The 54,367-nt window shown below is 46.0% G+C and carries 52 protein-coding genes and 1 pseudogene (1 of these 53 running past the window's edge); 22 read left to right on the forward strand and 31 right to left on the reverse strand.

Going from position 1 to position 54,367, the window contains the following annotated elements; all coding sequences use genetic code 11:
* Both B2739_RS11865 and B2739_RS11870 read right to left on the reverse strand, forming a co-directional pair.
* Window positions 1-501, reverse strand: the 5' portion of a protein-coding gene (locus B2739_RS11865) for an MSHA biogenesis protein MshI (RefSeq protein WP_331346068.1). The gene continues 162 nt to the left of window position 1, outside the view; the window shows 501 of its 663 coding nt (coding positions 1-501); its start codon is at window positions 499-501; its stop codon lies beyond the left edge, outside the window.
* Between the two features lies 1 nt (window position 502).
* A complete protein-coding gene (locus tag B2739_RS11870) occupies window positions 503-1,495 on the reverse strand; it encodes an MSHA biogenesis protein MshI (protein WP_331346069.1) in 993 nt (330 codons plus the stop codon).
* A gap of 206 nt (window positions 1,496-1,701) precedes the next feature.
* Here B2739_RS11870 and trmL point away from each other — a divergent pair, with 206 nt between their 5' ends.
* Genes trmL through B2739_RS11895 form a run of 5 tightly spaced genes read left to right on the forward strand, consistent with a single transcriptional unit; the run spans window position 1,702 to window position 5,793 of the window.
* A complete protein-coding gene (gene trmL / locus B2739_RS11875) occupies window positions 1,702-2,166 on the forward strand; it encodes a tRNA (uridine(34)/cytosine(34)/5-carboxymethylaminomethyluridine(34)-2'-O)-methyltransferase TrmL (RefSeq protein ID WP_331346070.1) in 465 nt (154 codons plus the stop codon).
* 24 nt (window positions 2,167-2,190) lie between these two features.
* Window positions 2,191-2,637 carry a flavodoxin domain-containing protein gene (locus B2739_RS11880; protein WP_331346071.1) on the forward strand — a complete coding sequence of 149 codons (447 nt, stop codon included), beginning with the start codon at window positions 2,191-2,193 and terminating at the stop codon, window positions 2,635-2,637.
* 50 nt (window positions 2,638-2,687) lie between these two features.
* Complete coding sequence (fldB, locus tag B2739_RS11885; RefSeq protein WP_331346072.1) at window positions 2,688-3,224, forward strand: flavodoxin FldB; 537 nt, start codon at window positions 2,688-2,690, stop codon at window positions 3,222-3,224.
* Entirely contained in the window at window positions 3,221-5,272 is a 2,052-nt protein-coding gene (gene mnmC, locus B2739_RS11890; protein WP_331346073.1) for a bifunctional tRNA (5-methylaminomethyl-2-thiouridine)(34)-methyltransferase MnmD/FAD-dependent 5-carboxymethylaminomethyl-2-thiouridine(34) oxidoreductase MnmC, read from the forward strand. Before fldB ends, mnmC begins: the two co-directional genes overlap by 4 nt.
* A gap of 50 nt (window positions 5,273-5,322) precedes the next feature.
* On the forward strand, window positions 5,323-5,793 hold the full coding sequence (locus tag B2739_RS11895) for a late competence development ComFB family protein (RefSeq protein ID WP_331346074.1): 471 nt from the start codon (window positions 5,323-5,325) through the stop codon (window positions 5,791-5,793).
* Window positions 5,794-5,880: 87 nt separating this feature from the next.
* Here B2739_RS11895 and B2739_RS11900 read toward each other — a convergent pair whose 3' ends face one another.
* On the reverse strand, window positions 5,881-6,537 hold the full coding sequence (locus B2739_RS11900; protein ID WP_331346075.1) for a DUF502 domain-containing protein: 657 nt from the start codon (window positions 6,535-6,537) through the stop codon (window positions 5,881-5,883).
* Between the two features lie 65 nt (window positions 6,538-6,602).
* Between B2739_RS11900 and B2739_RS11905 the strand changes: the two genes are divergently transcribed.
* On the forward strand, window positions 6,603-7,412 hold the full coding sequence (locus tag B2739_RS11905; protein WP_331346076.1) for a glutaminyl-peptide cyclotransferase: 810 nt from the start codon (window positions 6,603-6,605) through the stop codon (window positions 7,410-7,412).
* Window positions 7,413-7,437: 25 nt separating this feature from the next.
* On the opposite strand, the gene B2739_RS11910 is transcribed toward B2739_RS11905, so the two are convergent.
* Window positions 7,438-8,250, reverse strand: a complete 813-nt coding sequence (locus B2739_RS11910) for an SDR family oxidoreductase (protein ID WP_331346077.1) — start codon at window positions 8,248-8,250, stop codon at window positions 7,438-7,440.
* A gap of 100 nt (window positions 8,251-8,350) precedes the next feature.
* On the reverse strand, window positions 8,351-9,130 hold the full coding sequence (locus B2739_RS11915) for an enoyl-CoA hydratase (RefSeq protein WP_331346078.1): 780 nt from the start codon (window positions 9,128-9,130) through the stop codon (window positions 8,351-8,353).
* 147 nt (window positions 9,131-9,277) lie between these two features.
* Here B2739_RS11915 and argS point away from each other — a divergent pair, with 147 nt between their 5' ends.
* Window positions 9,278-11,017 carry an arginine--tRNA ligase gene (gene argS / locus B2739_RS11920; protein ID WP_331346079.1) on the forward strand — a complete coding sequence of 580 codons (1,740 nt, stop codon included), beginning with the start codon at window positions 9,278-9,280 and terminating at the stop codon, window positions 11,015-11,017.
* Window positions 11,018-11,198: 181 nt separating this feature from the next.
* Entirely contained in the window at window positions 11,199-12,794 is a 1,596-nt protein-coding gene (locus B2739_RS11925) for an SGNH/GDSL hydrolase family protein (protein ID WP_331346080.1), read from the forward strand.
* A gap of 99 nt (window positions 12,795-12,893) precedes the next feature.
* Here the strand turns inward: B2739_RS11925 and rpoS are convergent, their stop codons facing one another.
* The 13 genes from rpoS to recA all read right to left on the reverse strand — a co-directional run bounded on the left by rpoS (window position 12,894) and on the right by recA (window position 25,000).
* Entirely contained in the window at window positions 12,894-13,898 is a 1,005-nt protein-coding gene (gene rpoS / locus B2739_RS11930; RefSeq protein ID WP_331346081.1) for an RNA polymerase sigma factor RpoS, read from the reverse strand.
* A 148-nt stretch (window positions 13,899-14,046) separates the two neighbouring features.
* On the reverse strand, window positions 14,047-14,865 hold the full coding sequence (locus tag B2739_RS11935) for a peptidoglycan DD-metalloendopeptidase family protein (RefSeq protein ID WP_331346082.1): 819 nt from the start codon (window positions 14,863-14,865) through the stop codon (window positions 14,047-14,049).
* 237 nt (window positions 14,866-15,102) lie between these two features.
* Entirely contained in the window at window positions 15,103-15,777 is a 675-nt protein-coding gene (locus tag B2739_RS11940) for a protein-L-isoaspartate(D-aspartate) O-methyltransferase (protein ID WP_049629531.1), read from the reverse strand.
* A 109-nt stretch (window positions 15,778-15,886) separates the two neighbouring features.
* Window positions 15,887-16,867, reverse strand: a complete 981-nt coding sequence (truD, locus tag B2739_RS11945) for a tRNA pseudouridine(13) synthase TruD (protein WP_331346083.1) — start codon at window positions 16,865-16,867, stop codon at window positions 15,887-15,889.
* Between the two features lie 42 nt (window positions 16,868-16,909).
* Window positions 16,910-17,380, reverse strand: a complete 471-nt coding sequence (gene ispF / locus B2739_RS11950) for a 2-C-methyl-D-erythritol 2,4-cyclodiphosphate synthase (protein WP_331346118.1) — start codon at window positions 17,378-17,380, stop codon at window positions 16,910-16,912.
* A gap of 27 nt (window positions 17,381-17,407) precedes the next feature.
* The gene (ispD, locus tag B2739_RS11955) at window positions 17,408-18,115 is read right to left on the reverse strand and encodes a 2-C-methyl-D-erythritol 4-phosphate cytidylyltransferase (RefSeq protein ID WP_331346084.1); all 708 of its coding nucleotides are present in this window, start codon (window positions 18,113-18,115) and stop codon (window positions 17,408-17,410) included.
* A 65-nt stretch (window positions 18,116-18,180) separates the two neighbouring features.
* Window positions 18,181-18,462 (reverse strand): FtsB family cell division protein, encoded by a 282-nt coding sequence (locus B2739_RS11960; protein ID WP_331346085.1) that lies wholly within the window; start codon window positions 18,460-18,462, stop codon window positions 18,181-18,183.
* An 87-nt stretch (window positions 18,463-18,549) separates the two neighbouring features.
* The gene (eno, locus tag B2739_RS11965; protein WP_331346086.1) at window positions 18,550-19,839 is read right to left on the reverse strand and encodes a phosphopyruvate hydratase; all 1,290 of its coding nucleotides are present in this window, start codon (window positions 19,837-19,839) and stop codon (window positions 18,550-18,552) included.
* A gap of 67 nt (window positions 19,840-19,906) precedes the next feature.
* Window positions 19,907-20,758 (reverse strand): 3-deoxy-8-phosphooctulonate synthase, encoded by an 852-nt coding sequence (gene kdsA / locus B2739_RS11970; RefSeq protein WP_331346119.1) that lies wholly within the window; start codon window positions 20,756-20,758, stop codon window positions 19,907-19,909.
* A 68-nt stretch (window positions 20,759-20,826) separates the two neighbouring features.
* Window positions 20,827-22,446, reverse strand: a complete 1,620-nt coding sequence (locus tag B2739_RS11975) for a CTP synthase (protein ID WP_331346087.1) — start codon at window positions 22,444-22,446, stop codon at window positions 20,827-20,829.
* A 209-nt stretch (window positions 22,447-22,655) separates the two neighbouring features.
* A complete protein-coding gene (locus B2739_RS11980) occupies window positions 22,656-23,120 on the reverse strand; it encodes a regulatory protein RecX (protein ID WP_331346088.1) in 465 nt (154 codons plus the stop codon).
* 56 nt (window positions 23,121-23,176) lie between these two features.
* Window positions 23,177-23,740 carry a DUF4136 domain-containing protein gene (locus tag B2739_RS11985; RefSeq protein ID WP_331346089.1) on the reverse strand — a complete coding sequence of 188 codons (564 nt, stop codon included), beginning with the start codon at window positions 23,738-23,740 and terminating at the stop codon, window positions 23,177-23,179.
* Window positions 23,741-23,956: 216 nt separating this feature from the next.
* Entirely contained in the window at window positions 23,957-25,000 is a 1,044-nt protein-coding gene (gene recA / locus B2739_RS11990) for a recombinase RecA (protein ID WP_331346090.1), read from the reverse strand.
* A 399-nt stretch (window positions 25,001-25,399) separates the two neighbouring features.
* Between recA and B2739_RS11995 the strand changes: the two genes are divergently transcribed.
* Both B2739_RS11995 and B2739_RS12000 read left to right on the forward strand, forming a co-directional pair.
* Window positions 25,400-26,392, forward strand: coding sequence for a hypothetical protein (locus tag B2739_RS11995; protein ID WP_331346091.1), 993 nt, complete (start codon window positions 25,400-25,402; stop codon window positions 26,390-26,392).
* Between the two features lie 16 nt (window positions 26,393-26,408).
* Complete coding sequence (locus B2739_RS12000) at window positions 26,409-27,500, forward strand: CARDB domain-containing protein (RefSeq protein ID WP_331346092.1); 1,092 nt, start codon at window positions 26,409-26,411, stop codon at window positions 27,498-27,500.
* A gap of 174 nt (window positions 27,501-27,674) precedes the next feature.
* Here B2739_RS12000 and B2739_RS12005 read toward each other — a convergent pair whose 3' ends face one another.
* On the reverse strand, window positions 27,675-28,277 hold the full coding sequence (locus B2739_RS12005; RefSeq protein ID WP_331346093.1) for a hypothetical protein: 603 nt from the start codon (window positions 28,275-28,277) through the stop codon (window positions 27,675-27,677).
* A gap of 340 nt (window positions 28,278-28,617) precedes the next feature.
* Here B2739_RS12005 and B2739_RS12010 point away from each other — a divergent pair, with 340 nt between their 5' ends.
* On the forward strand, window positions 28,618-30,756 hold the full coding sequence (locus B2739_RS12010) for a winged helix-turn-helix domain-containing protein (RefSeq protein ID WP_331346094.1): 2,139 nt from the start codon (window positions 28,618-28,620) through the stop codon (window positions 30,754-30,756).
* 6 nt (window positions 30,757-30,762) lie between these two features.
* Here the strand turns inward: B2739_RS12010 and B2739_RS12015 are convergent, their stop codons facing one another.
* A complete protein-coding gene (locus B2739_RS12015) occupies window positions 30,763-31,245 on the reverse strand; it encodes a nicotinamide-nucleotide amidohydrolase family protein (RefSeq protein ID WP_331346095.1) in 483 nt (160 codons plus the stop codon).
* Window positions 31,246-31,332: 87 nt separating this feature from the next.
* Between B2739_RS12015 and B2739_RS12020 the strand changes: the two genes are divergently transcribed.
* Window positions 31,333-32,922, forward strand: coding sequence for a protein kinase domain-containing protein (locus B2739_RS12020; protein ID WP_331346096.1), 1,590 nt, complete (start codon window positions 31,333-31,335; stop codon window positions 32,920-32,922).
* On the opposite strand, the gene B2739_RS12025 is transcribed toward B2739_RS12020, so the two are convergent.
* Complete coding sequence (locus tag B2739_RS12025; protein WP_331346097.1) at window positions 32,923-34,449, reverse strand: DUF4013 domain-containing protein; 1,527 nt, start codon at window positions 34,447-34,449, stop codon at window positions 32,923-32,925.
* A gap of 1 nt (window position 34,450) precedes the next feature.
* Window positions 34,451-35,890, reverse strand: coding sequence for a rhomboid family intramembrane serine protease (locus B2739_RS12030; protein WP_331346098.1), 1,440 nt, complete (start codon window positions 35,888-35,890; stop codon window positions 34,451-34,453).
* A 245-nt stretch (window positions 35,891-36,135) separates the two neighbouring features.
* On the opposite strand from B2739_RS12030, the gene B2739_RS12035 reads away from it, so the two are divergent.
* The 3 genes from B2739_RS12035 (at window position 36,136) to B2739_RS12045 (ending at window position 42,473) form a co-directional block, all read left to right on the forward strand.
* On the forward strand, window positions 36,136-38,754 hold the full coding sequence (locus tag B2739_RS12035) for a TonB-dependent receptor (RefSeq protein ID WP_331346099.1): 2,619 nt from the start codon (window positions 36,136-36,138) through the stop codon (window positions 38,752-38,754).
* Between the two features lie 173 nt (window positions 38,755-38,927).
* On the forward strand, window positions 38,928-40,034 hold the full coding sequence (locus B2739_RS12040; RefSeq protein WP_331346100.1) for an arabinogalactan endo-1,4-beta-galactosidase: 1,107 nt from the start codon (window positions 38,928-38,930) through the stop codon (window positions 40,032-40,034).
* Window positions 40,035-40,070: 36 nt separating this feature from the next.
* Window positions 40,071-42,473, forward strand: coding sequence for a glycoside hydrolase family 2 TIM barrel-domain containing protein (locus B2739_RS12045; protein ID WP_331346101.1), 2,403 nt, complete (start codon window positions 40,071-40,073; stop codon window positions 42,471-42,473).
* Window positions 42,474-42,602: 129 nt separating this feature from the next.
* Here B2739_RS12045 and B2739_RS12050 read toward each other — a convergent pair whose 3' ends face one another.
* Window positions 42,603-43,184, reverse strand: a complete 582-nt coding sequence (locus B2739_RS12050) for a DUF4114 domain-containing protein (RefSeq protein ID WP_331346102.1) — start codon at window positions 43,182-43,184, stop codon at window positions 42,603-42,605.
* A 287-nt stretch (window positions 43,185-43,471) separates the two neighbouring features.
* A complete protein-coding gene (locus B2739_RS12055; RefSeq protein WP_331346103.1) occupies window positions 43,472-44,347 on the reverse strand; it encodes a LysR family transcriptional regulator in 876 nt (291 codons plus the stop codon).
* Window positions 44,348-44,418: 71 nt separating this feature from the next.
* Between B2739_RS12055 and B2739_RS12060 the strand changes: the two genes are divergently transcribed.
* The 3 genes from B2739_RS12060 (at window position 44,419) to azu (ending at window position 46,261) form a co-directional block, all read left to right on the forward strand.
* Complete coding sequence (locus tag B2739_RS12060) at window positions 44,419-45,405, forward strand: nitronate monooxygenase (RefSeq protein WP_331346104.1); 987 nt, start codon at window positions 44,419-44,421, stop codon at window positions 45,403-45,405.
* Window positions 45,406-45,448: 43 nt separating this feature from the next.
* Entirely contained in the window at window positions 45,449-45,670 is a 222-nt protein-coding gene (locus B2739_RS12065) for a hypothetical protein (RefSeq protein WP_049629510.1), read from the forward strand.
* A gap of 144 nt (window positions 45,671-45,814) precedes the next feature.
* On the forward strand, window positions 45,815-46,261 hold the full coding sequence (gene azu, locus B2739_RS12070) for an azurin (RefSeq protein WP_331346105.1): 447 nt from the start codon (window positions 45,815-45,817) through the stop codon (window positions 46,259-46,261).
* 151 nt (window positions 46,262-46,412) lie between these two features.
* Here azu and B2739_RS12075 read toward each other — a convergent pair whose 3' ends face one another.
* On the reverse strand, window positions 46,413-47,576 hold the full coding sequence (locus B2739_RS12075) for an NnrS family protein (protein WP_331346106.1): 1,164 nt from the start codon (window positions 47,574-47,576) through the stop codon (window positions 46,413-46,415).
* Between the two features lie 350 nt (window positions 47,577-47,926).
* On the opposite strand from B2739_RS12075, the gene B2739_RS12080 reads away from it, so the two are divergent.
* On the forward strand, window positions 47,927-48,331 hold the full coding sequence (locus tag B2739_RS12080; protein ID WP_331346107.1) for an NIPSNAP family protein: 405 nt from the start codon (window positions 47,927-47,929) through the stop codon (window positions 48,329-48,331).
* A gap of 146 nt (window positions 48,332-48,477) precedes the next feature.
* On the opposite strand, the pseudogene B2739_RS12085 reads toward B2739_RS12080, so the two are convergent.
* Window positions 48,478-48,835 (reverse strand): annotated as a pseudogene (locus tag B2739_RS12085) (serine O-acetyltransferase); the annotation flags it as partial.
* Window positions 48,836-49,009: 174 nt separating this feature from the next.
* On the reverse strand, window positions 49,010-49,135 hold the full coding sequence (locus B2739_RS12090) for a hypothetical protein (RefSeq protein WP_331346109.1): 126 nt from the start codon (window positions 49,133-49,135) through the stop codon (window positions 49,010-49,012).
* 282 nt (window positions 49,136-49,417) lie between these two features.
* Here B2739_RS12090 and B2739_RS12095 point away from each other — a divergent pair, with 282 nt between their 5' ends.
* Window positions 49,418-50,206, forward strand: a complete 789-nt coding sequence (locus B2739_RS12095; protein ID WP_331346110.1) for a hypothetical protein — start codon at window positions 49,418-49,420, stop codon at window positions 50,204-50,206.
* A gap of 27 nt (window positions 50,207-50,233) precedes the next feature.
* The gene (locus B2739_RS12100; protein ID WP_331346111.1) at window positions 50,234-51,028 is read left to right on the forward strand and encodes a class II glutamine amidotransferase; all 795 of its coding nucleotides are present in this window, start codon (window positions 50,234-50,236) and stop codon (window positions 51,026-51,028) included.
* Between the two features lie 67 nt (window positions 51,029-51,095).
* Here the strand turns inward: B2739_RS12100 and B2739_RS12105 are convergent, their stop codons facing one another.
* From B2739_RS12105 to B2739_RS12120, 4 genes are all read right to left on the reverse strand, one after another.
* Complete coding sequence (locus tag B2739_RS12105; protein ID WP_331346112.1) at window positions 51,096-51,323, reverse strand: hypothetical protein; 228 nt, start codon at window positions 51,321-51,323, stop codon at window positions 51,096-51,098.
* 68 nt (window positions 51,324-51,391) lie between these two features.
* Entirely contained in the window at window positions 51,392-52,459 is a 1,068-nt protein-coding gene (locus tag B2739_RS12110; protein ID WP_331346113.1) for a hypothetical protein, read from the reverse strand.
* Window positions 52,460-52,477: 18 nt separating this feature from the next.
* Window positions 52,478-53,344, reverse strand: coding sequence for a hypothetical protein (locus tag B2739_RS12115; protein WP_331346114.1), 867 nt, complete (start codon window positions 53,342-53,344; stop codon window positions 52,478-52,480).
* A complete protein-coding gene (locus tag B2739_RS12120; protein ID WP_331346115.1) occupies window positions 53,344-53,787 on the reverse strand; it encodes a DUF6152 family protein in 444 nt (147 codons plus the stop codon). Before B2739_RS12120 ends, B2739_RS12115 begins: the two co-directional genes overlap by 1 nt.
* Window positions 53,788-53,929: 142 nt before the next feature.
* Between B2739_RS12120 and B2739_RS12125 the strand changes: the two genes are divergently transcribed.
* Entirely contained in the window at window positions 53,930-54,133 is a 204-nt protein-coding gene (locus B2739_RS12125; RefSeq protein WP_331346116.1) for a hypothetical protein, read from the forward strand.
* Window positions 54,134-54,367 lie beyond the last annotated feature (234 nt).

Raw genomic sequence — 54,367 nt, forward strand, 5'->3', positions numbered from 1 at the left:
AAAAACAGGTTCTGTACGTAACCGCTGGATATACAGAGGGATTTGGTCCGCCGCACGGGTTTTACCCGCAAATTCAATGTAATTTCCACCTGCTTGCAATGAAAAAACATTCAGGCTGACAGTATCGAGCGACTGCCGCCCCATCGCCTGTAAATGCGCAGAAAAACCTGAATTATTACCAAGCTTTTTATTGGCGATAATTGCAAAAATTTGTTCGCGCCGCGCTTGCTCCTGTTGCAATTGCACAATTTGGGCATCCAACTCCGCCAGATTGCTTTGTGGCCGCTGTTGTTCCAATTGCTTAAGCTGATTTTTTATTTGCTCTAACTGTACGCGTTGCTGCTCTACGGATTGAACAAGTTCGCGATTATGTTTGGTACTAAACACACTGACCAATATCAACAGAACAATAAAAATCACCACGCCCCACAGCATATGAATGCTGCGCAAAGGTTCGCGGTTGGGTTGAAACTCTGGCAGGTATAAATTGATCTGTTGCATATCAACCCTGCCCTACGTGATCTTGTCGCAATGCTGCACCTATGGCATGCAATGAAAGCGAAAGAATATGATCGGGAATAGAATCGGGAATTTGTATGCCTGCATCTACATCTAATAGATGGATGGAAACCGCTAAGGCGTTGCGAATTTCGGGAGTTAATTTATCAGCCGTCACATTTTCACCGCAGAGATAAATATGGCTGGGCGGAACCTGGCGCATTTGCCGCTCGAAATAATCCAGTGAGCGTTGCAGTTCCAACACCAAGGCATCGCCGGGTAGATCATCGAGCAGGCCTGCATTGTATGAGAGCGAAAATTGCCGCGATAAATACAAATTTCCATCGCGGATAATTTGCAAGCTGCCACCGCCTTGCTGCAATTTAACAATAGCGACGCCACGTTTGGTATCGCAACAGGCTTCTGCCAAATTGCGCAACACCAACTCAGGGATATCGATATTTTTCAGGCTCATACCGCTAGCCTTCGCCAAGGCAACCTGAGCTTCAATGTGTTTACGCTGGGCGACTACAGCATAGGCCATACGGCTGGTGCCGCGGGCGCTGTCTTCTGGCAATAGAAAAGCATCGACAATAGCTTCTGATACCGGGAATTGAATGAGATCTTTGATCCGCCAACGCAAGGCTTCGGCCAACTCTTCAGCAGGGACTTTGGGTGCTTCGCCTAAAATAAGCTGGTAGTTGTCACTCCCCATTACCAGATTGCAGGGGATTTTTTGTAAGCCCAATTTAAGCAGCCGTGCGCGCAACAGTTCTGCCGGATCTATTCCGTCTTCTGCGGGAATAAAATCGCAACTGAGTAATATGGGTTGTTGGGTTGCTGGCCGTTGGATATGGGCGAAAGCGATGCCTGCCGCAGAAACATCTACGCCTATCATCTGATTCTGGCGACTTGTGCCGCGCAAAAGTCGGGCTATTTTGTCCGCAAATTGCTTCAAATCGAGACTCTCTCGGATTACATCCTCTACTACCGCCATTCCCCCAGAGCGTGCCTTTTGCACAGCCGCTGGTTTTCGGGGCAATCATTTCTTAGGACTTTCTCAGGACGATCTTAGTTGTGATCTATTTTGTGCAGTCAGTGGCCGCCACTTTTTTACAGGAAAGCTAATAACTCTTGCTTATAATTGGCACCAGAAACATAACCGTTAACAGAGAACATAGACCATAAAGGTAGAAAAGCCAAATGCTGCACATAGTTCTTTTTGAGCCTGAAATTCCGCCAAATACCGGGAACATAATCCGGCTCGCTGCCAATACCGGTTGCCAATTACATTTGATCGAACCGCTGGGCTTCAGCCTGGATGAAAAAAGCGTAATCCGTGCGGGAATGGACTATGCAGAAACCCAGGATCTGCGCCGCCATCGCGATTGGGAATCCTTTTTAGCCAGTGAACAGCCTGCGCGTATTTTTGCCTTGAGTACCAAGGGCACCCATTGTCATAGCGATGCGCAATTTCAGGCCGGTGATTATTTGCTTTTTGGCCCCGAGTCGCGCGGTTTGCCAGCCAGTATCCGCGAGTCACTCCCCGCCAATCAGGTATTGCGCATCCCCATGGCCGCCAATAGTAGGAGCATGAACCTCTCCAACGCCGTTGCGGTGATGGTTTATGAAGCCTGGCGCCAATTGGGGTATGCTGGCGCGCTTTAGCAACGCAGGATGGAACACAATCCCATGAGTAAAATCCAGATTTTTATTGGCAGCGTTTACGGTGGCGCAGAGCAAGTAGGTGAAATCCTCAGCGAACAACTCACTGCACTCGGTCACGATGTCACCCTCAATACCTATGCCCGCGCTGAAGATCTGGCGCGCGACCCGGACGAGATCATCCTGCTGTGCCATTCCAATACCGGCTCGGGCGAGCTGCCCGACAATATCCAGCCTCTGTATTTACACCTCACCCGGGATTATCCGCGTATCGCCGGGCGCCGTTACGGGGTCGTTAATTTGGCTGATAGTAGTTATCACACCTTCAATGATGCAGGACGCATGTTGGATGCCGCCTTTGAAGACCTGGGCGCTGTGCGTATTGGCGAACCACTGGTATTAGATGCGAGTAATGGCGATGACGCAGCAACCCTTGCACGCGATTGGGTGCAGAATTGGGCGAAACTGCTCTAAAACAACGCGCCGATTGCGGCCAATTAATTGAATAGATGTTGTGATTGATTATGAGTGAAACCAAAACCATCGGCCTGTTTTATGGCAGCTCAACCTGCTACACCGAAATGGCCGGCGAAAAAATCCGCAAAGTTATCCATACCCTTATGGGTGAAGAGTGCGTGGATTTTTTTAACATCGCTGATACCCCGATTATCCAAACCCAATTTTACGATTACCTGATTTTCGGCATTCCCACTTGGGATTACGGCGAGCTGCAAGAACACTGGGAAGAAATTTGGGACGAGTTGGATGAACTGGACTTCACCGGCAAAAAAATCGCTATTTATGGCTTGGGTGATCAGGTGGGTTACCCTGAATGGTTTTTGGATGCCATGGGATACCTGCACAGCAAATTAGTCCACCGCGGTGCAACGCCTTTCGGTTATTGGCCACGCACCGGTTACGAATTTGAAGCATCAAAAGCCCTTACCGCCGACGGCAATTATTTTGTTGGACTGGCGCTGGACGATGAAAACGAATTTCAATTAAGTGATGCACGCATCCAGCAGTGGTGTGCGCAAATTTTGAAAGAGTTTGGTTTGTGAGCGACTCCCCCAATACTGTTTCGGTGCAACACGCCCAATTAGCCTGGGATGACGATGGCCAACCTTTATCCAGTCTGTTTGGCGATGTGTATTTCTCGCGCGCAAATGGGCTGGAGGAAACCCGCCATGTTTTTCTGCAACACAATCAATTGCGCGAGCGCTGGCAACAACTGGGTAATGGAGATCATTTCACGATTGCAGAAACCGGTTTTGGCTCCGGCCTGAATTTTTTAGCTGCGTGGCAATTGTGGCTGGAAACAGCCCCTGCTACTGCGCAATTGCATTTCGTCAGTGTTGAAAAATTTCCGCTCGCCAAAAGCGATTTACAGCGAGCCTTGGCACTTTGGCCTGAATTGCATGAATTAATCGATCAGCTTGTACAACACTATCCCGTGTTTGTGGGCGAAGGATTTCATCGCCTGATCTTTATGGATGGGCGTATCCAGTTGACCTTGATTATCGGTGATGCCACGGACGGATTTACTCAGCTGCTCTCCTCCACTCACCCTTCGTTTTCACATTTCTGTGCAAAAATTGATGCATGGTTTCTCGACGGTTTTGCGCCTGCCAAAAACCCGCAAATGTGGAGCGATGCCTTATTTGACGTTATCCGTTTGCTGAGTAAACAAGGCACAACCGCAGCGACATTCAGTGCAGCTGCGATTGTCAAAAACGGATTAAAACGCGCAGGATTTGCCATTCAAAAAGTGGCTGGATTTGGCCGCAAACGGGAAATGACCAAAGCTTTAATGGAGCAAGCACCTGAGCAGGCTTCAATCGATACATCACAATATCGCAGCTACTCGCCCTACCCTGTACCCTGGACAGTTAACGCACACTATTCAACGCCCGCAGAAAAACAGGCATTAATTATTGGTGCCGGACTTGCCGGTTGCACCAGTGCCCATGCCTTGGCAACGCGCGGTTGGAAAGTAACTCTGGTTGAACGCCATGCAGAGATTGCAGTGGAAGCATCCGGTAATCCACAAGGTGTGCTTTATGCAAAACTCTCCCACAAAAATGAAGCGCAAGCAGAATTCAATTTAGCCTGTTTGCAATTTGCACTGCATTTTTATCGCGCTTACTGGAACGACTGTGGCGGGAGAACCGGCGTGTTGCAATTAGCGCACAATGAATCTGAACAACAATTGCACGAGTTATTGCGCGATAAATTTTCAACCGCCAATGAACTGGTCGAGTTTGTGGATGCAACCACGGCAAGTGCAATTGCCGGAGTATCACTCACGCACAGCGCGCTGTATTTTCCGCAGGCAGGCTGGATAAATCCGCGCGCACTTTGCGCTGCACTGGTTGCACACCCCAACATTAATGTGATCACCAATTGCAATACCGAAGCGCTGGATTACATCGATGATCGATGGTGCATCCGTAACCGCCCGGAATTACATGCACCAGTAGCAATTATTGCCAACGCGCGCGATGCAAAACGTTTTAGCCAAAGTGCAAACTTGCCTATTAAGTCGATTCGCGGACAAATCAGTTATGTGCCGCAATCTGACGCAAGCAGCAAACTGAAAACAGTAGTCTGCAGTGAAGGTTATATTGGCCCCGCGATTGATGGTTTTCATTGCACCGGAGCCACGTTTAACTTGCGTGACGAAACGCGCGAGCTGCGCGAAGAAGATCATCGCACCAATCTCAACAACTTACGGGAGCCTTTAGGGAATTTGGCGGCAGATTGGGAACATCTGGATCTTGCCCAATTGAATGGGCGCGCTGCATTTCGCTGTACCCTGCCCGATTATTTACCGCTGGTTGGTGCTGTTGCTGACGAACCACTGATGGAACAAAATTTTGCCCCGCTGCGTAAAAACGCCCGCGCAGCTATCCAACAAACCGGGAACTACTTAGCCGGTTTGTATATCAATATCGGTCACGGCTCACGCGGCCTTGCCTACACCCCACTATGCGCAGAACTGCTGGCAGCGGAAATCAACCGGGAAATATTACCGGTGCCACGTGAGCTGGCCAATGCACTCAACCCTGCCCGTTTTTTAATCAGGGACATAATCAAGAACAAACGCTAGCGGCAAACCCTGTCTATACTCTTTAGCATTCCATAAAGAGAGGTATCGCTATGCTGACTAACCGTACTTATGTGCTGGATGATGAAGTGGATTTTTTGCACAACTACTACGAGCGCCTTGTCGTGCAGGAAGTACATGACCAAAGTGAACGGGTTCAGCAAGGCGACCGCGACTTTCTTGCCGATGTCGCCTGTGTTGCCTTAAACCGCTTACCACCCAGATACATCCGCTACGATGTAGATATGACGTTTTTTATGTCGCCGCAGGATATGGTGGAGATCGAACGAAAAGTCAGCCAGGCAGTGACCGATGCGCTGAATTATGTTGAAAGCCGGGAGCGAGGAGAAACACCACAGTTGCCGCCGGTAGAGGTATCACTCATTTCTACCCGTGGGGATAAACCGGTAAAAGCAAACAAACCAACAGCAGCCAGTAAACCCGCTGCTGCTGCTGCAAAATCAGATAATGCAAAAGCCTCTAAAAGCCCTGCGAAAGAAAAAGCATCCAAGAAAAAAACCTGATCCCCCTCTCATACATTCACATACATCCACATACCAACATATACCAACACAGCACCAAGGCTCACGGCCTTGGTGCTGTGTTGATTACTAACGCCCCTTATCACTGCGGGTATATTCCAATTTGGCAGAGCCTTCCGGCATATCTGAAATCACCTGCGAACCGCTGCCGCATGCAATAACAGTGCGCATAGCTTCTTCCACACTCATGTGCGGCAACATATCCACACACTCTGCCGATAGATGATAAACAAAACCTGAGGTCGGTATCGGGGCTGTAGGCGCGTACACAGTCAAGTCACCATTAGCATGTTTGGCTGTCACAATCGCAGTAACAGAGACCCCGGCTGCGCGCCCCATAATATAAGCACGGCATACCTCACCTTTCAGCAGCGATGTATTCCCCTCACCACCCAGTAATTGCGAAACCACTTCGCGGATCGTCTTGTAGCCGGGAGCCAAGCGGGTCAGCCAGGCATCAAGCTGGTCATGGACCCATTCGCCCACGCTTGTCTTGATAAATAAACCAATCAAAAAACACGCACATAACAGCAGTAAAACGCCGAGCACATCTGCCACATGATTGGTAAATGCCGTTTGTTCCACCAACCAATGGCTCAAGGGTTGAATCAACGAACGCACCACACCCAGTAGCCACTCGACCAACCATACAAAAATGGCGATGGGCAAAATCACCATAAAACCGCCAATCAAGGTAATACTGACAAACGAGCGTAAACGCTTCATGATTAAAACCCTTTACAATTGAAAACGTTCAAAACCGAAATCCTTTAGCCATGTTGGACTTCCGAGTGAAACAATCTATTCGCGTGAAACAATTTGTCTACGCACTATTGTGCACCAGCCTGTTATTGATAGCGAACCTTACGCCTGCGGTAGCTGACGAATCGCCACACTATGAGGTTATCGCCGAGCGCACCCACAAACCCACACTCTTTACCCAAGGTTTGCTGGTCGATGGCGATCACTTTTATGAAAGCAGCGGGCTCTACAACAAATCATTATTAGTCGTTTACCCCATTGCTGAACCAGCCAGCGCCTGGGCAAAAATATCGGCCCCTTTTACTAAAAAGCAATCTATTCCAAGCCAGTATTTTGCCGAAGGTTTGGCATTACTGAATGGAAAACTCTATTTACTGACCTGGCGGGAAAAAACCTTGCTGGTGTATGACAAAGCAACCCTGAATTATGAAAAAAGTATTTCCTACAATGGCGAAGGCTGGGGCTTGACCAGCAATGGAGAACAATTAATCCGTAGCGACGGCAGCAGCAGGTTATATTTTCATAACGCCACCGATTTTACTGTTACAAAAACGATAAATGTCACTGATGACGGTACTGATGTATCGCAATTAAACGAGTTGGAATTTGTGCGGGGATTTATCTGGGCGAATGTATGGCATCAAGACCAAATAGTAAAAATTGATCCGGATAGCGGGCATGTTGTAGGAAAAATCGATTTGGGCGATTTGAAAAAAACACTCAATCTCAAGGACAGTGAACAGGTATTGAACGGTATCGCGTGGGATGAAAAACAACAAGCGTTTTGGGTAACAGGAAAACAATGGCCGAAAATGTTTTTAATCCGTATTACCCATTAACGGCCAATCTTATCGCGCGCGGTGGTTATTGTTTACGTAGCATTTCTGCCAAACCTGCACCTACAACGGCTGCACCGCCCTGCGCCCAGCCTCCATCTACCGGAATCACAGCGCCACTAATATAACTGGCAAAGTCTGATGCTAAAAATAAACAGGCATGGGCGATATCATCGGTAGAGCCCATACGCTGCAAAGGCACTGACCTTGTTACTGCAGCACGCAAACCCTCTGTAGGTGCGAGGCGCTTCATACCTTCGGTGTTGTCGATCGGACCTGGGATCACCGAATTAATACGTACACCTTCTGCGCCCCATTCCAGACACAAGGTGCGCGTGATCATATCGACACCGGCTTTCGCTGCGCATACATGGCTTTGCCCCGCCATTGGAATGTCCGCTTGGGGAGCAGAAATATTAATAATCGATGCGCCCGGTTTTTTCAGATGCGGATAAATCGCCTGCATTACATGAAAGGTACCCAACAGATCAATTTCAATCACCGAACGAAATCCATTGGGCGACATTCCCATCGCCAACGCCGGGAAATTACCTGCCGCACCCGACACCACTACATCCAGTTTTCCCCAAGCAGCTGCAATGTCAGCGATACCATTTTTAATAGCCTCGGCTTCACGCACATCAGCGGCAAAACCACGAACATCAGCGGCACCACACTGTTTGAGCGACTGCAGTGTGTCATCCACTTTTTCTTGCGAACGGCTCACCACTGCAACGCGCGCGCCTGCTTTGGCGAAGGTTTCTGCAATACCGCGATTAATACCGCTAGTACCACCCACAACCAAAACATTTTTGTGTTTGAAATCGAATTGTAAGGACATACATTTTCCACTCATCAGTAAGCAATCATTAAACACGTGGCGAATTAGTATCAAAAAAACGTTGCGCTTCTGTTCTAAACTCGCGACCTAAAACCGTGAACTAAAATCGGGAAAAATCCGGTGCACGTTTTTCAAAAAAGGCCGTGATGGATTCCTTGCACTCCTCTGATGCCAAGCCTGCCGCAAAACCGGTGTATTCCGTGCTGAGCGATGCGTCTACCGCAACACGGGTCGCCGCACGCAAAAGCGCTTTCGTACGGCGTACAGCGCCCGGCGGTTGTTGGGCCAAGCGTGCGATTTTTGTTTTTGCATATTCCGTTAGCTCATCCCACGGAACCGCTTTGGTTACAATGCCCAAATTAGCCGCATCTGCACCGGAAAAAGGTTCGCCCAGAAAAAACAGCTCAGCCGCTTTCTGCTGGCCGACAAGGCGGGGAATCAAATAGCTGCTCGCATATTCAGGGCACAATCCGAGATTGACAAAGGGCAATTGCAGACGCGCATCATCAGCGGCATACACAAGATCACAATGCAGCAGAAGCGTCGTGCCAATCCCCACCGCATGACCACGCACCACCGCCACAACAGGCTTACCGCAATCGCGCAGAGCCTCCATAAAACGCACAACGGGGTGATGTTCATGGATTTCCGGCTCATTCATAAAATCCATTAGATCATTGCCACTGGTGAAAAATTCATCCGTGCCTGTGAGCACAATCACGCGCACCTCCCCATCCATATCGGCATTTTTGATCAAATCCGCCAAAGCACCGTACATGGCCAGTGTCAGCGCATTTTTACGCTCAGGGCGGTTCAAGCTTAGGGTAAGTACACGTGCCTCAAAGTGAGTAACAATCTGGGGTATTGGGCTGCTTATCATTATCGGATCCTTGCTGTTTCTGGGGTTGGAGGGTCGATTGAGTATAGCCAACGCCACCCATTGCGCGCATAAAAGATGGCACCACTCTCCACCGGCGAGTACAATTCGCCACCTTCTATACTGAGCAATAATGACCGAAATTACCCTATGAATATCCGCGAACTTCTCAACCAAAAAGTCCTTGATGCAATGGCCGCCGTGGGTGTGCCCAGTGATCTCCCCGCCTTGATAGCGCCCGGAAAAAAAGCCGGTTTTGGCGATTACCAAGCCAACTGTGCTATGGGAGCCGCCAAAGCCATGGGAACCAACCCACGCGAACTGGCAAGCAAAATAGTCGCTGCACTGGAACTGGATGGCATCGCCGACAAACTGGAAATTGCAGGCCCCGGATTCATTAATATCGACCTCAAGCCTGAATGGCTGGGCGCGCAAATTGCCAACGCCCAAAGTGATAGCCGTTTGAAAATAGAACAGGTCACTAACCCGCAAACCGTCGTCATTGACTACTCCGGCCCCAACCTCGCCAAAGAAATGCATGTCGGCCATTTACGCTCCACTATTATTGGCGATGCACTCGCACGCTTACTGGAGTTCCAAGGGCACAAAGTGATCCGCCAAAATCACGTTGGTGATTGGGGTACGCAATTTGGAATGTTGATCGCTGAGCTTGAGGAACAATTGGGCACTAATGGCGATGGCAGCATGGCGCTCAAAGATTTGGAAGTATTTTATCAACAAGCCAAAAAACATTTTGATGATGACGAAGTCTTCGCCAATAAAGCGCGCGACTATGTCGTTCGCTTGCAATCCGGCGATGCACAGATGCAGAAATTATGGGAGCAATTTAAAACCATCTCCCTGCATCACAGCACCGAAATTTATCAGCAGCTTAATGTCACATTGAAAGACAGCGATGTACGCGGTGAAAGTTTTTACAACAATGATCTCGCACCGGTAGTAAAAGAATTGCAAGAGCAAGGGCTCGCAGTTGAAAGTGATGGTGCGCAGGTTGTGTTCTTACAAGAGCTCGCCGACAAAGAAGGCAATCCATCGCCCATGATTATCCAAAAACAAGGCGGCGGTTTTTTATATGCCACAACCGATTTGGCTGCCTTGCGTTATCGCGTCAACACGTTAAAAGCGAACCGCATTATGTATTTTATTGATGCGCGCCAATCGCTTCATATGCAGCAGGTATTTACCCTTTCGCGTAAAGCAAAATTTGTCGATGAGTCTGTGAGCCTCGAACACCTGGCATTTGGCACAATGATGGGCAGTGACGGCAAACCTTTCAAAACGCGTACGGGTGGCACAGTGAAATTGGCAGAGCTGCTAACAGAAGCGGTGGAACGTGCAAGCGCACTGGTGATAGAAAAAAATACTGAGTTGACGCCAGCCGAAGTCGCAGAAATTGGCCGCAAAGTGGGTATTGGCTCGGTTAAATACGCCGATCTTTGTAAAACACGCACCAACGATTATGTGTTTAGCTGGGAATCCATGCTCAGCTTTGAAGGCAATACGGCGCCTTACTTACAATATGCCTATACACGCGTACAAAGTATTTTCCGCAAAGCGGGCATTGCACCTGAGTCATTGAACAGCGCAATTATTATTGGGACAGAGCAAGAAAAAAACCTTGCGATCAAACTACTGCAATTCAGTGAAGTGTTGGATCAGGTTGCGCGCGAAGCCATGCCGCATTTGCTGTGCACCTATCTGTATGATATCGCCAGCCTTTACATGAGCTTTTATGAAGCTTGTCCAATCCTGAAAGAAGACATAGCGCCAGAGTTACGCGATAGCCGTTTACGCTTGTGTCATCTCGTCGCACGCACTATCGCGCAAGGCCTGGATTTATTGGGCATCGAAGTAATGGAAAAAATGTAACATCGAATAACAGGCCTGCATTTGGACAAAATTAACTAAACGCAGGCCTGCATAACTCGCAACCACTATTCAAACCAAATACTTATTAGAAATTTATAACACTGGCAATACTCGGTCATCTTTACCCCAACAATATCATTATTAATTTGCCGCTAAAAAGTAGCGCGCAGAGGAGGTAAACATGAAAATTTTTGCACTCATTCCAACACTCGCATTATGTCTGGTATCAGCATCCTGCTCTCACCCACAAAACGCTTCCCATAAAAATATTACCTCACTCAGCGGTGTTGTCATTGAAAAGCAACCGCTGGCAAATGCGCATATTATTCTGCGCGACTCAACCGGCAAGATGCTCACTACAACTACCGACAACACAGGGCGATACCAGCTATCCTTGCAAGGCATCACACTCCCAATCACCTTGTCTGCAGTAAGCAATGGAAGTGAACACGCATGCTTGGATAACACCAAACTACGCCCTGTGTGCATGGCCGCGGTGATCAATACTTTCCCGAATAAAAATGCGCCTATCGGAAATATTAATCCTCTGACAGATCGTATTACATCTGACATTGCTGCATCACAGGGCTTTATTGGTCCACAACAATGGATAATGCAAAACAGAGTTTTCAATATTGATGAAGCGCACTTAGAACAAGCGCGCGCAGAAATGCGCAGCGGATTTTTGCAAGCATTAAAAGACTCCGGCGTTACTCACCCGGAAAGTTTTGATCCTGCCACATACCCTATAAAGCCACATGACAACCTTAGCCATATTTTTTCGTATATCCATCACAACCGCAATTATGATAACAACACCGGCGAACCTGGCCACACAACACTGAGTGATATCAGTTTTCGCCCCATTGTTGGACTAACGGCAAGAGGTGCATATGAACCGCTTGATCTGGCGCGCGCACGAATTGAATTAAATGAAATCCAGAAAGCGGCAGTACGTATATTTATTGTGGGTGACTCTACATCAGCGGTCTACGAGCAACTACGTTACCCGCGTATGGGATGGGGACAACAATTTGCAAATCAATTACATGCAGATAAAAACATTAAAGTCATTGTAGGCTCTCGCGCCGGACGCAGCTCACGTGATTTTTACAACGGACGCTGGTTCGCGCAAATGGAAAACCTCATCCAGCAAGGGGATTATGTTTTTATTAATCACGGCCACAATGACCAGAATTGTGATGTAAAAAAACCTTTGCGTGGCATAGCAGATGTCACCAATCTATGCACCTACCCTAACAGCCACAAAGGCAAGCCCCAATACCCAGCAGGCTCACCTGAACTGTCATTCCAACACTCTCTGGAGCGATATATTCATATTGCACGTAAACTCGGTGCACAACCGGTATTATTTACGCCAACAGCGCGGATTAAAGATAAAGATGGAAAACAAACGACACCCGTAATTTCCAGTCATTTCACCCAACAAAACATAAATCAAGGCTATCTCTTCACTGGCAATTACACACAAACAATCAAAGACACAGCACGTGTCAATAAAGTGCCCCTGATCGACCTGGAAACTGCCAGTATTGAATTTGCAAACAAGGTGGGAACGCCCGGCTGGAAAAACTACTGGCTGGTTGTCGATCCATCCATTAATGCTTTTTATGCGAATGGAGTACCAGGAAGCCCGCAATCGCCTGATGGCACACACTTTCAAGAAAATGGTGCCAGTGTGATAGCCTCGCTGGTCGCAAGGGAGATCAAACGAACACCTGAACTTTCCGCCCTGACACGTTATTTGAAACAATAATCTATTCGGGAATAGCAATGATATTTGTTGGGTAGCAATAAACAAAAACCCCCGAGTTTTTAACTCGGGGGTTTTTGTTTATCAATTTAACAAGGAAAACTATACGCTGAATAACGCTGCGCTATCCAAACCCTGTTTTTCCATAATATCGCGCAGACGTTTCAAGGCCTCTACCTGAATTTGACGCACACGTTCACGGGTCAAACCAATTTCAAGCCCAACTTCTTCCAATGTACTTACTTCATATCCGCGCAAACCGAATCTGCGCGCTAATACTTCACGTTGTTTTTCAGTTAACTCATCCAACCAATGATCGAGACTGGTAGTCAAGTCAGCGTCTTGCAGCAGAGCTGCCGGATCAGACACATGGGTGTCGGCAATAGTATCTACGATTGCGCGATCAGATGAGTTACCAATAGGGGCGTCTATCGAGGTAACACGCTCGTTTAAGCTCAACATGTGCTCTACATCAGCAACAGGCTTCTCAAGCAGGTTCGCAATTTCTTCAGGCGTTGGTTCATGATCGAGTTTTTGCGAAAGCTCACGTGCAGCTCGCAGATAAATATTCAGTTCTTTTACAACATGTATTGGCAAACGAATAGTGCGGGTTTGGTTCATAATCGCCCGTTCAATAGTCTGGCGGATCCACCAAGTAGCGTAGGTTGAGAACCGGAAACCGCGCTCGGGATCGAACTTTTCAACAGCACGAATCAAACCGAGGTTGCCTTCCTCAATCAAATCAAGAAGCGCCAAACCTCTATTGACATAACGGCGAGAAATTTTCACAACGAGACGAAGGTTACTTTCAATCATACGCTTGCGCGCAGCTTCGTCACCTTTCAATGCTTTACGTGCGAAGAATACTTCTTCTTCGGCACTCAATAATGGAGAGAAACCAATCTCATTTAGATAAATCTGGGTAGCATCAAGCGTTTTGTTATATTTTTCATCAACAATACGGTCACTTGTTCCAAAAGCGGGCGCTTTAGGCAATTCGTCGTCTTCTTCTGCCAACATCAACTCTGAATCATCTAATTCGATGTCTGATGCAACAAACACATCATCGCGATCAAATGTTACAGAGTCTCTATTTTGTAATGTCATTTTTCAGCCCCTTATATCAATTTTTTTATTTAACCGGCTGGCTTTTTTATCAGTCATCCAGCTTGCTCAAGCTGTACCTCTACACATAGATGCCATATGTTCGAGATATTTACTTATGATCTCCCGTTTAACTCATAAGTGTGACACTTTATCGTCGCGGTAAGAACTTTAAAGGGTCTACCGGTGTACCATCACGACGAATTTCAAAGTGAAGCTTTACTCTATCGGTACCACTTGAACCCATATCGGCAATTCTTTGACCAGCTTTAACAAAATCACCTTCTTTAACTAATAACCTATCATTATGGGCATAAGCACTAAGAAAGTTTTCATTGTGTTTAACGATCAATAATTTGCCGTATCCTCGCAGCCCACTCCCAGAATAAACAACCTGTCCAGATGCTGCTGCAAGCACAGGCTCGCCCAATTTGCCGGCAAGATCAATACCCTTATTCAAACCTGTGCTCCCCTGAAATGCCGAAAGCAACACTCCATTTGCAGGCCAGCGCCATTGTGGTGCGCTGTGTACAAGTGTTTTTGGCTTTGCATTGGCAATAGACACTGTATTTTTTTCTTTACGAGCAGTGTCATTTCGCCGGGGTATTTCTGAAGTTGTAGATGTTGGCTTTCTTAAAATGGTAGGTGTTGAGGATGACTTACTAACTCGTCCCATATTCGCGGCTGACCCCACATCAAGCCTGATAACCTGTGAAGGCCGAATGATATAAGGAGCTGATATGCCGTTATGTTTTGCCAATGACTCATATCTCAGACCGTATCGCCATGCAATTGAGAACAGGGTATCACCTGGAACAACAACATGCGTTTTAGGTCTTTTGGCGAAATCCTGTGATTTGTCTGACACCGGTGCAGGAGCATGCGATGCACATGCACAAATAAAAAAAGCGATCAATATTATGAACAGTTTTGATGGTGCGATCAGCTTATTGAACTGCACTGGCGACATGAAACCACTCAAGATATTTGTCTATTATTTGATAACCGTTATACGATTATGATCTTAATAATTAGAATTTATTTTAAAATCATCTAATATTTTTATAAAAAAACACCCAAAAAAGGGTTTTAAAAGCGATAAAAACGTGTTCTGACATCTGAAGGGGCTATTTTCTAAATCGCGCTTTAAAAAAACTTACTCCCTATGTCTACTATTTTGCGCACTGTTTAGATTTGACTTTAAGTTTTAACGAGAAGTTCCTGATAAAAAAGGGACAAATTTTACAGGCTCTAATATTTGCGTGATGTAGTTTTCTGAATCGCCATCACGTAACACGAGATGCAGTTGCTGCTCTCGCCCACCAACCGGAATAACTAATACTCCGCCAGGAGCAAGCTGTTTTAACAACTCATCGGGGATGGCTTGCGGTGCCGCGGTACTAAGAATTCCATCGTAAGGCCCTGCTTCAGGCCATCCAAAACCACCATCTGCATGACGTAACTGAATATTTCTTAATCCCATCTGGCGAAAGCGGTCGCGAGCCTTATCTTGTAATGGCTTGATTCGCTCAACGCTGTAAACATGTGGAACCAATTGAGCCAACACACAAGTTTGATAGCCAGAACCCGTCCCTACTTCTAGTACTTTATTAAGTTTTCCCCCCGCGGCACCTAATAAAATTTCCGTCATGCGCGCAACAATATAAGGCTGGGAAATTGTTTGCCCATGACCGATAGGAAGTGCCGTATCTTCATATGCTCTATGGGCAAGCGCTTCATCAAGAAAAATATGGCGCGGAGTATTAAGCAAGACATCAAGCACTTTCATATTGCTTACACCTTGGTCACGCAAACGCTGGATAAGACGCTCACGGGTGCGTAGCGAGGTCATACCTACACCTTGCATCAATAAGTTAGTCATATCTTTAGATTACTCCACTCATACCGCAGATTATCGTCAGCTCTAATCACAGAGCGCCCCACAAACGGCCACTATACCATAGGCTCTTCGGGTTTCTGATAGCACTGCCTTATACCGTTGTTGGAACGTCTGTTGTTTGAATTTGCAAAACAAAAAGTTCATGCAGTATTGATGTAGCAAATTCACCTGCATCCAACGAAAAACGTAACACAAGATCATTATCGTTCCATTCATACTGAGGGCTGCGCGCAAATAACTGCAAGGGACGACGCTCTTGTGACAAACCAGCATGTTCAAGGCCATCACACCAACTTGCCCAATCCACCAGCACATTCGCCTCAAACTCTCCCTGCTCACCAGACACGAGTGGACGCCCCCTACCCCACAATGGACCAGATGGACATCCATTTACCTCACCACCCATTACAACCGTCCAGTTATTTGCTTTCACGCGTGCCGCTAATACAAGATTAAATAAATAAGCCCTGGCTGCCGAAAGCATCAAGCCTCGCTTTTGCTTATCTTTGTAGCGCTTTCCTTGTACTAAAATCGCTTCCGCTTCATGCAGATTATTTCCACCCAAGCCAAAGCGTTGCTCTCCAAAATAATTAGGGACGCCTTTTTCAAAAACAGTATCAATTCGCTGTTTTAGTTGTTGATGGTCAGATGCCTGCACATCTCGCAAACGAATAACAAAATGATTTTGCTTATGCTCACCACGACGTAATTTATGCTGGTGACGAGATGCTGAAAGCACCTGAATTGTGCTCGAATTAATTAAGGACCAGTCCGGCTCCGGTGCTTTAGGCAAATAAACACTAAACCACTGAGCTGTCACTGCATGACGGTCTTTACGCCCGCAATAGCCAACATCATTAATATTTACACCTGCCAGCTCAGCAATTTTTCCGGCAACCCACGCTGTATTCTCTCCACGCTTACAAACATGCAAAAAAACATGCTCACCAATACCGGACGGCAAATAACCTAAATCTTCATCTACTTGAAAATCTTCTGGTTGCGCACGAAAAATGGCACTTGCAGTTAAAGAACCATAAGCAAGAGGAAACTCAAGTGAAAACTCTCTCAAAAGATGACCTATAGAAAAATGATGTATTTAAATAACGGTTAATTATTTTTCTAACAATACAACCGCATAACATTCGATGCCTTCTTCTCGCCCCACGAAACCCAATCGCTCTGTGGTAGTTGCCTTGACGTTAATTTGGCCGATATCGGTTTGCAAATCACCTGCGATGGTTTCAATCATGTGAGGTATATAGCTAGCCATACGCGGTGCTTGTGCAACGATCGTCATGTCTGCGTTGGCCACTTTCCATCCCAAACTATTAACTTTCGCATGCACCATACGCAGTAGTGAGCGGCTATCAGCATTACGATATTGCATATCAGTATCCGGAAAATGCTTTCCTATATCACCAAGTGCAGCTGCACCCAGCAATGCATCGCATAACGCATGCAAAAGCACATCACCATCTGAATGCGCAACCAATCCAAAACGATGAGGAATTACGACACCGCCGATAACAATCTTGTCGCCATCACCAAAAGCATGGACGTCATATCCGTGACCGATACGCATAGACATAATTATTCCCCCCACTACCAACTAATTAGATAACTGCTGCTGAATCAACATAGCAGCGATCGCCAAATCTTCTGGACGAGTTATTTTAATGTTATCACTCCGCCCCTGAACCATAAGCGGATGATATCCGTAACATTCAACTGCAGAAGACTCATCAGTAATTACTTTTCCTTCCGACAAAGCACGCTGCAAACATGTTTTCAGCAACCCCAAACGAAACATCTGTGGCGTTTGGGCATGCCATAAAAGGTTTCGATTTGCTGTTGATTGGATACTGCCGCCTTCCACTTGCTTTAATGTATCGCTTACTGGAACACCCAGTATCCCTCCAACAGAATGCTGCTGAACCACATCAACTAACTCAATGATACTATCAAGCGAAACACAAGGACGCGCCGCATCATGTACCAACACCCAATCATCAGACGCAGCCTTGCGCGCTAGAAAATCCAAGGCATTCAATACAGAATTACAACGCTCATCACCACCGATAATCTTATGAATTTTGGGATTCTGTGCCAATGACATGGTATTCCAGTGATGATCCTCAGCATGTAACACCAACACAATGCCAGCAATATCAGGCAGCTTAAGTAAGCGCTCCAAAGTATTTTCAAGAACAGTTTTACCAGCTAGCGGTAGATATTGCTTGGGGCAAACAGCACCCATGCGAGAGCCAATTCCGGCTGCAGGGACAACAATCCAACAGGTTTTTTTTTGAGAAGTCACAGATTGACCCATGAAACAGATTGATTTACAAAAAAATGTAAGATCAGGATAGATAAAAAGAAAAACTACTTCTGCCCTTCATCCAAAATCATGAAAAAAGTTTCATCTTTTTTGATTAAACCTATATCGTTACGCGCACGCTCTTCAATGGTGTCCAAACCCGTTTTGAGTTCTTCAACTTCAACATCCAAAATGCGGTTACGCTCACGCATACGATCATTTTCAGCTTGCTGAATTTTGATTTCGTTTTCCAAACGATGGGCGTGCGCAAGGCTACCATCGCCAATCCATAGACGGTATTGCAGGGCCACAAGCAAAAGAACCAAGACAGCCAATAACCATTTCATAATTGTTGCAGTTTTTAAGTCACGATTTGGTTTTTATTACTATCAAAAAACAAAGGCCGACGTATCGGCCTTTGTTTTTCACTTAGCTTACGCCTTAAACTCAGCACGGCCTTTGTAGGAAGCAGCTGCACCTAACTCTGCTTCGATACGCAACAAACGGTTGTACTTGGACACACGGTCTGAACGGCACAACGAACCTGTTTTAATCTGACCAGCTGCTGTAGCAACAGCCAAATCAGCGATGGTAGTGTCTTCAGTTTCGCCCGAACGGTGAGAAATAACCGCAGTGTAACCCGCATCTTGCGCCATTTTAATCGCATCAAGAGTTTCGGACAGAGAACCGATTTGATTGAACTTGATCAAAATAGAGTTAGCAATCTTTTTATCAATCCCTTCTTTCAAAATTTTGGTATTGGTTACGAACAAGTCATCACCAACCAATTGGATTTTATGGCCAATTTTTTGGGTTAAGTCAGCCCAACCAGCCCAGTCACTTTCATCTTTACCATCTTCAATCGAAATGATTGGATATTTAGCAGCCAAATCAGCAAGGTAATCGGAGAATTCATTTGTAGTAAATACGCGACCTTCACCAGCCAAATCATATTTACCATCTTTGTAGAATTCAGAAGAAGCACAGTCAAGAGCCAAAGTTACATTCTCGCCCAATTTGTAACCCGCTTTTTCTACCGCTTCAGCGATCACTTTCAGAGCATCTTCGTTAGATGGCAAGTTTGGTGCAAAACCACCTTCGTCACCTACCGCCGTATTCAAGCCTTTGTCATGCAGAATTTTTTTCAAGCTGTGAAAAATTTCAGCGCCAACACGCAGAGCCTCAGCGAAGGTTTTAGCACCTACTGGCTGAACCATAAACTCTTGAATATCTACATTGTTATCAGCGTGCTCACCACCGTTGATAATATTCATCATTGGTACGGGCATAGAGTATTTGCCCGGAGTACCGTTCAGATCTGCGATATGTGCGTACAGAGGTACTTTTTTAGAGATTGCGGCCGCTTTGGCGTTTGCCAGAGAAACAGCAAGAATGGCGTTAGCACCCAATACAGTTTTAAAGTCCGTCCCATCAGCTTTGATCATCGCGTTGTCGAGTGCACGCTGATCCAATGCATCAAAACCTACTAATAAATTTTTAATTGTTGTATTGATGTTATTAACTGCCTTCAATACACCTTTACCCAGATAACGTGATTTGTCGCCATCGCGCAACTCCAATGCTTCGCGTGAACCGGTAGAGGCGCCTGAAGGGGCGGCGGCTGAACCTACGGAACCATCTTCCAGAATAACTTCGGCCAATACAGTTGGATTGCCACGGCTATCCAGAATTTCAAAAGCTTTGATGTCAACAATCTTAGTCATTCGTTTTCTCCAGAGTGTGTTTCTACAAAAATGAGTTAATGTCTAATCTGCGTTTGATATTCACTTATTACTGAATATCCAAAGGCGGTAAATTTTTTACTACATCATCAATTGTTTTCATTTGCAGTAAGAAAGGTTCAAGCTTATCTAAGGGTAACGCACTGGGACCATCACATTTGGCTTTATTTGGATCTGGATGCGCCTCCAAAAACAATCCTGCCAAACCCACTGCCATACCTGCACGCGCCAACTCAGCAACTTGATGACGACGCCCGCTTGAAGCAGCGCCCATTGGATCACGACACTGCAGAGAATGGGTTACATCGAAAATAACCGGAGCATTACCACTAACCTCACGCATAGTACGGAAACCGAGCATGTCCACTACAAGATTGTCATACCCAAAGTTAGTACCACGATCGCATAGAATTATTTTTTCATTACCGCATTCAGCAAACTTTTCTACGATATTTTTCATCTGCCCCGGGCTGAGAAATTGCGGCTTTTTGATGTTGATAACAGCATTGGTTTTGGCCATAGCAACAACCAAATCAGTCTGGCGAGCCAGAAACGCTGGCAGCTGGATAACATCACATACCTCTGCTACTGGCTGACATTGATAGATTTCATGCACATCGGTAATAACAGGAACACCAAAGGTTTGTTTGATTTCTTGAAAAATCTTTAAGCCTTCTTCCATTCCTGGACCGCGATAAGAGTAAATGGAAGATCGGTTGGCTTTATCAAAAGAAGCTTTGAAAACGTAGGGAATTCCAAGTTTTTGTGTGACCTGTACATAGGCTTCTGCAACTTGCAGAGCCATATCGCGCGATTCAAGCACATTCATTCCGCCAAATAATACAAATGGCAATGAATTACCGACTTGAACCTTATCAATATTTACGATTTGTTGTGACACATGAGTTCCTTTTTTGATCAAAAAAAACTGCAAAAAAATTAGGGCGCATTTATTGCGCCCTAGCGAGATTATTTTTTATTTACCAACGCTGCTTTCACAAACGCAATAAAGAGTGGATGGCCATCACGTGGAGTAGATGTAAACTCTGGATGGAACTGGCAAGCAACAAACCATGGATGATCCTGGATTTCTACCATTTCTACCAATGTATCATCGGCAGACCAACCACCAATTTTCAAGCCTGCTTTTTGTAATTGATCAACATAGTTGTTGTTTACTTCATAGCGGTGGCGATGACGCTCAACGATTACATCTGCGCCATAAATGTCACGCGCCTTTGAACCTGAAACCAAACGGCATTCTTGCGCACCTAAACGCATTGTACCGCCAAGATCAGATGACTCATCACGCTTTTCTACTTCACCATCAGAAGTAATCCATTCAGTAATCAAGCCAATGACAGGATGTGGAGAATTACGATCGAACTCTGTTGAATTCGCTCCTTTCAATCCAAGTACATTACGTGCAAATTCAATCACAACCGATTGCATACCCAAACAAATTCCTAGATAAGGGACTTTGTTTTCACGCGCATATTGCACAGCCATTAACTTGCCTTCGACACCACGTTCACCAAATCCACCTGGAACCAAAATAGCATCAGCATCTTTCAAAATACCAACGCCTTCCTGTTCAACTCGCTCAGCATCGATGTAATTAATATTAACTTTGGTACTAGTGTGAATACCTGCATGGATTAGCGCTTCAATCAGGGATTTATATGCATCCAGCAGTTCCATGTATTTACCTACCATGGAAATCGTTACCGAATTTACAGGATTCAGTTTGCCTTCTACCACTTTATCCCATTCTCTCAAGTCAGCTTCACAGCATTGCAAGCCTAATAATTCAACAACAATTTGATCAAGGCCGAAGCTTTGCAATAAACGAGGGATAGAATAAATAGTGTCTGCATCGGGTAGCGGCACTACTGCTCGCTCGGCCACATTCGTGAACAGTGCAATTTTGCGGCGTGAATCTTCATCTACCATTTTTTCGGAACGACAAAGCAGAATATCAGGCTGTAAGCCAATAGAGCGCAGCTCCTTTACCGAGTGCTGGGTCGGTTTGGTTTTTGTTTCACCGGCAGTTGCAATATAGGGAACCAAGGTCAAATGCATCAGTAATGCACGAGATCCCATTTCTACTTTTAGCTGGCGCACAGCCTCCAGAAATGGCTGGGATTCTATGTCACCCACAGTCCCACCAATCTCCACCAATGCTACATCTACATCGCGCCCGCCTTCCAGGATTCGACGTTTGATTTCATCAGTAATATGGGGGATAACCTGTACAGTACCCCCTAGATAATCCCCGCGACGCTCTTTGCGCAGTACAGTTTCATACACACGCCCAGTCGTAAAATTATTACGCCGAGTCATTTTAGTGCGAATGAAACGCTCGTAATGCCCCAAATCAAGATCTGTTTCTGCGCCATCTTCGGTCACAAAAACCTCACCATGCTGAAATGGGCTCATGGTGCCGGGGTCTACGTTAATGTAGGGATCCAACTTCATGATGGTCACTTTCAAACCACGAGCCTCAAGAATAGCTGCCAAGGAGGCTGAAGCTATGCCTTTGCCCAATGAAGAAACAACACCACCAGTTACGAATATATAGCGCGTCATGTAAAACCTGATTACTGTGAAAATGCGGAGCGGATTGGAGATAAATACCTGATTCGTAACCCAATAGGAGGGTAAAGGTATTTATCGTTCAGGACGGGGCGCCAGAGTAACAGAAACCCACTTTCGGCTCAATGAAAAGGTAGCCACAATAAGATGAGGGAATGAATTAAGTGATTGATCTAGAAAGGTTGCTCTCAGTAAGACGCCCATTAACTATTATCGAATAAACCACTGAAAGCAGCCTGAATATGATGGCTGGCAAATCCCCTGGAATGAAGAAAACGCATTTGTTTGGCTTTTTCACGTGCGCCTGCTGGAAGCTCAGTAAAACGCTTGCTCCGTACTTCCCGCGCCAATTTAGTCCACATGGTATCCCGCTCATCAATCAGCGTATCAACCAGACATGAGGAAATGCCACGCTCACGCAACTCCATTTTAATTAAGGAACTTCCCTTACCCTGGCGTTGGCGCATACGGATAAAAGCTTCCGCAAAGCGCTCGTCAGATTGCAACCCCTGCTCGGCAAGCTCGGCAATCGCTTTTTCTATATGCTCGCTCTGCCCATATTTGCGGACTAACTTGTCCGTTAACTCTTTAATGGAATGCTCCCTCAATGCCAGGAAATTCATAGCACCAAGGCGAACATCAGCAGCACTTATTTCATTTTTTGACATCAATTTTTTCGCCAAAAAAAAGGCTGCATAAGCAGCCGTTTACTCTTAATTAGTAATTAATTAACAGGGGGAAACTGGGCAAGCACCTCTGTAACCGTTCGACTAAGCACTTCTCGTTGTTGCTGAGGAGCCATACTGCGGCTCAAACGCTTTTCCGAAACACCTCTCCAAATGGGCTTATCGGTTTTTGCATCAACGATATCGATAATCAAACTACCCTGATTATAGACCCGTACACCAGTGTTCACGCCATAGAAAGGGGGGCGCGAATAACGATAGCCTCGCCCGTAATAACCAAAGCCGTAAAGATCATCGTAACTACGAGGATCAATCTTCTCTTCGATCACCACATGGTAACTCACCACAAAATCAGGCTTTGCTCCTACTGCTGCTGACTGATAGCGTCTTCCCAGCTCAGCCTCCAGTGCAGAATGGATATGACTGAGAGTAAACGGAGAGATCAAAATACTCTCTTTAGTATCTTGTTTAGTCTCGGCAACGCTGAAGGTTTTCAAGGCTGAAAAATCAAAATCAGCCAAATGATCTGTTTCTACATAAGGCTTACTAGTACAACCAACTAGTACTGATATAGCCACCAGCAATAAACCTAAACGTTTCATAATTACCCCCATCTACTCGACTAAATCTCGGCTGCTTAGACAATTGCCCAAAATCTGGATATAACTTTAACTTAGGTATTTATCCACCTGATTTTGCGCAACTTTAAAATTTAAACACTGTAATGCAGCATAGTGAGCAGTGATTCAGGATGCAAGCGCCGCCAACCTTGGCAGAAGCTTTGCCTTTTGAAGAAAGGCAAAGCTTTTCAATGAACATCAGATTTCAACATCGTCTGTCACATCAGAACTACCCGGGCTCAATGACAATGCAGGAGTAGCCAAAAGCTCTGCCCGCACCTTCTGTTCAAGCTCTTGTGCAAGCACAGGGTTTTCCTGCAAAAACTTCATTACATTGTTCTTACCTTGACCTATTTTGTTGCCTTGATAAGCATACCAAGCACCTGACTTATCGATTAAGCCAAGCTTCACGCCGTAATCAACGATCTCCCCCATTCGATTGATGCCTGAACCATAAAGGATCTGAAATTCGGCTTGTTTGAACGGTGGAGCAACTTTGTTCTTCACCACTTTGACGCGTGTTTCAGAACCAATCACTTCCTCACCTTCTTTGACAGCGCCAGTACGACGAATATCCAGACGTACTGAAGCATAAAATTTAAGCGCATTTCCGCCTGTGGTTGTCTCCGGGTTGCCAAACATTACGCCAATTTTCATACGGATCTGGTTGATAAAGATAACCAAGCAATTGGCGTTTTTAATGTTGCCTGTGATCTTACGCAGTGCTTGGGACATCAAGCGCGCCTGCAGGCCCACATGGTGGTCGCCCATTTCACCTTCGATTTCAGCACGCGGTGTGAGTGCAGCTACCGAGTCAACCACCAGAACATCGACTGCACCAGAGCGCACCAGCATGTCAGTGACTTCCAATGCCTGCTCACCAGTATCAGGCTGGGAAACAATCAGGTCTTCTACGTTGACACCCAGTTTCGTGGCATAGATAGGATCGAGAGCATGTTCCGCATCGATAAAGGCACAAGTGCCACCTGCACGCTGTGCTTCGGCGATAACCTGTAAAGTCAGAGTGGTTTTACCAGAAGATTCAGGACCATAGATTTCAATAATTCGCCCTTTAGGCAACCCGCCAATCCCCAAGGCTACATCAAGCCCGAGAGAACCAGTGGAAATCGCAGGAATAGCAACCTGCTCTTTGTCGCCCATGCGCATGACAGTACCTTTACCAAATTGACGCTCGATTTGGCTTAGCGCGGCCTGTAGCGCTTTTTCTTTGTTCGCATCCATCTGACACCTCAACATATATAAAGAAACACGTTATCTGACAATTTTTATGGGTTTTATGGAGCTGCCGTCTGCAAACTCCAGGCGATCTTACGGACAACACCGAAATCACACCATTGGGAGTAGCATACAACAAAAACCTGTATACGCAAACAGTACTAGCCTTTTATACAGTATTTTTCTTGCCAGTTCACACAATATGCAGATAACACAACTCTGGCGCTTTTGATTGACCTGTTTTGCTGTGAAATATTACCAAAATACCAAGGGATTATTTCCTCGCGGCATGCTTAGGCCTTCCTTAATCTAAGTCCAGGAACATTAAGGATACTCAATGTTCCCCAGCAGAACTTGCCAAGTATTTCCGTGCAAGCCTTGTTAATCACTAGAAGGAGTTTCGTTATGAAGCCGCAATTATTATTAGGGCTGACAACAGCCTGTTCTCTTCTCTTATCCAGCCAAACACTCATGGCTCATGGTGCAGCCGATGCCGATGCTGGCGGCCTACGTGAACTGGTCGCACAAAGCGCTGCTGTAGCTTACGGCAAAGTGGTTGATATCCAATACCGTAATTCAGAGCCAACCCGTGAAGAGCCCAAAGGTGTACCCCATACGTTCGTTACCTACGAAATTGGCAAGGTATTCCGCGGTTATCTACCTGAAAAAGTTGTTCTGCGCATTCCCGGTGGAGCCGATGGCAGCGGTGGCGCTTACACCGAAACCACAGCACCCACATTTGCACGCGGTGAAACGGATGTGCTGTTCATTCCAGGTGGCGAGCCTGCCGACTGCCAATTGGTGAATTGTGTTGAAGGTCGCTTCCGTGTTCTTGATGATCGCATTTACAGCGGCTTTGGTGTCCCATTAATTGCCGCAGAAAAAGCGTTGGAGTTTGGCGGTAAACCACGCTTTGAGGTGAACACAATGGAAATGCCACGCCCTGCTTTTGACATGGTGATTAAACAGCCCGACGCCGCACGCTGGATTGAAGCCAATAAAATCGATAGCAAGGGACTGGAAGAGCTGCGCAAAAAGTATGAAACCGAAGCGCCTTCTTTGTATCACATCAACATGAATGTGGAAGGCTACACCAAGGCGGATGACTACACTGGCGAAGCGCCTGCGGAAGTGATCAATAAGTATCGCGAGCCGTTAATTACGGACGAGTTTTTTGCGTTGATCGAACACTTCAATGCAGAACTTGGCCAACCACAAAGCCGCGTGGTTTTAGCCAATCCAAAACTCCCCTTCACAGTGAAACCTCCTGTAGCCGTTGCGATAAAGGAATTAGCTATCACAGAGCCAAAACCCAGCGCGGAAGAATTGAAATACCGCGGCCAAACCGATGGCTCTTTGGACAGAACCACTGCAACCTCTTCATTAACCGTCAAGTAATATAGGGAGACGTATCATGTTACGGTTTACTTTTTTAATTGCTTCAGTAATGGCGCTACTTGCACAACCCGCGCTGAGCGCATCATGGCTTGAGTGCGATGGCGATAGCGGCAAAAAACTACGTTGGGGCGGCAACTCCACCACAGCGCGCATCAATACGACCAGCTTTAGCGGTAGCAATCTGACTGCTGTACAACGCGGCATCAATGCAACCAATGCAAACCCATCTCCTTTTGTGATTAATGCAACAACCGAAACCGGTGGTGTAAGCAGAGGCAATGGTCAGAATGAAATTTATGCAAAAAACATTTCGCCACCAGGTGTAGCGCAAATGAATTACCACTGCTATTGGTTTTTCGGTTGGCACTACGGTTTGGATGAAGTGGATATTGTGTTGGATTCTGATCGCACCTGGACCAGTTCTACTGCTAAATCATCCAACTTTACTTACACCGGCTCTGCGCGCCCGATTGATTCTGTTATTACGCACGAGGCCGGGCACTTTCTGGGTTTGATGCACGTGAACTGGGAATACAATGTGATGGGCGATTCATGGCGTCATCACCATACTAACGGCACCACAGCCAATATTTATTTTGGCGAGGATGCTTCGCATGGTTCGCGCGTGTTGTACGGCAACCAATCAGGCACGTTCAATGATGTGTCAGTCGCACACTGGCGTCGTACCGGTGCTGATGGTGAATATTCAAGCCATGGCCGCGTGCGCATTCGCAACAATGCCAATACGGCAAACCTGACACCTATCACGATTGCAGGTGAGCCAGGCTTCCGTGTCACTCGCGGTACTACAGTACGTCCGGAATTTACGCTGGAAAATAATGGCAAAACCACACACAACAATATTGCGTTTGGTATTTACATTTCTACCAATGATTTTATCAGCACAAGCGATAGAAGAATTGCTGGCGGTACTTTCGGTTCACTCAGCCCGGATGATGTGCACACCACTACCATTCCTGTGTATATCCCGAGCGATTTGACTGTTGGGAAAAATTATTGGCTCGGCATTGTCATCGATGAAAACAATGCAATCTCCGAAACCAATGGCGACAACAACATGACTTACATTCCAATCCGGATTCAATAAGTACAGATTCCACTGTTGTTTTGTCTATCAATAAAAACGCCGGAGCATCATTGAACTGCTCCGGCGTTTTTTTGTAGCGATTTAATCTACTTAATTTTTAGCTTCCTTAACTTTTAACCTACTAACCTACTAACCTACTAACCTACTAACCTACTAACCTACTAACCTACTAACCTACTTAACCTGGGGGGCTACCCACTCGATAACATCTTTGCTCAGGTCTTTCAGGCATTTACGCGCTGCAGAACACACTGTCGCACCGGTATTACCCATATCCAATATGTCGGTCGATGGCGTAAATTCATTTAAGGTCATAATGGCGCACGTGTGTTTCGCTGTGACCATATCGTCCTTTCCCTTGATTACCGCAGCGGTCACTTGTATTTTGGGAAGCGTGCTGGTTTGTTTAGTTCCGAATTGACGTCTGCCATCACCCAACACCAGTTGTTCAATATCAATCGCCACTACCGGCACTACACCGTTCATAATTTTGTCCGCGGTACTTACCGGCTCAAGCCGTATACCGTCTTTATCTGCCTGTTCAACCAAATTCTTAACCAATACCTTGTCTATATTGCAAGGAAACTCTGACTGCTTGTATTTGTAGCCTTTTACATTAAAACCAATATTTTGGTTGATATACACCAAAGGCTCTTTGGCATTAGGCGCAGCAGACTCAGCAACCGCAGATAATGGGTGCAAGAGCGCAGCCCCCAACAGCAGCGAAGCCAGCGATGTCATTTTTCCCAGCGAACATGTAATAGATGAATGTTTCATAACATTACCCCGTATAGATATGTCTTGTGAATGTGATGCAAAATAACACTCGCCGATACATCAAGCGCTGTGTATGGATTGACTATATTGCAAAGGGCGATGAAAACACTGACCATCCAAAAACTTCATGCTTACCTTTTGCTTACCAAATTTTTCCACTTATAAATCAACAACATAGAAACAGGGCAAACAGATACTTTACTTGTGTTCGCCGACGTATTTCTTGCAAAATTACACCCATAGCCGCAGCTTACCAAGGGCGCTATACCCAAACAGACCAATAAGAAAAACTTACCAAAAAAGGTATACCCATGCTGACCGCGAAAGGCTCCTGGTTAAAATGAATGCTCATCAAGAAACCGGTTTTATGCTGGGAGAGGTGAAAGTATCGCCTTCTCACAACACACTCTGGACGCCCACTAAAAGCCTCAAACTGCAACCCAAGGCAATGGCGGTACTCCATTACCTTGCGTGTAACCAAAATCGTGTTATCAGCAACGAAGAGCTGATCGAACGCCTGTGGCAAGGCCGTGTCGTTACACACGGCTCGGTACAGAAAAGTATCAACGCGCTTCGCAGTGCATTCAGTGAATTAATGGGCGATCAGGAATTAATTGCGCATTATTCAAAGCGAGGCTATCAATTGATGATAGCACCGCAATTTCTTATCCAACCGTTACCCGATGAAGTAAATCTCTCTACTACAGCAGAACATCAACCCACTCCCATCAAGGGTTTGCGCAAATGGCGTGCGGCAATTTTGACAACCCTCATACTGGTATCACTGGGCATTGTTTATAACACTGTCCATTGGCATACCCTTTACTTACCCAGTAACCACAAAACTGTTTTCCAATCAGCGCGAGGTTACACCAATGAAACCGGGCACGAACAAAGTGCAACGCCGCACCCGGATAACCAGCATATTGCCTATATCCGCGAAAAACGAACCACCAATACACAAGATGCGGCCAGGAACACAACCGAAAGTGAAATTATTATCCGAAACGCGGCCGGTAAGGATTGGCGTGTAGCCACCAGTGATGGAAATTGGTTTAAGTTAGCCTGGTCTCCTGACGGTAATAATTTGGTAGCGATTGAGATAAAACATCGCGATGGATTGCCTTTGGGCAGGCAATTTTATCAACCGCCCAATTATCTTTATTCGTTTCATATTTTCACGTTGGATCTTGCACATGAACGGCTATTGGAAAAACAGCAACTCAGTCAATGGCAAGGGCATATTTTTAGTGTGACCTGGTGGGATGAAAGCACACTTGAGATTGTTGCCAAACAAGGCCCTAACGCTGGCAATGGCCGCTATCGCTATTCCCTTGCCAACCAACAACTAAAATTGCTGGATGAATATGAAGGTGCGATCAATCCTGTTGCCAGTGCTGTGCTCAACCAAAAAACCGCTCTTGCAAGCTTGCATAAGAACAAAATCCAGATTGATTTTTTAGATGAGTACCAGCAGCGCATGAATCGCACCCAATTGGACGTTACCTCTGTTGATATCAGTTGGATTCCCGATGGAAGCGGTGTACTGGCATATGCCGAAGCGGAGCGTAAATTGATCGCCGTTTATTTAAATGGAAAGCAAGTGGCTATTCCACTAACCGATAGCAAAGATAAAATTTTCTCACGCCCACATTACAGTGCAGACGGCAAGGGCATTTTTTATACAGAAGAAAAACGCAGCTCCAATATTTTACTGGCTGGATTGGACGGCACTAAAAAACAACTGACAGAAAACACAGACTTTAACTATGCCGCCAGTTTTTCTCCCAACGGCGATAAAATCGTTTACGCATCCGTACGCAACAACCAAATCCATTTATGGCTGGTAGAAAATGGACAAGAACGGCAACTCACGCAACAACCTATACCCAAAAAAGTTGATGTCATCATATGGTCGGATGATGGTGAAAACATTATCTTCAATGCCGACAATCAGGTGTTCCACCACAACTTGTTGACCGATGACACTGCTTTAGTAGTAAACGGTGAAACCAAAATAGAGCCCATTGCCTACTACCCTGACACTCATCAACTGGTCGCGCTAAAACAAAATAGCGATATCAGAAACCTATGGCGCATTGAAGGGGAACATCAAAAACAACTGACCTTTGGTGCGGTAGGTTCTGCGATCGAATTCGATGGCGATATTTATTTCCAATACGTGAGTGAAAATGGTCTCTGGGCATTACGCCAGAAGGATGACATGCTTGAACGGGTCACTTCAAACCTTAATGAATACAGCAAATTATTGAAGGCCGATCAGCAAGGCATTTATTTTATGACGGGTGGCGTTTGTCAGGAGTCCGATATTTATTACCAGGATTTTGCAACAACACAGCAATCGGTATTTATAAAACAGGAAAATCATGCTGTATCGACAACCTCATTCAATATCAATAAAGGATTACTGCAAACAGAGTGTTATTTACCAGAAGCAAATATAGTGCTGCTTCAATAAGCAGCACTAGAGGAATTGGGTTATGCCCTGCAGCGCACAGATCACTGCTTGCTCCTGCACAGCCGCCCTATCGCCATGAAAGTGTTTTAATTCTGTTTTAATCGCTCCTGTGGCGAGAGCCCAGGCAAACCACACAGTGCCAACCGGCTTTTCGGGAGAGCCGCCGCTTGGCCCTGCAACACCACTGATCGCAACAGCGATATCCGCACCCGACAATGCAAGCGCGCCTCTGGCCATTTCTATTACCACTGCCTCACTGACTGCACCTTCGCGCGCGAGTGTCTCGCTGGATACCCCGAGTAATTTTTCTTTCGCTGCATTGGCGTAACTAACAATGCCGTATTCAAACCAGGCAGAGCTACCGGAAATTGCGGTAATCGCCGCAGCGACACCACCGCCAGTGCAGGATTCCGCCGTCGCAATACGCCAATTGCGCTGCACCAATTGTTCACCCAACGATTGACTCAGTTTTAATACATGATTATTCATCGCAAAACCCTCTTATAAAAATCACCGCCATACGCAAGAGAAAAGACAACCTATACTTCAACCATCTTATTAGCGAGAGTTTTCGGCGTGCAATCTATTCCCGGCTATCACATCAAAACCCTGATCGGTGAAGGCGGTATGGCCAAAGTGTATTTGGCTATACAAAAATCTCTGGACCGACCTGTGGCAATTAAAGTGTTGGATGCCAGCCTGATCCAGGACCCGATCATCCAACAACAATTTGAGCAGGAATCGCTCCTGGTTGCCACATTGAGCCACCCCAATATTATCCAGATCATTGATAGAGGGATTGATAACGCACAACTGCCCTACTTTGTTATGCCTTACATTAAAAGTGTTTCATTAGAAACCGTTTTACCGCGCGATGATATTAGTATCACTCGCAAACTGGATGTTTTGATCCAACTGTGCAGCGCACTGGGGTATGCGCACCGCAATGGCATTGTGCATCGCGATATCAAACCCGCCAATGTATTAGTCGATTACGACGGCCGCGCCTATTTAGTAGATTTTGGTATCGCCGGTTATTTTACTGCGAACAAAAGTACCCCGGCGGCCGAAAAAGAAATGGTCATGGGCACCGATGCCTACATGGCTCCCGAACAATATAACGGCACATCGCACACCAACCACATGAGCGATATTTATTCGCTAGGTGTGCTTATTCATGAAGTTATTTTTGGTGTAACGCCCAGATATGCCACAGAACAAACCTATGCATTACAAGCCGCTGATAAATATCAGATGGCGAACGCCCTTCGCCCGATAATTAATCGCTGCATTGAAACCACCCCTGAGCTGCGCCCTCGCAGTGTCGATGAAATACGTCAACAATTATTGATTATTTCGCAGGGGCGACATCTGCATAACAACCGCTGGAGCACGGAGTCCACCCGCGACAACATCCCGCCGAATTACACCCTGCTGGATGTGTTAAAAGAAAATCCTTTCGGTGCCACCTATTTAGTCAATGATCCAAAACATCAACGGTTTTTGGTGATTAAAAAACAAAATGTGAACCATCTAGGCAATGCACCGCAGTACGCCGAAAAATTAATGCAAATACAACATCCACATATTGCACGCATTTATGGCACGGGAAAAAATTTGCGCGTTTTCATCAGCGCAATGGAATATCTACCCTGTGGCAATTTACAAGAACGGCTTAACCAGATCATTGAAACAAACCAATGCACAGCCATTGCCCAGCAGCTTTTCAGTGCGCTCGCCTGCGCACATTCCTATGGCATTGCGCATGGCAACCTGCGCCCCAGTAATATTTTATTTGCAGGAAAACAGTCTTTAAAACTAAGCGATTTTGGTTTTCCGTCGCATAGCTATGGAGATGACTCACATTGGTATCAGCCAGCAGGCCAAGCGATCACCCACTCGCCCTCTTTTGCCTCTGATGTTTATGCAATAGGTGCCATCCTGTTCCAAATGCTGACAGGAACCCCACCCAAGTGTGAGTGGTGGGGTTTGAAAAATCGTTGGCAATTGCGGAAAACACCTCGCACGCTCAGCAAACTGATATTAAAAATTATCCACACCAATCCGAATAAACGCATCACCAGTGCAGATCAGGCAGCGATTGCATTTAACCAATTGCAAGGCGCACAACAAACGCAGATATCCGCAACTACACCCAACGGGTAATCAGGCCTTTTCACTTTTATCGGCAATATCCAATACTGAATCCATAGGAACCAACTCCAGCGTCAAACCACTGGATTTGGTAACAGGAGGTGCGCGCCTGGTGCTTGGGGTAGTGGTATTTTTAACCTCAGCCGCCATCTTTGCTTGCCGCTGTAATTCAAGTTCCTGTTTTTTTGCATCAGCCTTGCGCTGCAGTTGCATTGACATCTGGCGACACTTTTCTGCTTGCAATGGCATACCGGGTAATTCAGTCAACACTTCTGACAGCAGCACATATGCATCCGGCAGGCCGTCAAAATCAGCGAACTGTTTATGCATGCCATTCAACAATCTGACTGCCATTTTTAAATCGCCATTTTGTTTAAACAAGCGCGCCAATTGCACCCGCATAGAGGCTGATGCAGGCAAATAATTGGGCGATAAAAATAGTATTTGTTTAAAGGTTGGCGTGAGCTTGTCAAAACGTTTTTTACGGCTGAGAAATTCCAGATACACCAGCCCGTAGTCTTCCATTAGCGCCGTTTTTTTGCACACATACAACAGATCAAAAAACTGCTCAAAGAAACTGGCCTCATTGGGAAAACGCTTGAACGCCTGATAATAAAGTGTAACCACCTGTTCGTAATCACCCTCTTTTAGATGCACCATGATGTTTGCGCGCATCCGTTCAATATCGCTGCGCTCAGACTTTTCATCCTCCTCATCCGAACGCGCGCTGTAGCCCAGCTGTTCCTGATATTGAAACAACATATAGCCCATTAGGTGAAACATCACGATGGTGTAATAGTTAGAGATAATTGCTTGCAGTAAATAAGACATTGCCGGAAACAATGCACCTATCCATTCATGCAACACACCGACAGAGGTCATCATGATGAGCATAAAGGCAATCAACAAACCATAGGGCAAACCAATAGCAGCCATTAGTGCGATTGCAGCAAAAGGATTCATCGCCTCCAACATATTTTCTGTTTGCGCAAAGCGAATCAAAATGGCAGGTAACGAAAGCGCAACCAAAAAGCCGATTAAACCACCAAACGCCATTCCCAAATAATGGTAGCTAACCCCCACTACAACCACTAAAACAATACTCATCAACACCAACTGCAATAGCAATTTAATGCCGCCCTGATAGGCATCTATCACATCAGGCGCTTTCATTTCACCCATCGCGGTTCGCTCAAGGCAAGTAAAGCTGTATTTCATTAACGAACCCACAGCAAACAAATACAGAACGATTGCCAGGATAAATAAAAACGGAATCAAGGTTGCCACTACCGACAAAATCGCGGTAATAACAATCAGGCTCATAGAAGCGGAATTAAGCGGATACTTAAATGCCTCGGGCAAACGCCGCCAAAAAGGTTCCACTGTGTTGGCCGAGCCGAGGCTTTCCAGCACTGAACCGCACACAAAACAACGCGCACTTTTATGTTCATCATCAATACATTGATCGCATTGATGGATATTGCACTGCGGGCACGAATAAGTAGCGCCATCGAGCGGATGATATTTGCAATAATTCACTTTACACTCCTTGTGCCAATTGTTGCGCAAGCTGTACCGACAGCGCCTCGTAATGGGATTTTTTCTGGCCGTCACGCAAACGATGAAAAGCAGCAGCGAGCTTTCCTGCATATACGACCAAGGCAGGATTCTTACAACCCCGCTCCAGCAATTGGATAAACACCTGCTCTGCTGATTGCGGATTTTCCAAGGCTGCGAATTGCATTCCCAACTTCATCGCCGCTTGCTCGGTGAGCAGACCATGCACGTCCGGATTATCTTTCCACACTTTATCTAATTGCCGAATGTGTTCAGGAGCAAGTAAAGGAACCGTCAGCAAATGAATAATTCCCTCGTGGTAATGTTCCCCACGGGTTATTTTTAACAAGTTATAGCGGATCATCGCCAATTCAAAATTACCTTTACGCTCCTTCATCAGCTCATCGACCAATACTAGCGCGCGATCAAAGCGGTGCTTTTCAATTGATTCGTAAATCTCTGCCAACGGCTGTTGCTGTGGATCTATACCCTGATCATTTTCAATGTACTCGTTATTAAACATATTGCGGTTTAATAACCACGCCAGTGCGATCAGGACTGCACCGGCAGCAAAGCCGCCAGCATGCGCCATAAAGGCAACGTTTGATCCGGTATCTGTGTAATAGCTGTAAATTTCCTTGCCGATATAAAATGGCAAAATAAGCAGTGCTGGCGCGCGGAAATAACCCACCAAAAAGAAAAACCAATAAAAAAATTCGATCTTCTTTAAACGAAATACCGCAAGGTACATTGCCATCACACCAGAAATTGCACCGGACGCCCCCACCAACGGCGTTGTGCTCTGCCAATCCGAAGCAACTTGTGCAAAACCCGCCGCCACACCCGAGAGCAAATAAAAAAGTAAAAACCGCCAATGGCCAATCGCCGCTTCAACAGCAAACCCACACACAATCAGAAAAAACATATTGCCCAGCAGATGCATAATGTCGCCGTGCAAAAATTGGTGTGTGATAAAACTGGAAAATCGCAGATCGCTCGCACGCAAACCATTGGCAATAAAACTGATCGATTGCATTTGCTTATGCAATAACGCGCGGTTAGGTGCCCACTGGTCGTAAGCATCCGGTAAAAAATGTTGGCGGGCATTTTTTTGCAGATACGCGTAGAACTCTTCACGCATCAAAATATCGCTCACGATCAGCTCAACCTGATTGGCCTGATACTCACGACGATACTGTTGCAACAAATCCTGCTCTTGTTGCTGTTCCAGATATTTTTCAAATACCGGCCACTCTTGTTCCAAAAAGCCTTGTTCCTGATACGACATCATGGATTCAAGTATTTTTTTGGTATCGCCGCTTTGGTAGAAAAAATAAATCATCACATTAAGCAACACCAAGACGCACAAAACGATGGGGGCATTGCGCCAGTCCAGCTGCTTTTCGGTGGGAACTATAATCATGTGAAACGCTAATCCTTTCGTTATTTATTAATAGAGGCTATCGGGCAGCTGCTATCTGTAGAGCGATATCACCTGGCGCCAGTATAGAGCCCCAGCCGCTTATTTGGCCTGCCTATTTTTTGGGTTTTTTAATGCCCTTCCTTATTCATCATACAAATACAGTCGCAGCGCTTGACTTATCTTAACCCTTCAGCAAAAATAGCTTATAAATATGATTTATATAACAATCAATAAAGAGAGGACATATGAAATACACGCCACTAATCCGCTTTCCCCGTACCAGCCTGTTTTTAGCCATTAGCCTGCTAGCGCCGCTGGCATCAGCCCAGGATACCGCCGCGGACAACTCCGTTGAGGAAGTTGTCGTAACCGGTATGCGCGCCTCATTAGAGAAGGCGATTGCCGTTAAGCAACAAAACACCAAGGTGATGGAAGCCTTGGCAATGGATGATATCAACGCCACCCCTGCCGTTACCATCGCTGAAGCACTGGTTCGTCTGCCTGGTATTAATGGCTCACGCGACCGTGGCAATGAAAGCCAGGCCGCTATCCGTGGCCTTGGCCCACGCATGGTGTTAGGCACCGTGAATGGCCGCGAAGCCGCAAGCCCTGAGCCTGGCCGTGCCATCCGCTATGAACAGTATCCATCTGAATTGGTATCGGCCGCGGAAGTTTATAAAACCCAGTCTGCCGATCTGGTAGAAGGCGGTATTGCTGGCACCATCAACCTGAAAACCATTTCTCCCCTTTCACATACCGGCCCTGTGGCAACGGTGCGTGTGGGTGTGCAGCACAACGAAAGCGCGGAAGATATTCCGGATTACAACCCGCTGGGCAACCGTTTTAGCGGTGCATTTGTACATCAATTCAGCGATACCTTTGCGGTCGCGATCGGTGCCTCAACCCAAACCCAAAAGAATGCCTACGGCTCTTTGCAAGGCTGGGGTTACAGCACCGGTAATTGGGATCTGGATGGACAAGGCTCTACCGGCAACACACCTTGGGGTGTTGCGGCAGAAGTGAAAAAGCTCGATACCGACCGCGATGGCGTGATGACCACCTTTGAGTGGCAGGCGAGCGATGCACTTAACGTGAAATACGATGTGCTCTACACCAAATTTGCGATGGACGAGCAGCAAAACCAAACCTGGGCACAAGATATAGGTTTGAACCCGGGCCCTTGGGGCGGTTGGGGGATAGAAGACACCAATACCGATGGCCGTCCGGATAACTTGCTGAGCAATGTTGTCATGGATGGCGACAAAGCTGTCGCCGCCACCATTAATGGTTGGGAAGGCCAAATCCGCCATGTCATCGGCGCGTATCAACAAGAAAACAGTGGCCTTACCCAAGGTTTGAAATTCAGCCACACCGGTTTTGACAACTGGCAAATCGACGTGGATCTATCGCACTCCACTGCTGAGCGCGAGAACTACTGGAACGCCATTTATCTGGATCAGTACGCCGAAACCTGGAGTTACGATACCCGCGGTCGCCCTTCTATCACTGCACCCGATGGCTCACCACTGTTGTCACCAGAAACAGCGTCTTACAACTGGATTGGCAACGCCAACGAAGGTTCAACGCTGGAAGACAAATTGCAAAGTGCACAGTTTGATATCAAACGCGATCTGGATGCAGGCCACTTGCGTGCACTGAGCTTTGGTGCGCGCACTGCTGACCGCGAGAAAGAAGTGATCTGGACGGATTTCAGCATGAGCCGCAGTGTTGATAACGGCATCGCGGTCGCCTTCCCCGAAGGTTTCCTGAGCAGTTATACGCTCGGCGCTTTCGATACGATTCCGTTCCTGAATGCACCGTCTTACGCAAAAACTGCTGAACTTATCTATGGTGGCGTTGCGTTTGATACGGCTGCCGTCAATGAAAGCCGCTATTGGAAAGTCGATGAACAAAACGATGCGTTTTACGTCAAGCTGGATTTTGAAGGCCAACTCGGCGGCTTGGACTACAACGCAAACATCGGTGTACGTCAGGTTGATATCAGCACCAAAAGTTACGCATTAAACGGCGAACATGTCGATAACGATTTCTCCAAAGCCCTGCCAAGCGCCAGCTTGAACCTGGATTTGGATGACACTCGCAAATTGCGCATTGGCGTTTCACAAGCAATCTCACGTCCACCACTGGATGAATTGCGTGCAGGCCAATATATCAGCGCGATCAACACTGGAAGTTCTGGCGGCGCAGGCAACCCGTTATTGGACCCATTCACTGCCGACCAAATTGACGTTGCTTATGAATGGTATTTTGCGTCTGAATCGCTCGCCGCATTGAGCCTGTATTACAAAGATATTGAAAACTACATTGGCAACGCGACGGTGGGCACCTTCACCAGCCAACAAGGTACATTTGAAATTTACGGGCCAGTGAATGGCGATGGCGGATACGTGCGTGGTGCAGAAGTCACCTTCCAAATGCCATTGGATTTTTTACCCGTTGAAGGCTTTGGTATTTATTCCAACTACGCGTTTGCCGAATCCAATATTTATGAATTTGCGCCTTCAGATAACCCATTACCTATGGCCGGTCTGGCAAGGGATACCGCAACGCTGGACCTGTGGTACAGCAACTATGGTATCGATGCACGTCTGGGGTGGAAATATCACTCGGCTTACACCAGTGCGTTCAGCTGGGACAGCTATGACCTGACCACGCTGGATGCAGAATTGGGTGTTGGCCTGAGCCTCGCGTATGAAATCAATGAACATTACAACGTGCGTTTCCAGGTGTTTAACCTCACCAACGAACCACTGCGTCTGACACAAAATAACGATTCAGGAAACCTGAAACGTTTTGATGACTACGGCCGCAGCTATTTGCTGGATTTCACCTGGAAGCTCTAAGTATTGGTTTCTTTTTTGTTTTGTCATGAATCATCCCTTAATTTACGGCTGCTTCGGCAGCCGTCTTTTTAATGCGGGAATATTCTGGCCTATACAAAACTATTTCTAATAAACCTCTATAAAACTATCACTAATAAACCTCTATAAAACTATTCCTAATAAAAAGTATGCTTATGAAAAACTGGCTAACAACATTTTTATTTGTATGCACACTCATATCGGCTTGCAGTTGGGCTACGCAGCCTTTTTATGTGGGTGCTGATTTATCCTACGTTAATGAAATGGAAGATTGCGGTGCGGTGTATCGGGATAAAAATAAAAAAGTAGATCCATTTACACTCTTTGCCACTAAAGGAGCCAACCTTGTGCGCGTCCGCTTATGGCATAACGCACAATGGACAAAGTATTCAAACTTGGACGATGTCAGCAAAACGCTGCAGCGCGCCAAAGATAACAACATGAAAACCTTGCTGGATTTTCATTACTCAGATACCTGGACAGATCCGGAAAAACAATTTATCCCAAAAACCTGGGCGCATATCACCGACACCAACGAATTAGCCAAAGCACTCTACGATTACACAACCAATACGCTATCGGCGCTGGATAAAAAAAATCTGTTGCCGGATATGGTGCAAGTCGGCAATGAAACCAATATTGAAATATTGCAACAGGAAGCCAGTATTGTTAACGGCATTCCGGATTGGCAGCGCAACGCCACCTTATTAAACAGTGGCATAAAAGCCGTGCGCGATTACAGTCTGGCGAGCGAAAAAAATATCAAGATCATTTTACATATCGCCCAACCGGAAAATGCACTCTGGTGGTTTAAACAAGCCAGTGAAAACGGCGTGACTGATTTTGATATTATCGGGCTCTCGTATTATCCGCAGTGGTCTACTTACACCCTGCCCCAATTACCCGATGCGATTAAAAAATTAAAAGGCATTTACGGCAAAGAGGTTATGATTGTCGAAACCGCCTACCCCTGGACGCTGGAGAATTTTGACAAAGCCAGCAATGTATTAGGCAAGCAAGCGGTACAGCCAGACTTTCCTGCGACACCGAAAGGCCAGGTGATGTATCTGGTAGCATTGACCCAATTGGTCAAAACCGCCGGTGGCTCAGGAGTTATATACTGGGAGCCAGCATGGGTCAGCACCCGTTGCACCACTTTATGGGGCAAAGGCTCGCACTGGGAAAATGCCAGTTTTTTTGACGCAACAAAACGTAACAATGCCCTACCCGCTTTTTTATTTTTCTCGGCAAATTACAAATAAAAAATACACTTAACAAGATCGACAAGTGAGAGCTATATGAACAGCATCGTAAAAAAATTATTAGGGGAAAACCTGCTTCCGCTCCATCGCCTGCGAGCCGGGTTGACGGGTTTGGCACTGTGCGGATTCATAACCGCCTGTTCACCTACACCCGATCCTCGCCTTGCAGCGATTGCAGCCAATGACCAACCTTACAATACCGGTTGGCAATTTTTCCGCAGTGACAACGCATTGGATTTAGCCACCGCCCAACAACATCAGGATTGGCAAACCATACAAATTCCTCACACACCTAAAATTGAACCGCTTGTTGTGAATGAACAATTCCAGGGCGATGCCTGGTACAAAAAAATCATCACCCCGGAAGCTGGCTGGAAAGAAAAACAAATCGCACTGAAATTTGAAGCGGCCATGAATGTGGCAGAGGCATGGCTTAACGGTGAAAAACTCACCACACATGTCGGCGGCTATTTGCCTTTTACGGTCAATCTCACCGAAAAATTAAAATGGGATTCACCAAACGAATTAATGGTGCGTCTGGATAACCGCGACAACCCCATTACCGGGCCAAAGCCATTAAAAGATCTGGACTTCAATACCTACGGCGGAATTTATCGCTCGGTACAATTGCAAATCAACAACGATTTGCATATTACCGATGCGGTCGCCGCCGGTAAAAAAGCCAGCGGTGGTATTTTTGTTACCTATCCGCAAGTCAGCAAAGAACAAGCGATGGTGAGAATCCAGACTCACGTTTATAACGCTCACTATGATCCTAAAAAATTCCGTGTAGTACAGCGCTTGATGGATGGCGAAAAAGTAGTAGCAGACCAAACCAGCCCGCTGCTTTCTATTACCGGAAAATCCGATCAGGAAAATATTATTGAATTACCGGTAACGCAACCGCGCCTGTGGTCACCCAAAACCCCTAACCTATATCAATTAGTGACGCGTGTTTATGAAGGCGATTCACTGGTGGATGAAAAAACCACTCGCATCGGTATCCGTGAATTCAAATGGGTTGAAGGTCAATTATTTATTAACGGTGAAAAAACATTTTTGCGCGGTGTGAACCGCCATCAGGAATATCCTTATGTAGGTTATGCAACCTCTGATGCAGCCGATTACCGCGATGCGGTGAAAATAAAATCAGCAGGTTTTGATTATGTGCGCCTATCGCACTACCCGCATTCCCCTGCCTTTATGGCTGCAGCCGATGAATTGGGCTTGGTATTGCTGGATTCTATTTTAGGTTGGCAATATTTTTCTGAAGACCCCGCATTTCAGGCACAGATCCAACAAACCTGCCGCGACCTGATCCGCCGCGACCGCAACCATGCATCGGTCATGGCGTGGGAATGTTCGCTCAACGAATCCTGGATGACAGAGCCTTTTATCGATTCATTAACCAACATTGTTCACGAAGAATATCCGGGATCAATGTCTGCCGGTTGGCAGGAATATGGTTACGATATTTATTTACAGGCGCGTCAGCATCGCCTGGAGCATTACAAAGAGCCGAATAAACCTTATATCGTCAGTGAATACGGCGATTGGGAATACTACGCAATGAATGCAGGCTTGAACCAAACCGCGTGGGCCGATTTATTACAGGCAGACAGAAGTAGCCGCCAATTATTGAGCGATGGTGAAAAACGTTTGTTGCAACAAGCATCCAATATTCAGGAAGCGCACAACGATAATTTCAATACCCCCGCTTTTGCCGATGGCTATTGGGTGATGTTTGATTACAACCGCGGCTATGCGCCTGATCTGGAAAGCTCGGGTATTATGAGTATCGACCGCTTGCCAAAATACAGTTACTACTTTTATCAAAGCCAGCGCGATGCCAATGAAGTCTCCGACAAATTTGCCTCTGGCCCTATGGTATTTATCGCGAGCGAATGGAACGAGCATTCATCACTGGATGTGCGCGTGTTCAGCAACACCGATGAAGTGGAATTAATCCTCAATGGAAAAATTATCGCCAAACAAACACCAGACCAAAACAACAACAGCAAAAACCTGAAGCATCCACCGTTTACCTTCAAGGTAGATAAATTTGCCGCAGGTGAGCTCAAAGCGATTGGTTATATCGATGGCAAAGCCGCTGCTGAATACAAGGTCGTTACCCCGGGTGAAGCTGCGCGCTTGCGCATGTCAGTAGATACCAGTGGCAAAGCGCCGCAAGCTGGCGTGAAAGATGTGGTGTTTGTGTATGCGCAATTAGTGGATAGCGATGGAGATCCACTGCGCAGTAATAATGTTCCCGTAAACTTTTCGGTCACTGGCAGCGCAACTTTAATCAGCCCTGCAGAAGTTGTTACCAGCAATGGTATCGCCAGCGCCTTAATTGAAATTGGTGATTCATTGACAGGACTTAAATTGACGGCAACATCGGCTAACTTGCCTTCGGCAAGTGTAGAAATTGCACGGTAGTCGTGATTAAGCGCACACATGTTTTATAAAAGACAACGACTTTATAAACATTACTAAACCGTCATCAAAACCTAAAAAGCCCCTGTTTTCAGGGGCTTTTTACATTGCAAATCCAAACAATGGCCTTCGTTAGCTGGCGCGTCTACGTACAGCACCAAGCGCGGCAAGCCCCAAACCAAACAATGTAATTGACCAAGGTTCAGGCACACTGGTGCTGATATTAGTAAACACAAATTGATGATCGTTGTAATCAAGATCACCCAGGTTTGGTAAATCTTCAAAACCAACATAAGTTCCCATGGGAATCAAACTGTCACCACCAAAATCTGTGGCATAGGTGTGATTTTTTGAATCAGAATTAAACCAGGCAACTGAATACCATGACGAGCTAGTACTTTGTACCTGCAACTCAAACATCAGTGCATCGCCAGCACTTGCCGTTCCCAACACAATAGAATCACCGTAAGCAGATAAATTATTTTGCAAACCATAAATACCCGTCGATACTCCATTAATCCACAAACCAATCCTGCTGATGTAACTGGCACCGGTGGCAAAAAAGTACGCGCTAATATCACCATCAGCCGCAGCAACAAAAGAATTTTCACTCGCCTCAGAACCCACGTCGGGGTAAGGAATAGGACCCGCTTGCGCAGTTAAAGCCAAACACGAACATAAAGCAGCGGAAGCAACACTCAAATGTTTTGACATAACCAATCTCCATGTAATAAAGACAAAATAAATGTAAGGATGCAGATGGAATCACTAGCATCAACATGGAGAGCAAAAAGTATGCCACGCAAATTGAATATAAAAATGGTGTAGCTTTATAAACCAATCTGCTAAAAATAAGCGTTTCTGCCTGTTTTCAGTGAGCTGCCTTTGTTATGCGGTGCATACATTGATTTATTTGTGCAACTTTTACAAAAAAGCCGCACTACAACAATGCAGTGCGGCTTGGTATAAAAATTGGCTCTTATTGACTTAATATAATGCTTTTAGCGCCACACAATTTTCTGTTGGGAAATTGCACGCAAATTTTCAATTGCCTTATGAACTGTTGCGGATGTATCGCTATCGCGATAGATAGCATAAATCGGGTAAGTAAATTCAGGGGCATTGGGAACCGGAAATAATTTTTTTTCTTCAATGTAACGCTGTACAACTCGCGCACGAAAGTAACCTGTTCCTGAACGTTGTAACAAATATTCAAGTGCCAACAAACCAAAATCAATTGACACTTCTGCGCGGCGTTTGCCGGGGAATGCAGAATCGTGTTGCTGTTCGTACACTGGGCCCCAATCAACGTAAATATAAGGTTCAGGTATGGCGGCTGACACCATCACCAATTTTTCTTCCAATAATAATTCGATTTTTAATCCAGGAAGATATTCAGGGCGATACACCAACGCAACATCCAGTACACCGTGACTGACACGACTAATTAGCGAACTGGCTTCACCCGTCTCGACTTGAATAGCCAGGGCACCGTAACTGGAGCGCAAATCGGATATCCAATTCAGCAGCAGCGGATTCCACAAAGCCAACTCCCCGCCAACAGAAATGGATTCGGTTTTGGCCTCTGGTAAGGGCACATCAAACTTTGCTTTTCCCCACAGCTGGACAATCTGCATCGCGTAACTGACAAAACGCTCGCCTTCCGGTGTCAGGGATGCACCAGCGCGGTTACGCACAAACAATTGACAACCAAGTTGCGCCTCCAAATTTTTTATGCGCGCCGTCACTGTTGTTTGGGTGACGTGCAACCGCTCCGCCGTTGCAATAAAGCTGCCGGAACGCGCGATATCCAGAAATGTTTTTGCCAGTTCAATATCCATCGATTTAATACCAATTTTTTTGATATTAAAATGCATTTAAATTCATTATTCAATGTTATTGATAGTCAATAAGATAAAACCAATGCCATAGACACTATCTGACACCTATGTATCACCCTGCTTTGTATACACCGCTCACCGATTTATTAGGCTGTAAATATCCTATTCTCTGCGCAGGCATGGGAGGCGTAGCACGGCATAAACTGGCGGCTGCGGTAAGCAATGCCGGCGGTTTTGCTTGTTTGGGAATGGTGCGCGAACAACCGGAATTTATCCGCGAAGAAGTTCACCGCTATCGCTCACTTAGCAAAAAACACTTCGCAGTCAATTTGATTCCCGCCGCTACACCTGCAGAATTATTGGATCGCCAAATTACCGAATGCATAAGTCTGGGTGTGCGTTACCTCGCATTCTTTTGGGATGTTGATAAAGATATCGTCCGCCGCTGTATTGATAACGGCATAACGGTAATGCATCAGGTGGGCAGTAAAAAAGATGCCGAATTAGCGCTTGAAGCTGGCGCCAGTGTTTTAATTGCGCAGGGCGTTGAAGCTGGCGGCCATGTGCGTGGCGATACTTCACTGTTTGGCTTATTGCCGGAAATAAGCGCATTGAGCCCTGTACCGGTTGTTGCATCGGGCGGAATCACCACAGGACAAGGCCTTGTGGCGGCACTCGCTTTAGGTGCGCAGGGCGTAAGTTGCGGCACACTTTTTTTGGCCACCGAAGAATCCAACGCGCACGATTTTCACAAAGAAAAAATTATCCGCGCAAAAGCGGCCGACACCCTGCTCTGTTATGACTTCCATCGCAATTGGCCCGTCAAAGCTGCAGTCCGCGTGCTGAAAAATGCCATCACCGAAAATCCTTACCACGATTACAAGCATTTTCCTGATCGTGCTATTGGCGAACAGGATGGTGCAGCAATTTATCCATTCTCTACTGATTCACCGCTTAAAGGCGCAACAGGCGATCTCGCCTCTATGGCGCTTTACGCAGGCCAAGGCTGCGCAAATGTCAGGAAAATCAAATCAGCCGCAACAGTAATTGATGATTTTATGCGGCAAGCAAATCAGTATTTGGATCGTCTTTAGAAATTAAGATGAACGAACAGGTATGACAACAAGAGGTTAGTTTATGAATCCAAAAGCGATGTTGAACTATGCACACTGCACAATGGCCGCGACTCTGAGCCTATCGTTATTGATTGTATACGTTACTTACGGATCAAACCTCATACTCACCATTCCCACCCAGGCAATCTTGCATGTTGGCCTGATTATTTTTCCCACATTTTTCAAAATCAGTTACATCATCCGCCTTAATGCGTTGAAGCAATTGGGAAAACCCGTCAATTAATTCGTGCTATTGATTAATTTCTTTATTGATTTTTTCACTAATTTTTTTCTGATTTTTTTACTGATGATTGATGAGAAATATCCAAGCGCACAAATACTGTTTGCATGGATATAAATTTTATATAAACCGACCGGAGACTATCCAATGAAATCAAAATCGCTCTTAGTATTTTTACTTTCCACGATTGCCAGTGGAGCAATGGCAAATGAATGCAGCGTGGCCATCTCCTCAACAGATGCAATGCAATATGACACTAAAGCAATCACAGTGAATGCAAGCTGCAAAGAATTTACCGTCACCTTAACTCACGCAGGTAAATTGCCTAAAAATGTGATGGGACATAATTGGGTTTTGAGCAAAACCGACGATAAACAAGCGATCGCTTCCGAAGGTATAGCCGCAGGATTGGACAACAACTATTTAAAACCAGGAGATGCACGGGTAATTGCATCAACGCCGCTGATTGGTGGAGGAGAAACAACATCAGTGACCTTTCCCGTCAGTAAACTCAGTGCAGGCGTACCCTATACTTTCTTTTGTTCTTACCCCGGTCATAACGCCATCATGCAAGGCAGCCTGACGTTACAGTAATCCCACCAATTTGATCGCCTATACCTTACTTGATCGGTCACACATTTGATCGGATGCACAGTAGAAGTGTCAGCATGACTGACACTTCTACACCGACACTTGCAAAATACGGATCAACTCACGCCGCCATTTTTACCCGTTGCAGTTCACTTTAACCGGGACGACCATCTATTCTCGGGCGACTAAATATCGGCCAGTAGATAACCACAAACAGACTGAATGCAAAGCACCATCCCGCCGCAGCGATCATCACACCCAGTTGATAATCAAAACATCCCAGAGCAGCCCCAACACGGCACACGGCCGCCAAGGTAATACTGGCGTACATCAGCCAGCCAAATGCAGGTAGCGTAAGCGGCCGGCCGGTATGCCCTAACGCAACGCGGGTCATCACACCCAAAATTAATGTTCCCATTGCTCCTGCACCCAAAGCATGTTGCCAGCTTGCAGGTGTCACCAATTCAAATGCACTTAACCCTTTTAGCAAAAGCGCAACCACAACCCAGGCGTAACCCACATGCAACACCCACAATAACGGCTCACGCCAGCTATTCCAGCCTTTCCAGCCACACAAGCGCCATCCATTCAGTACAGCTGCCACTAATGCCAACACGCCGGTTAACCATGGGTAAGCAATCCACTCTGCAGGAATCAACAACGCCGTTGCAGCAATAGCCGCGCGATCCAACACCGGACGCACAATAACCGTTGCCGATACTCCATGATTGCGAAACCAGTTGCTGGTGAACAGCGGAATAATGCGGCCGCCAATCACTAACATAATTAACGTGAGCAACCCCATCGCCAATGCTTGTCCGTGCTGTAAACAGGCCGTTATGCCCGTATTGAACCCGATATGCATGAGCAAGTTGGCCACCGCAAGCAACAAGATCATCCCACCCAGCGGCATATTGCGGCGGTTACCGTGACGAACCAATATCTGCAACACCAGCGCGGCCAAGGCCAATAAAAACAGCATGTCCAGAGCAGCGACCAAGGGCAGCGGTAAATAACTGGACAACCACATCGCGATCCGCCCGGATACCCAGGCAGCAACCAACAGCAACAACATCTTGCCCTGCACTGGCGGTGCACCTGTCCAATTGCAAATAGCGGTGAGAATAAATCCCGCAATTGCGGCAGTTGTAAATCCAAAAAGCATCTCATGACTATGCCAATGCAGTGGCGACCAGCCTACAGGCAGGCCCAAGCCTCCGAATAGGAATGCCACCCAAGCAAGCACAATCGCAAAGCCATAAAGCCCAACCAGCAAGAAAAATAGTCGGAACGGATAAGCAAATAATGTTTTGATCACGATTTTTCTCTCAACGTCTGTGGCAACAACTGGTACCCGATTATCCATCATTACAATCTTTATAGACGCGTAGGGCTTTGCAGTTACGCGCATAAAGGTTACTTTTTCGGCTATTTGATTCGCATCAACTTAAAGATTCATTTATTTTGCATCTTTTATAGTTGCATGTAAAATGAATCTTTAAAATGGGTATTTACCACTGTCAAGAAAAGTAAAATCATGTCGGGATCTGTGGCGGCAAGCATAACAGCAACTGTATGTTGCTAGTATAAATACGGGCACGAAGTTATTTCGCAGCTGTGTTTTAAACCGTTTTCTATCCTATTTTATTTACACGAGTCTACGATTCCATGAAAAAAATAATGTTTGCGTTAATGGCCTTGTTCAGTATTTTTGCGATGACACCTGTGCTCGCGGCCGAGGACACGCCTGTTTTTGAATTGCGTGTTTACACCACTCATCCGGGAAAAATGCCGGATCTGTTAACACGTTTTAAAAACCACACCACTGCCCTTTTTGAGCGCCACGGCATGGTAAATGTCGGCTACTGGTTGCCGACCGAACAAAAAAATGGAGATAAGCTGTATTACATTTTGAAGTATAAGAATCGCGCTGCCGCAGAAGCTGCGTGGAAAGCATTTTCTGCTGATCCGGAATGGATAAAAGTCCGTTCAGAAAGTGAAGCAAATGGACCGATAGTCGCGGGGGTTGAATCAACCTTCTTAACTGCTACCGAATTTTCGGCAATCAAGTAAGGGAATTCATAGAACGTATCGAATCTGTATCCACCGGTTTCATGCAACAAAACCGAGGATAGGTTTTACAGTTTAACCAAGTCCCGTTAGCTAGCGCTTTCGGGACAAGCCAACGCTATCCACATAATCCAGCGCCGCACCTAAACCTACCGCATCAGCAATTGTTGGCGCGAACTGGCTTGGGTGATACTGGAACCAGGGGGGCACACTGCGCGTGAGCCATACATTGCCGCCAATAATCGAACCTTTACCGATGGTGATGCGCCCTAACACCGTAGCCCCCGCATAAATCACCACATCATCCTCAACAATCGGGTGACGCGGTATACCCTTTTGTAAATGGCCTTTGTCATCGGTGGGAAATGTTTTAGCACCCAAGGTGACGGCTTGATAAATCCTCACACGCTCACCAATCACTGCAGTTTCACCGATCACCACGCCGGTGCCATGGTCGATAAAAAAAACACGCCCGATTTCTGCACCGGGGTGAATATCAATCCCCGTTAATGGTTACGGGCATTGCGCAATTCCTGCACAATAGTATCCAGCTCCCAGGTAACCGATATTAATTCGTGATGTTGTTGATGACTCATGGATAACTAACTCTTCTCTTCTTTATTTTTCTGAATTTTTCTGATTAATCCTGCACCCAAGGCAGGCCACGCTGACGCCAACCACTTACCGCACCGCGCCGCTACTGCTCATCAAGGTCGCCTTCAAAATCCCGGGTAATTCCCTTGCGGCATTTGAAGTGCCATTAGGTGTTGAATTATCAACAGCATTGGTTAATTGGATTACTGTCATAACACTTTCCTCAATCAAGTGTTTATTTTTAAACACCACCGACAACTGATTACAGCCGTTACCATCTTTCTATGAAAACGGAATGCGTTGTTTGTGAATTGAGGACAACTATAGTGACGGCTATAAACAATGTGAAAGAACATATCTCTATAACCTTATAATCAGGCTTTCAATTTCAGGCTTGTTATAAGCTAGGAATATTTAATTATTTTATAGTTTTTTGATTCCTCTTTAAGATGCCGCTCTATAACGCTCCCATTAAAAATATCCAAGAATTTTGCTATGCCACTTACAGAATTAATGCACTACTTCAATGACCAACTGCAAACACAGGCGCGTCTTAATGAACTGCCTAAAACCGGTTTATTTAAAGTAGATAACCAGTATCGCGCCCGCTTTGGTAATTTGGTTTTAGGTAGCCAGTTTGCAGACATCAAGGGTTTTGATAATGACCAACTGATTGGCCATTACGCAGATTTATTTGTGCGCTCTACCACGGGCAATGTGTTGAATATAGATGCCATTGTAAATTCACTGGAAAGCACCGAAGAAGTTGTGCATCTGGATAGATTGGTAAGAACACTTCACTCGCTGAATTATTTACAACAGCACGATGGTTTCAAAGGTGTACTGGCACTTCATGTACAGGCGAGGCATATATTGAGTGTTCCCCATGAACACGGTAAAACTTTCGAGAAAATATTGAGCGATTGCGGGCTTAATCCGGAGCGGGTGATATTACATACCAAGCTTGTTGATGAAGTAAACCTTGCGCATTTCCAACAAGCGTTAAGCAATTACCGCGAACGTCACTATCGTATTGGTATACATCTGGAAACGCTGGAAGATTGGTCACTACTTCAACAGTTACTACTACAAGGGTTACCACTGGTATCTGACTATGTTTTTGCCAACACAAGACTCGCAAGCCAACTAGACCGTGAACATAATTTTATGGAGAAATTGCAAATACTGGTTGCAAACCTGGATGAATCAGAGCGCCATCCTTTGGTCGCCTACTCAACCAGACAACTGACCGGCTATGTACAACCTTCACGTTTGGCAAGTTAATCTTGCATAGGAAAATCCGGAATTACTATGTGCCAGTTATTGGGAATGAGCTGTAAACAACCGGCAAGTATTGGCTTTTCATTTGAAGGCTTTCGTGCGCGTGGTGGTTTAACAGATGACCATAAAGATGGTTGGGGGCTTGCATTTTATCGCAATCAGCAAGCGCAAGTTTTTCTGGATGAATCACCCGCTGCCGAATCACCGCTGGCAGAAAGCATTCAAAAAACCGATATAAAATCCAACACAATTATTGCCCATATCCGTAAAGCCACTGTTGGTGCAGTGAAACCCAGAAACTGCCATCCATTCCAACGCAACCTTTGGCAACAGGATTGGCTGTTTTGTCACAACGGCGATTTAAAGGGTTTCAATCCACCATTGGATGATGAGTTTCAACCAGAGGGCGATACCGATAGCGAATTGGCGTTTTGCTTTTTATTGCAAGAATTAAAACGTCATTTTCCCTATGGAGCCGATAGCATTGATGATCTATTTCAGTGGCTCAACCATTTAAGCGAGATAATTGCAGCATTTGGTACATTCAATATTATTTTGTCCAACGGCGAATGGATGTACACCTACTGCTCAACCCACCTCGCCTATGTGCAGCGACAATATCCCTTCACACGGGTGACACTGATTGATCGGGAATTGTCATTGGATTTGAGCCAGCACAACAATCACGACGACCAAATGGTGGTGATTGCCACCAAACCATTAACCGCAAACGAACAGTGGACGCTTTACCAACCGGGGGAAGCACGGTTGTTTAAACAAGGAGAAGTTTATAAGGAAAGTAAAATTGGCAATGTAAAAAAATAAGCGAGGCCAAATGGCGTCGCCTATTTTTTTCTGGTGTTTTTTATCCCGCTTTTTATCTCGCTATTTTTTATCTCGCTGTACAAATAACAGAAAAACTTAATAGCCCATTGTTTGTCAGCAGCCCCCTGGCATAGCGCAGGATCTCAACAGGATGTCGTACAAAATTAGTAAAGCGCGCATGGTGTGTACCAAAAATGCCCCACAAAATAGGAAAGCCCACCAAAAAAACAGCGGCGGCTAGGCTTAACAGGTTTTTTGCTTTTAAAAATGGAATAACACTGGCTGCACGATTCATAAATATTTATTTCCTGATTATTTACTGATTAATGGTTAGATAAGAATTTTTCTTTTGCCCACAGAGGGTTAATAAATAGGAGTTGAATTACCCGCACCAATTACTGCACCGCCACCAAAACCTCCATTATTTTCCGTACAAATTTGTTCATAAGGCTCCAGTAATAATTTTTTGCCTTTATGGTTTGCAATACCTAATTGGTTATTCCAGCCATCTTCAGAAAAATTTTCTACGCGTCGCGCCGGTATTTCCAAAGTCCAGGGGCGCGTAAATACAGTAGGATCGGTATAGGTTGCGGAATATAAATAACGCTCGCCTTTATCTTCAAAAATCAATTTTTCTACTACTGTTGTTTCTGTACCGGAGAATTCCCCTGTGCGACCAAAACGCGATTTGGAATTGTTATTGCGCACCTCAACATGCAGGGTATTACCTTCCCAATAACCGCGTGAATCACCATTCCATAAACGGATTTTTTGATCCAGATGCGGTTTTTTATCCAACTCACCCTTTTTTACCAAATGAATAATCCGCGAACCTGAATCAAACAGGAACAACACATATCCGGGATACTGACGTATCTCATAGCCGTGCCACATAAACGATTTGGATGGTCCTCCCGGCGCACAGCGAGCCAAAGGTTCTACATATTCCGGCTTCACCGGCTCACTGAAATTTTTCAAATATTCTTGCTGTAATTCACGCGCCCAGGGTTGATAAGGCACCTGCCCGTCTGCAGGGTCAACAACCCGGCTGGGTGCGCGGGATTCACGCGGCCCTAATGGAGTACGCGGTGGTTCGCCGGGAGTTGCCCCCTGCGGGTCAGTAAAATTAGTGTGATTGGAAATAGTATTCGACCAGTGGCCTTGCACATCCGGTTGGCCGTCACGTAAACGCGTTCCCGTCCATTTTCCTTGGCTGACTTTATAAACAGTTTTTTCACGTTCAAATTTTGGAAATTGCGCGCGCTCCGCTTCCCAGCGCTCGTAATTGGCAAAGGCTGTTTGCGCCAGCAGTGCTGTAGCAATCCCGCTAAGAATAACTACCTTGATTGCTTTGCCTAGCTGTATTTTTTTGTGTATCTGTATTGTTTTGCGCGCCGGTTTAGTTTTCTCAGATAAATTTTTTCTGTTCATGATGCACACCTGCAATATCTACTTGGGCTGCGCTTTGGGAGCGCGTTCAGCGGGATAGGGATAATATTGGTCGTAATCGAGCGTAAACCGATAATCCTCAACCAATTGAAAATTCGGCTCGCGGTGACGATGCAGGAACACAGTGATATCCCATGGGCGGGTAAACACTTTTTCATCGCTGATGCGCGCTTTGTATTCAATCGTATTCGCATCGATCAATGTCCAGCGCTCAACTACGTGCAAGGCATCACTGTGATAATTGCCTGAGCGATCCAGCCAGGTTTCCTCATTAAAGTGTTTTACATCCACCACTAATGTATTCCCCTCCCATTTAGCGCGCGAATCGCCCAGCCACCAATCGTTGGGATCGCGTGGATGATCGGTGCCATTGGTATGGATGGTGCGAATGGAGTGGCCAAATTGATGGATGATGGTGATGTCGCGTTCACGCTGGAAAATTTGCAGCGGCTCGGGATAATAAATTCCACGCGGTACACCCAACGTCCAACCTTTCAAACGCGGGTCGGCTTTAAAACGGTTTTCAAAGTTTTGTTTGCGTTTCGCCAAGGCTTCAGGCTTGTAAGGAATTTCACCGCCATCCACTACCCCCGGCCCCGGTGGTGCATCAATGCGCGCTGAGTGCGGCTCCAAATCGTAATCCGCTGCGCTCGTGGTTTGCCATATACCGGAAAAATCCGGCTTGCCATTCAAGCGCGGAATTTTTTCAGCCGCGCTTGCCGATTGCACACCCAAGGTAAGCGATGCAACAACCAGCAGCACAATCACTAACCACAGAAAAACCGCCATCCATTTTGATGAAGGCTGGGTGTGATTGAAAAAACTTTTTCGATAAAAACCTTGCACATCAAGCTCCAAATTCATCATTAATTACCTGCAGGGCGCGACGGTGTTGTGGGGGCGTCCTGCGCGCCGCCAGTTTGGAATACCCGGCCATCCGGCAAAGTGATGCTGGTGGAATAACCAAAGCTTTGGCCATCTTTAGCAAGATAACCTTTCACAGTTACTTCAGTGCCCGCGGGCAGCGTTGCTTTGGTCAAGCCTTTTTGTTTTAACGCAAACGGCGAACCAAATTCAAAACCCCAATTGGTCACTGTGCCATCAGCGTTTTTTACATCTACATATACCCAGCTGTGAGGATTCACCCATTTGCCTTTTGTGACTTTGCCACTTAACTCAAACGGTTTTTGTGCATCAAACTCTGCAGAAAATGCGTGATGTGCGGATACCGATACGGGTACAGATGCAATCCATAAACTGGCCGCACCCACTACCAAAATACCCAACCCGTTTTTGGATGGCCTTAACATATTTCTCTCTCCGGTAAACAAGCTATTAACGTTAAATTAACAAATATGACTCATGTAACTCACCAAAGAGCAAACATCAGGCCAGATTCAAAAAGAGCTGTTAAAGAGAGTAAAAGAACAGAAATTACAAAATGAAAATTGAGTGGAAAATGCAAAAATGAGTATGAAAAATACACTGCAGCCTAAAAATCAGGTCACATCTGTTGAAATGAAAACAATAAAAATAGGAAATGCACCAATTGATGCAGGTCAATTTGATGGCGTGCTGTTTTTTACGCAGGAAAATTTAACAGTGGAGACGTTAAGAAAAATCAGCGCTGTTAATAACAACGCTGATGAATGTTGATTTATACACAGAACACAAACAGAGCGAACACTGATTGTTGATTTTTGATCACATGGAAAACACTATTACTGGCAGATATCGGTAGAGTCGAAGACTGGCGCGCCGAGTTTAGGTAGTGGCTTCCTACTCCTGCTCTTTCGATTTAATGCAGGTGACACTCCTTCTACCTTGCTCACGTTTCCAGCCCCCGCTCATCGAACCGGACGTGCAGATTTCCCGCATCCGGCTCTCGGA

The sequence above is a fragment of the Cellvibrio sp. UBA7661 genome (assembly GCA_002483365.1).
Taxonomy (GTDB): Bacteria; Pseudomonadota; Gammaproteobacteria; order Pseudomonadales; family Cellvibrionaceae; genus Cellvibrio.

Coding starts and splice junctions, on each gene's coding strand:
- B2739_RS11870 (WP_331346069.1), bottom strand. CDS start 1,495: ATGGCGGTAGTAGAGGATGTAATCCGAGAGAGTCTCGATTTGAAGCAA.
- trmL (WP_331346070.1), top strand. CDS start 1,702: ATGCTGCACATAGTTCTTTTTGAGCCTGAAATTCCGCCAAATACCGGG.
- B2739_RS11880 (WP_331346071.1), top strand. CDS start 2,191: ATGAGTAAAATCCAGATTTTTATTGGCAGCGTTTACGGTGGCGCAGAG.
- fldB (WP_331346072.1), top strand. CDS start 2,688: ATGAGTGAAACCAAAACCATCGGCCTGTTTTATGGCAGCTCAACCTGC.
- B2739_RS11895 (WP_331346074.1), top strand. CDS start 5,323: ATGCTGACTAACCGTACTTATGTGCTGGATGATGAAGTGGATTTTTTG.
- B2739_RS11900 (WP_331346075.1), bottom strand. CDS start 6,537: ATGAAGCGTTTACGCTCGTTTGTCAGTATTACCTTGATTGGCGGTTTT.
- B2739_RS11910 (WP_331346077.1), bottom strand. CDS start 8,250: ATGTCCTTACAATTCGATTTCAAACACAAAAATGTTTTGGTTGTGGGT.
- B2739_RS11915 (WP_331346078.1), bottom strand. CDS start 9,130: ATGATAAGCAGCCCAATACCCCAGATTGTTACTCACTTTGAGGCACGT.
- argS (WP_331346079.1), top strand. CDS start 9,278: ATGAATATCCGCGAACTTCTCAACCAAAAAGTCCTTGATGCAATGGCC.
- B2739_RS11925 (WP_331346080.1), top strand. CDS start 11,199: ATGAAAATTTTTGCACTCATTCCAACACTCGCATTATGTCTGGTATCA.
- rpoS (WP_331346081.1), bottom strand. CDS start 13,898: ATGACATTACAAAATAGAGACTCTGTAACATTTGATCGCGATGATGTG.
- B2739_RS11935 (WP_331346082.1), bottom strand. CDS start 14,865: ATGTCGCCAGTGCAGTTCAATAAGCTGATCGCACCATCAAAACTGTTC.
- B2739_RS11940 (WP_049629531.1), bottom strand. CDS start 15,777: ATGACTAACTTATTGATGCAAGGTGTAGGTATGACCTCGCTACGCACC.
- ispF (WP_331346118.1), bottom strand. CDS start 17,380: ATGCGTATCGGTCACGGATATGACGTCCATGCTTTTGGTGATGGCGAC.
- B2739_RS11960 (WP_331346085.1), bottom strand. CDS start 18,462: ATGAAATGGTTATTGGCTGTCTTGGTTCTTTTGCTTGTGGCCCTGCAA.
- eno (WP_331346086.1), bottom strand. CDS start 19,839: ATGACTAAGATTGTTGACATCAAAGCTTTTGAAATTCTGGATAGCCGT.
- B2739_RS11975 (WP_331346087.1), bottom strand. CDS start 22,446: ATGACGCGCTATATATTCGTAACTGGTGGTGTTGTTTCTTCATTGGGC.
- B2739_RS11980 (WP_331346088.1), bottom strand. CDS start 23,120: ATGTCAAAAAATGAAATAAGTGCTGCTGATGTTCGCCTTGGTGCTATG.
- B2739_RS11985 (WP_331346089.1), bottom strand. CDS start 23,740: ATGAAACGTTTAGGTTTATTGCTGGTGGCTATATCAGTACTAGTTGGT.
- recA (WP_331346090.1), bottom strand. CDS start 25,000: ATGGATGCGAACAAAGAAAAAGCGCTACAGGCCGCGCTAAGCCAAATC.
- B2739_RS11995 (WP_331346091.1), top strand. CDS start 25,400: ATGAAGCCGCAATTATTATTAGGGCTGACAACAGCCTGTTCTCTTCTC.
- B2739_RS12000 (WP_331346092.1), top strand. CDS start 26,409: ATGTTACGGTTTACTTTTTTAATTGCTTCAGTAATGGCGCTACTTGCA.
- B2739_RS12005 (WP_331346093.1), bottom strand. CDS start 28,277: ATGAAACATTCATCTATTACATGTTCGCTGGGAAAAATGACATCGCTG.
- B2739_RS12010 (WP_331346094.1), top strand. CDS start 28,618: ATGAATGCTCATCAAGAAACCGGTTTTATGCTGGGAGAGGTGAAAGTA.
- B2739_RS12015 (WP_331346095.1), bottom strand. CDS start 31,245: ATGAATAATCATGTATTAAAACTGAGTCAATCGTTGGGTGAACAATTG.
- B2739_RS12030 (WP_331346098.1), bottom strand. CDS start 35,890: ATGATTATAGTTCCCACCGAAAAGCAGCTGGACTGGCGCAATGCCCCC.
- B2739_RS12035 (WP_331346099.1), top strand. CDS start 36,136: ATGAAATACACGCCACTAATCCGCTTTCCCCGTACCAGCCTGTTTTTA.
- B2739_RS12040 (WP_331346100.1), top strand. CDS start 38,928: ATGAAAAACTGGCTAACAACATTTTTATTTGTATGCACACTCATATCG.
- B2739_RS12045 (WP_331346101.1), top strand. CDS start 40,071: ATGAACAGCATCGTAAAAAAATTATTAGGGGAAAACCTGCTTCCGCTC.
- B2739_RS12050 (WP_331346102.1), bottom strand. CDS start 43,184: ATGTCAAAACATTTGAGTGTTGCTTCCGCTGCTTTATGTTCGTGTTTG.
- B2739_RS12055 (WP_331346103.1), bottom strand. CDS start 44,347: ATGCATTTTAATATCAAAAAAATTGGTATTAAATCGATGGATATTGAA.
- B2739_RS12060 (WP_331346104.1), top strand. CDS start 44,419: ATGTATCACCCTGCTTTGTATACACCGCTCACCGATTTATTAGGCTGT.
- B2739_RS12065 (WP_049629510.1), top strand. CDS start 45,449: ATGAATCCAAAAGCGATGTTGAACTATGCACACTGCACAATGGCCGCG.
- azu (WP_331346105.1), top strand. CDS start 45,815: ATGAAATCAAAATCGCTCTTAGTATTTTTACTTTCCACGATTGCCAGT.
- B2739_RS12080 (WP_331346107.1), top strand. CDS start 47,927: ATGAAAAAAATAATGTTTGCGTTAATGGCCTTGTTCAGTATTTTTGCG.
- B2739_RS12090 (WP_331346109.1), bottom strand. CDS start 49,135: ATGACAGTAATCCAATTAACCAATGCTGTTGATAATTCAACACCTAAT.
- B2739_RS12095 (WP_331346110.1), top strand. CDS start 49,418: ATGCCACTTACAGAATTAATGCACTACTTCAATGACCAACTGCAAACA.
- B2739_RS12100 (WP_331346111.1), top strand. CDS start 50,234: ATGTGCCAGTTATTGGGAATGAGCTGTAAACAACCGGCAAGTATTGGC.
- B2739_RS12105 (WP_331346112.1), bottom strand. CDS start 51,323: ATGAATCGTGCAGCCAGTGTTATTCCATTTTTAAAAGCAAAAAACCTG.
- B2739_RS12110 (WP_331346113.1), bottom strand. CDS start 52,459: ATGAACAGAAAAAATTTATCTGAGAAAACTAAACCGGCGCGCAAAACA.
- B2739_RS12115 (WP_331346114.1), bottom strand. CDS start 53,344: ATGATGAATTTGGAGCTTGATGTGCAAGGTTTTTATCGAAAAAGTTTT.
- B2739_RS12120 (WP_331346115.1), bottom strand. CDS start 53,787: ATGTTAAGGCCATCCAAAAACGGGTTGGGTATTTTGGTAGTGGGTGCG.